Source organism: Limosilactobacillus sp. WILCCON 0051 (assembly GCF_039955095.1).
GTDB lineage: Bacteria > Bacillota > Bacilli > Lactobacillales > Lactobacillaceae > Limosilactobacillus > Limosilactobacillus allomucosae.
In genome coordinates this window covers 519044-576714 of sequence record NZ_CP154878.1, presented here as the reverse complement: position 1 = coordinate 576714, position 57671 = coordinate 519044, and the positions used below count along the sequence as shown (strand labels likewise).

Below are 57671 nucleotides of genomic sequence, written 5' to 3'. Positions count from 1 at the left end.
AGCTCATCATCATTGCCGTTTTCAAACGAAAATGCGCCACGCTCAGCTCGGTATCGCTCAATACCCAATCAATCATTTCTTTAGCCGTTGCCTCTTCTTGTCCTTCAACAAACCAAGTGGGATGCTCAGAAAGGACAAAACTGTTCTGTCCAAACGGCTCCAGATTCAAGCCCACCCCTTTAAGAACGTCGAGATGCTCACTGATCTTTAACGCCTCAGCAGTCGAGAAGCTTAATACCAAGGGCGTCAAAAATGCCTGCTGATCATGACCAACCTCGCCGATCTCATGCCGAAAGCGTTCAAAGTTGATTCGTTCTTGGGCGGCATGCTGATCGACCAGATAAAGACCATCTGAAGCCTGAGCCAGCAAAAAGGTGCCATGATACTGCGCCAGATACTGCAGATCAGGGAAGCGCTGGTTTTCCTGATCGCCTGCATCGTCAATATCCAACGCCATTTCTTCAGTCTTTACGTCCGCTTTGGTTTGATGGCTGGTCAAAATCGGCTGCTCAAATGGTGGTACCTGCGACTCATTTTGATAGCGCTGATCAAAAGCAGCCATGGCAGGCCGGGTCAGATCCTGACGCTCTTTGATGACAACTGGTTCAGCAGCCTGACGCTCATCATCTTCAGCTGCGGTAACCGTCGACGGCGTGGCTTGAGCCGGTGCTTTTTCATCAGCCGTCTGGTAGGCAGGTACGGCTTCAGCAAAATATGCTGCTTGAGCTTCCTGCTTATCTTTTAGCTGCCGTGCCTGTGAGCCAGCGTCCGGAATCAGATTCTGATTGGCCAGACTATGATAGACAGCCTGTTCCAAAAGACTGGCCAACTGATCTTCCTTGCTTAGGCGAACCTCACGCTTGGCTGGATGCACATTGACATCAACCAAGACCGGATCCAGATCGATATTAATAACGGCAAGCGGAAAACGTCCTACCATCAGCTTTGACTGATAGCCGGCAATAATCGCCTTGGTCAATGCATAGCTGCGCACATAGCGATGATTGATCGTCAGCGTGATATGGCTTCTTTGGGCACGCGTCAGTTCTGGTCGTGAGATATAGCCAGAAATTCTAAAATCGGGATTTTCCCCTTGGACTGGAAGCATCCCACGCCCAACGTTAACGCCATCGATAGCGGCAATAACCTGCTGCAGTCTGCCGTTGCCTGCTGAGCGAAACATTTCCCGTCCATCGTGAGTAAACGAGATTGCAACATCAGGATTAGCCAAAGCCAAACGATTGACGATATCAACCAGATGACTCAGCTCGGTTTTAGGCGACTTTAAATACTTTAGCCGCGCTGGGGTATTATAAAACAGCTCCGTCACTAAAATATCCGTTCCTTGCCGTGCAATTGCTGGTTTAAGCGACTTCTCCTCGCCACCGCGAATATGATAGGCCGTCCCTTCTTGTCCTTTTGTTGCCGTCGTCATGATTACATCAGCAACCGAGGCTATACTGGGCAGCGCTTCCCCACGAAACCCCATCGTCTGGACGCGAAACAGATCGCGCGCTGATTCAATCTTGCTGGTTGCATGCCGCTTAAAGGCCATTGGAACGTCGCTTCTGGCAATTCCGTCACCATCATCGATCACGCGAATACTGCCTAACCCAGCTTCAGTTACCACGACGTCAATTCGATGACTATGCGCGTCCAAAGCGTTTTCTACCAGTTCCTTTACGATTGATGAGGGGCGTTCAATTACCTCACCAGCCGCAATCTGATTGGCCAAAACGCTGCTTAGTTGATGAATTTTTCCCATGAATACTCAACTCACTTTTGTTTTGCCAGTTTTGTCTGCCATTCATAGACCTGGTTCATGATTTCCATTGGCGTCATTCCCATTAAATTCAGATTCTTAAGCTGACTGATCACTTTTGCTTCTGGACCTGATGCAGACTTGACAGTTTTTGGTACTGGAGCAAACAGTTCCAGCTGCCCATCTGGTTCGGCGGCAAGCGGGGTTGACTCATCAGCATCTGGTGCCGCAGCTGACGATGAAGCAGCCGGTGCAGCGATTTTTTCAGCTGGTGTTGTCAATTTGATCTCATCTTGACTTTCCAGCTGATTGAGAATCTGAGCAGCCCGTTTCAACAGATCTGTCGGCATCCCCGCCAGTTTGGCAACATGAATCCCGTAAGACTTATCAGCCGGACCATCCTCAATTTTATGCAAAAAGACGAGCTCGCCGTTTTCTTCAGTTGCGCCGACATGAACGTTATGCAGGTGCTTAAGATTCTGCTCCAGATCGGTCAGTTCATGATAATGCGTGGAAAACAGCGTCTTAGCGCCGACATGATCATGAACGTACTCAATAATTGCCTGCGCCAGTGCCATGCCATCATAGGTTGCCGTGCCTCGTCCGATCTCGTCAAACAAAATCAGACTGTTGGCCGTAGCATGCTGCAGCGCATTGTTAGCTTCCATCATTTCGACCATGAACGTACTTTCACCAGCAATCAAGTCATCAGCGGCGCCAATTCGCGTAAAGATCTGATCAAAAATCGGCAGGTTCGCCCGATCAGCCGGTACAAAGCAGCCCATCTGCGCCATGACTGCTGTTAGAGCCAGTTGCCGCATATAGGTACTTTTACCTGACATGTTGGGACCTGTGATCAAAAGAATCGATGTCTGCGGATCCATCAAAACGTCATTTGGCACGTACTTCTGGTAGCCCATTACCTTTTCAACCACCGGATGCCGGCCGTTTTTGATTTCCAGACGGTGCTCTTGGTTCATCTGCGGTCGTACAAAATGATAGTCTTCGCTGACCACTGCAAAACTCTGCAAGACATCCAGCTCTGACAAAGCCTTAGCCAGTGACTGCAGCCGATTGATTGCCTTTTTGACGGTTTCGCGCACGCCCACAAACAGATCGTACTCCAAAGCAGTTGATTTTTCCTGCGCGCCTAAAATCAAGGCTTCCTTGGCTTTTAGTTCTGGCGTGCTGAAACGCTCGGCATTCGTCAGTGTCTGCTTGCGTTCATAACGATCAGTCGGCAGCTTGCTTAGATTGGCCTTGGTAACTTCAATATAGTAGCCAAAAACATGATTATAGCCAATCTTAAGGTTGCTGATGCCAGTTGCTTCGCGTTCTTTTGCCTGCAGCTGTGCAATCCACTGCTTGCCATTATTCATCGCATCGCGGTACTGATCAAGCTGATCGTTGTATCCTGTCTTGATCACGCCGCCGTCAGTAACCGAGATTGGCGGTTCTTCAGCAATCGAGCGTTCAATCAAGTCGGCGATATCAGACAAGGGATCCAGTTTGGCTGCCAGATCATCAAAAACCGGCGCGTCAAGCGTTTCTAAAATATATTTGATTTTTGGTACCTGCAGAAGCGATGTCTTTAACTGAATCAGGTCGCGGCCATTTACGCTGCCATATGCCACTCGGCCAGCCAGGCGCTCCAGATCGTATACTTGGGTCAGTTCCTGCTGCAGATTGCTTCTTTCAAAATAGTTGTCCAACAGTACCTGAACCTTATCCTGCCGCTGCTCAATCTGTTCAGCATCAATCAAAGGGCGATCCAGCCAGCGCTTTAGCAGTCGACTGCCCATTGCCGTTTTCGTTTCATCCAAGAGCCATACCAACGTTCCTTGGCGCTTGCCGCTGCGCATATTGGTCGTTAATTCCAGATTGGTCTTGGAATAATGGTCAATTTTCATATAGGAGCTTGGCTGATAAGAGATTGCCTTTTGCAGATGGTCAAGCGAACGTTTCTGCGTCGTCAGCAGATATGAGACAAGCTGCGCGACCACCTGTTTTTCGCCAGGTCGTTCAAGGTCCTGCGTCAGGTAGCTGACTTCGGCATTTTTTAAAATTTCAGACTGTTTGGATAGCAAAATGTTGCGTTTGGTCAGCTGCTGTACCATTTCAGCAGCCAGTGAGTCATCAGCCACGATTTCTTTGGTCTGCAGGTTGATCAGTTCATTTAAAGCTGCGTTTTTTCCTTTCAGCGTGGTAGTCTTTAATTCACCGGTTGCCAGATCTGCATAGGCCAGCTCAAACGTTGATCCCTGCTGATTCAAGGCGGCTAGATAGTTGTTATTGCGAGCCGCATCACCGCTTTGATCCATCTGCGTTCCTGGGGTAATCAGGCGTGTAACGGCACGTTTAACCATTCCCTTGGCTTTTTTAGGATCTTCCATCTGTTCGCAGATAGCAACCTTGTACCCCTTATCAATCAGAATGTCGACGTAGCCATCAACGGCCTTATGCGGAACGCCGCACATTGGAATTGGGTTGGCAGCGCTGTGATTGCGCGTCGTCAGCGTCAATTCGAGGATCTGGGCACCTTTGACGGCATCATCATTAAACAGCTCATAAAAATCGCCCAATCGATAGAACAAAAAAGCATCTGGATATTGGTCTTTAACTTGTTGATATTGTGCCATCATTGGCGTAAGCTTTTTAGCCAAAAATTTTCACCTGCTCCATTTATATTAATTTCTTTATTTTACATGAATTTGAATCAAAAACGCAAAACAGGGACTGAAGAACCACTTCTCCAATCCCTATTTTTACTATTTAGCATAATCGACGGCGCGTACTTCACGAATAACCGTAACCTTGATATGGCCAGGATATTCAAGCTGTCCTTCGATCTCTCGCTTAATATCATGTGCCAAAGCCGTGGCCTGCAAGTCCGTAATCTTGTCTGGCTTGACAATAACGCGAACCTCCCGCCCGGCTTGAATAGCATAGCTGTGATCAACGCCCGGATTGCGGTTGGCAATCTCTTCTAATTTTTTGAGCCGTTGAATGTATTGCTCAAGCGACTCGCTTCTAGCACCAGGACGCGCACCTGAAACTGCATCAGCCGCCTGAACCAATACGGCAATGATTGATTCGGCCGGTACGTCGCCGTGATGAGAGGCAATCGTATTAATCACAACTGGATTTTCTTTATACTTGCGAGTCAACTCGACCCCCAATTCGACATGTGAGCCATCAACCTCATGATCGACGGCCTTGCCGATATCATGTAATAAACCAGCGCGTTTCGCTAGGGTAACGTCTTCACCAAGCTCGGCAGCCATAATACCTGCCAGCTTGGCAACCTCAATTGAATGGTCCAAAACATTTTGGCCATAGCTGGTCCGATATTTCATCCGACCAATCGTTTTGATCAGATCGGGATGCATCGCATGCAGTCCCAGATCAAATACGGTCTGTTCGCCAGTCTCGCGCAGCTGAGCATCCATATCTCGGCGGGCTTTATCAACTGCTTCTTCGATCTTGGCAGGATGAATTCGACCATCTTGGATTAAGCGTTCCAAAGCCATTTTAGCAATTTCACGCCGCACCGGATCAAAACCACTCAAAACGACCGCTTGTGGCGTGTCGTCGATAATCAGATCAATTCCGGTTAAAGTTTCCAAAGTTCGAATGTTGCGTCCTTCACGCCCAATAATTCGACCTTTCATATCATCATTAGGCAGGGCGACAACGGAAACGGTCGCATCTGAAACCGTGTCAGCCGCGCTGCGTTGAATTGCTTCAACAATCAGCTGCTTAGCTTTTCTGTCAGCTGCCAGTTCAGCAGTCTGCTCACTTTCGCGGATCATAACCTCGCGTTCCGTCTTCAACTCATTCTGGAGCTGTTTTAACAACAGTTCTTTGGCATCTTCATGCGACATCTGAGCTACTTTTTCCAGTTCAGCCTGACGCTGTTCAATCAATTGCGTTACTTGTTGTTGACTTTTTTGAATCTGCTCGTTCCTTTGATCCAGTTTATGTTCGCGGGAACTGACTGCATTTTCTCTTTTTTCAAGGGCATTATCCTTGCGATCAAGGGTGGTTTCGCGCTGCAGCATCCGGTCTTCTTGACGCTGAACCTCATCGCGACGCTTTTTAAGCTCTTGCTCCACACTTTCCCGATATCTGTGACTTTCTTCTTTGGCCTCTAAAATAGCCTCTTTTTTGGCCGTCGCAGCATCTTTTTTCGCAGCAGCGATAATTCCCTCGGCGCTATTGTGCGCCTGTGCAATTTGTTTCTCATAAGAGACTTTTCGAATTACATAGCCGACAATAATACCGACAACCATAGCGAGCGCGGCGATTAACAAGCCGAAAGCACTCATCGTTTCACCTCCGCATCAACTATTTTATGTTGTTGGTTGAATTAACAATTAATTAATAGTGAACAAATGAAAATCTGCACACAAAGTAATTTTAATCGTGCTTATGAATAGTGTCAATAATTCAAGTTAAACAAATCTTAATGTAGCTTCCGTGACATTAAGATAACTAAATAAAAACTCAAATCCAGCCGCGGCCGAATTTGAGTTTTATTGCTTACTTATCGTCAGTTTCCGTTGCCACGTCAAGACTTTCCTGCTGTGGCTTTTTATTTTTAGCAGTCTCATTTTCGCCATCAGCTGCTGCCGTCAATGAAGCATCCGGCTCCATACCATAGGCAACTCGAACTTTGTTAGTCAGCTCGGCCATTGCTTCAGGATGTTCATCCAGCCACTTCTTGGCATTTTCACGTCCCTGACCAATTCGTTCGTTACCGTATGAATACCAGGCACCACTCTTTTTAACCAGGTCTTTTTCAACGGCCATATCTAAGACTTCACCGGTCTTAGAAATTCCCTGACCATACATGATGTCGACTTCTGCTTTTCTGAATGGTGGCGCAACCTTGTTCTTAACGACTTTGATTTTGGCACGATTACCAATAACCTCAGTTCCGTCTTTCAACTGCTCACCACGACGAATCTCCATTCGAATCGTGGAGTAGAACTTCAGTGCTCGACCACCTGGCGTCGTTTCTGGATTGCCAAACATAACCCCGACCTTTTCCCGAATCTGGTTGATAAAAATGGCAATCGTCTTAGTTTTATTGATTTCACCAGAGAGCTTGCGCAGTGCCTGCGACATCAGACGTGCCTGCAGGCCAACGTGAGTATCACCCATCTCGCCCTCAATTTCAGCACGCGGAACCAATGCCGCTACTGAGTCAACGATTACGATATCAACCGCGCCGCTGGCAATCAAGGCATCAGCAATTTCCAAGCCTTCTTCACCCGTATCTGGCTGAGAGAGCAGCAGGTCCTTGACATCAACGCCTAGTGCCTGTGCATATTGTGGGTCCAATGCGTTTTCAGCATCAATATAGGCTGCCGTCCCGCCACGCTTCTGCACTTCAGCAACGGCATGCAGGGCCACCGTCGTTTTACCGGAACTTTCTGGTCCATACATTTCAATAATCCGACCACGCGGATAGCCGCCTACCCCCAATGCTTCATCAATTGCCAGCGAGCCACTGGAAACCGTCGCAATCTTGGTATCAGCTGCGTCACCCATTCGCATGATGGAGCCTTTGCCGAAGTTTTTTTCGATTTTACGCAGTGCATTTTCCAGCGCTGCCTGTCGTTGATCAGCCAAAATGTTTTCCTCCTTATGTCCGAAGTTGTCTGTAACTATCTTATCAGTAATCATAGGTAAAAGACAAGCAAAAAGTGAACGTTAGTTCGTTTTATTTTGCAAAGCCCAATAGGTAAACAACAATCCCATTTGAACGCTGCGCTGGCGAATCCATTGGCGCGTTGCCATTTTTTGAGAGAGATGCAGTTGGCTGGTCTGAGTTGGCTGCCCCTTGATTGCGATCCCGATCCAAACCGTTCCAGCAGGCTGACCTTCTAAAGCATCTGGGCCGGCGACCCCAGTAAATGAGACCCCAACATCGGCATTCATTTTCTTTTGACATCCCTCAGCCATTGCTTTGGCCGTTTGAGCACTGACAACGCCATATTGGTCGATTACGGCTTTAGGAACGCCCAACAGCTGCTCTTTTGCCTGCGCAGCATACGTTACAAACCCACCATTAAAGACTTTTGATGCGCCCGGAACGCTGCAGATCGTACTTTGAAACATACCGCCCGTCAGACTTTCGGCCCCGGTAATCGTCCATTGATGCTTTTGCAGCAGCTTAACGACTTGTTCAGCCAAGGTGACGTGTTCGCCAATTCCAAAACAATATCGGCCAACGCGCTTAAAAATAACTTGTTCAGCAGCAGCCAGCTTTTTTTCTGCTTGGGCCTGCATTGCGTCATGAATGGTTAGACGAACTTGAATCTCGCCAGGCTGAACGTATGAGGTTGCCAAGACGTCATCAAGTTTGGCTTCATCTAATGCCTGCTCAATCTCATCCATCAGCTGCGATTCTGGGAGTCCTAAAAAATGCAGATTATGACTGAAGATGGCTTTACCATTGCCAAACTGCTGTTTTAAAAGCGGCAAGAGGCTCTGAGTTACCATCGGCTTGAATTCGCGCGGCGGCCCGGGCAAAACGACATAGGTGTGGCCTTGATGATTCAAGTAGGCACCATCGGCCATCCCGGTAGGATTAGCCAAGATCTGACCGCCTTTTAGATAATAGGCCATTTTAATGTTTTCTGGCGTCATTTTGGTTTTTCTGATCGCAAAATCGGCTTGAATCTTTTGCCACTGCTCATCATCCAAAGCCAATTCAACGCCAATTGCCGCAGCCGTGCTGGCCATGGTCTGATCATCCAGCGTTGGTCCCAGGCCGCCACAGACAAAGATCAGCTGAGCACGTGTCTGTGCCTGTCTGATGGCTGCCTGAATCCGCGTTGGATCATCATCAGTCGTTGTCTGCCAGTGAGCATCAATATCCAGCCGCCGCAGCTGATCAGCTAAGAAGCGGGCATTGGTATTGACGATCTGTCCTAAAACGATTTCAGTTCCAATTGAGATAATTTCTGCTTCCATAAGCATCCCCCTCAACTTAATATATGCCGATTATCGGCTTATGCATTAAAAAAAGCAAAAAAGCAAGTTCTAAAGTAAGCACACCATATTGAACCGTGTTGCCTACTAAGCGGTGACCAATTTCAAAAATTAAAGAACAAAAAAGCAGCGGTCGACCGGCGCATTTCTGCGTGGTCGACCGCTGTTCATTTATCAATTAGGCTTTGCAGCTTTCTTGAATTTCACGAGCCCATGGCAAATAAGCCTCTATTTCTGGCGTTTCGCGTTTTGTAAAGGCGCTAAGCAGGGTCTCTAAATATTTAAAGACATCCAAATGATTTAGTTTTGCGGTTTGCACGATGCTATACCAGATCGCATTGGCTTTGGCCCCAGCCGTGGACTTCGCAAACAGACTGTTCTTTCTGACCAGCGTGGTGGGACGAATCAGTTGCTCATTGTGATTATTATGCAATGGCAGCTCTCCATGCCTGAACATCTGGTAAACCCGCTTCTTCAATTTGAGGGCATTTTTGATTGCATTGCGTAGCGGTTTGAGTGGCGATTTCGTCAAGGCTTCTTCAATCAGCTGATAGAAATCATCAATCATCGCTTTTAAATGCTGACGCCTTTGGGCTGCCTTCTCACTTGCTGATGAATATTTCAACCGTTTTTCGATGTGAAATACTTTGGCAAGGATCCGCACGGCGTCACTCGCAATACTTTGCCCTTGAAAGCGGGTAATCTTTGGATCAAGCAGTCGCTTAAATTGGCGATTGATATGAACCAGACAGGTCCCCCAATACGCTTCTGGTAAGCGATTATCAGAATATCCACTAAACCCATCACACATAATACCGCCAGAAAAGTCATCACCTAAGATTTCTGTAATAACCTTTCCTGATCGTGAAGGGGCATAGTGGAAATACGATACTTGATGTGGACTGAATTCTGCCGTAGAACAGGCTGACCAGAAGTAGCCATGTGATTGATCAAGATCCAGAACTTGAAATGGCGTCTCATCAAGCTGCACCACAGGTGCTGCCTTGATTTCTTGACGCAGACGTTCATAAATCTTTTGCCCAAACCTTTCGCCAGCTTCAATTACCCCACGAGCCATATGTTTGCTGGTGATGGGAAGTCCGAGGCGCTCCCAATACTGCGTCTGGCGGGTAAACGGTACTGCCAGACCAAACTTTTCAAAAAGTACTTCGGCGATTACCGAGCTTGAAAGGTAACTGTGTGGAAACAAGGGCTGTGGCGTCTTTGCCTGAACGAGTACATCATTGTCGGTTTCCGGATCTTGACAGTGTTCGCATCTAGCCGTTTCAGTACATACGATTTTGCAGCACAAGTGGGCAGGAATCAGTTTAACTTCACGATATTGTTCATGTTTGCCGATAACCGTCATCATTTGACCGCATTGATCACAAGTCAGTTCTTGCTCGCTTAGCTGATGAAGTTCTTCAACTTGTTCTAGGCAATCAAGCAATTGTTTACGTGATTCCTTTGATTTGCATTTTCTCTGGTGACTGGTAACGGTAGTGGTCAACTTTTCTACTGTTGAATCATTCGTTGGCACGGTTTCCTGTTCGTTGTCATCAAACAGATCCAACTGGCCAGCACTTAATTTTTCAGTTTTTTTTCCAAAAAGTTGCTTTTGCAGATAGTTTACCATCTCGGTCAGTTCCGCAATCTTAGCCTTTAGTTCTTTGTTTTCACGCAAGGCTTCTTCTAAAGTGATCTTCTCAGCCATTACCAATCACCTCCTTTATTATCTGATGACCATTAGGTTATCAGATAATGGAGGCAAATAAAAGAGGAACTTGTTAATACCCTGGTCCCTTAATAGCCGGCCTGATTCGTTTCTGAGGCAGTGGCGAGATGCCTTCTAACAATGCCTTAATCTGACTCTTGGTTAATGCCACTGCGTCTTCTCGATGTCGCGGCCATCGCAGTCCACCATTTTCAAAGCGTTTATAAAGCAGGATGAATCCTTCGCCGTCCCAGTACAAGCCTTTGAAGCGGTCATTACGATTGCCACAAAATAGGAATAACGAATCATTATCTAATTCCAAGCCATAATTCTCTGCGATCACCATGGCCAAACCATCAATCCCCTTCCGCAGATCGGTCTTGCCACAAACTATGTAGACGTGCTGAGGGGCACTCCAGTTAACCAGCATAAGCGGCTACTGCTTTAATGATCTCACTAACCAGAGCGGGATCTGCTTCTTGGTAGACATTAATTTTTACTTGGTGCAGTGAAACGGTCGCAGTCAAGCGTGAGCGCTTAGTAACCGGCTTCTTTGTTCGTGGTATATCAACTTCGACAAAATCTTGCTTCATAAAAAGTCCTCCTCCTTGAATATGTCTTCAAGTATAGGAGAACTTGGGATTTAATCATATGCGGTTGGTTATAGTGTGCTTACGTTCTAAAGTCCAATGACTCTAAGAACTTACTTTAATCTAGCCAATTTTATTTAAATCCATCCGCAAAAACGCCGCGGCCCTTAACAAAGTAGTCGATTCCCGAGTAGACCGTAAAGAACAGGCAGATGTACAGCATAATCTGACCAAATGGAATATTCCAGATTGCAAAGATTACGTTGTGCAAAAGCAAGAAGATAATGGCGATAAATTGAGTCGTCGTCTTAATCTTACCTGGCATCTTGGCAGCCAGCACCGTTCCATTTTGTTCTACCAGCAATAGACGCAGTCCTGTTACCGAAAGCTCACGCCAAATAATAATAGCGGTTACCCAGGAAGGTACGACCCCTTGTCCCGTCAGGACGATAAAAGCAGTCATTACCAACAGCTTATCAGCTAATGGATCGGCAAACTTACCGAAATTGGTTACTAAATGGTCACGACGCGCAATTCGGCCATCCAGATTATCAGTAATCGTGGCCGCAATAAACAGAATCGCCGCAATCAGTTCGGCAACTGGAATCGTAGCACCCCAAAACGCAACGCTGCCCCAACCAAATGGCACTACCATTAAGATCAGGAAAAATGGAATAATAATCAGCCTAACGATGGTTAATTTGTTTGGTAAATTCAACGAAACTTCCCCCTATTTCACTAAATTAACGCGTACTGGATACGCTCGTCTGTGTTGATGAGGTTGATGCAACCCCAGACGTCGTGCCTGATCCAGCAGTTGAAGACGTACTTTGCGAAGTACTGGTCGTCACGGCAGATGAAGAGGTTGAAGAAGCCGAAGACGATTGCGTAGTATTGCCAAGCTTAATCGTAACCGTCCGTGTGTTTGGATAAGTGTTGTTCTGCGTCAGATCAACCGTGGTGTTGCCAAGCTTGACCGTAGTGGCGCTGGCATTGCCAAGCGTCAAGACGATCGTTTGGGCGTTTTTGGCAATATTGATTTTTTCAGTTTGGTTGGCGCTCATCGTCTTGCTTAAACGCTGTGAGTTATCAACCGTTACGGCATTCCAGGCTTGTCCGGAAGTCTTGATCGTCAAGGTCGTGTCTTTGGTTAAGGCATCACCGGTAAACGTAACTGCACTGCTGGTCCGCGTTGAAGCCGTCAGCTTGATGCTGCTGGACGTCTTCTTTGAGCTGGACGATGACTTCTTTTTGCTTGAGCTGGAAGACTTCTTGCTTGATTCACCTGAAACCTTGACCGAACTGTTGTCAATCTTGGTCGAAGAATCACGATGACCTCTAACGATTGCCGTCAGCCAAATTGCTGCCAAAACAATAACGACGATGACGATCGCAATCACTGTTGGCAGATACTTTCTGGCATCGTTAACCTTAGTAAGCTTGCGTTTGGAAGTTGCCCGCGTCTCAACGGCTTGAGCAATATGCTCTGAATATTCATCAGTCTTGGCTTTAGGCAGATCGTCATCGTATTCTTTTAACAGATCCTCGCCGTCCAGACCAACCGTATCAGCATACTGCTTGACGAATGCCCGAACATAGAAATCGCCAGGCAGTTCATCAAACTTTTCGTCTTCGATGGCAATCAAATAGCGTTTTTGAATCTTGGTCGCCTGCTGCAGGTCGTCTAAGGTATATCCCTTGGCTACCCGAGCATCATGAAGCTTTTTACCAACTTCTGGTCGTTTTTCTTCGTTTTCACTCATACCTAATCCTCATTCTTTTAAATTTTAAATTAGTCCATAACCTAAAATAGTATAGCATACTATCACGACGGCAAATTTTAAGAAACGCTTATTTCGTTGGCGGTACGATTTGATAGACCGAGAGCCGCTCTGGTTTGATGAATTGATCAATGGCAATTGCCAGCTCATCATAATCAATACTGCGCAAAATCTCAATTTCATCCAGCAGCGTTGCATGATCAAAATAGCTGCCGCCGTACAGCATTGCAATGTTTTCCGGTGAGTCCAGCTGGTTGATCAAGCGGCCCAGCATCGCATGCTTTACGTCTTCAAACTGATTTTTCACTGCTGCCAGCTGTTCAGGCGCCTCTTTTAGAATCTGAATCATGGCATCGGCAAACTGCTCCATTTGATCAGTATCCGTGCTAAAGGTTGCCAAATGAAAGCCGCGCTGAATCTCAAAATTATAATTAAAAGAATCGTCTATAACACCAGTATCATACAAACGTAAAAAGTTGGCTGACGTCTCATCAAACAGCATTGCCAGTAAAAGATTGATCCGCCATTTATAAAGCAGCCGCTCCTTACCGTTTTCAAAACTTTGAATACCGCGCAGTCCAACCATTACCTTAGGCCGCTCAACTGCCATCGTTAATGTACGAAACGGAATGACGTCGTTGGCAGTCGGATCGCTGATTACCGCGGTTCGCTTAGGCAGCTTGGGCTCATCAAAATGCTTGACTGCCTGATTTTGCTCAACCCACGCTAAAACCTGCTCAACATCAAGTCGTCCAGCAACAAACAGATTCATATTGGCTGGTTGATAAAAGGTGCGATAGGCATCATAAAGAATCGGTGCCGTAATCTTTTGGATCGATTCTTGGGTGCCGGCAATGTCAATGTGCATCGGATCATTAGGATACAGGTTGCCCAGCATCCCAAGATATAAACGCCAGCTGGGATCATCATTATACATGGTGATTTCTTGGCCAATGATTCCCTTTTCCTTATTGACAGTTTGTTCAGTAAAATATGGATCCTGAACAAAATCAAGCAGTACATCTAGATTTTCGTGGAGGTGAGCAGTCGTTGAAAACAGATAGCGCGTCTGCGTAAAGCTGGTAAAGGCATTGGCGTCGGCTCCCAGCTTGCCAAATAGATCAAACGCGTCATGATCGGCCTTTTCAAACATCTTATGCTCTAAAAAGTGGGCCACGCCATCAGGAACCGTCAACAGCTCATTTTTTTGATCAGGCACGAATGCATTATCAATTGAGCCAAATTCAGTCGACAAAACAGCATAGGTCTTATGAAAGCCTTCCATTGGCAGCAATGTTACCAAAAGGCCATTATCCAGCTGCTTTTGGTACACGTTTTGATTGAATTCTGAATATTTGAATTGCTGCATTATTCCTCACCATCCAAAAAATAGACTGCCTGCAGCTGAAGCTTTTTAGCTAAATCGGCAACCTGTTCTTTAGTCACCTGCTGCAGTGATTCAATAACGTTTTCTGCCGGCAGTCGATTACTCATACAGTCAACCAGCCAATGCTCAACAATGCCGCCAGGAGCATCCAGCCCAGTCTGATACTGGTTGATCAAGGCATCCTTGACTTCCTGCATGACCGTTTCGCTAAAATCACCCTGCTGAACTGCCTTGACCTGAGCCTCAATCAATTGCCGCGCCTGATGATAGTTTTTGGCATCGATCCCCGTCTGAATTGCCAGATGACTGCTGAACAAACGCAGCTGACTGGATGCATAGTAAGCTAGGCTGGCTTTTTCCCGCACGTTGGCAAACAACTTGGAATATGGCGTGCCGCCTAAGATTCCATTCATGACCAAAGCAGCATAGTAGTTTTCATCACGATAGAAAACCGGAAAGTGGTAAGCCAGGTTTAGTTTGGCCTGATTAACGTCTTGGCGTTCACTCAGCTCACGAACGCGATGATGAAACGGTTGACGATAATAGATATCTTTAGGCAGTGGCGACTGACGCGGTGACAATGGCCACTGTCTGAAAAGATCAAGTACCGTCTGTGGATCCACATTGCCATAGACAAAAATGTCAACCTGGTCATGAGCCAGCATATCATAATAGGTTTCAACCAAAGATGCCGGCGTTAGCTTGTCCAGATCCTCCAGCCGACCATAGCTGGGAATCCGCATCAAAGAGCTTTGGTCATAATAAAGACGGTCCAATTGCCAGGCAGCGTAGTACTGTTTATTTTCCTTAATGGAAGCCAGCTCATTGGCAACGTTTTGCCGCTGGGTCTTAAAGGTTGCTGCATCAAAAGCACCATCCGTTATTAAAGGATGAAAAATCATCTGATACAAGATATCCACCAAGCTGGCAAAAATACCTGGCTGAGCAAAGCGATCATCAACTGCCTCAGCTCGTACCCGCAGCGTATGTGCATAGCCGATGCGACTGACGCTGGCACTGGCATCGGCGCCGTATAGATGATTCAAGGCCTTGGCAAATGCTGTCTGCGTTGGATATGCTGCCGTACTGGTTTCTAAAAGATTCGCCAACAGATTGCGCGCTGCCGAATTATCTGCCGTCTGTGGCGTTGCAAAGTTGATCAGAATTCGATTAACGTGAAACCGTGACGTTGGCTCAATATGCAGTCTAACGCCCGGCTGCAGATTAAAATCCACCATATTACCCTCATTTCCAAAATTGATTAATGTCTTTGATTGTCATAGTTCATTCTTACTGATAGATACAATATTCCATATTACTTGATTCGCCCATAAATTACAAACGAGGGCCCGTTAAGACGCGCCCTCGTTTGTTAATTTTATTTTTTTACCGGTCCCAGATAATTGCTGCTGACGCCAAACCACTTCTTATTGATTCGCCGCAGCTCGCCATTTTTCTGGAGTCTAGCCAAACCTTCGTTAACCTTCTTTTGCAGAGTCTTGTCACCCTTACGCATCCCAACAGCAAAATAGTCTTGCGGCATCTGCGGATCTGAGTAGACTCGATAGGCCGAGCTGTCTTTTTGGTGCTTAATGTAGTAGTCCGCATAGACCTCATCCATTAAAATGCCTTGAATCCGCCCAGCATTCAAATCAATAAATGCATCAGGGAAGGTATCATAAAGCACGGCCTTGTGATTCTTGATCTTATCTTTTAACAGTTTAGGATACTCATCTAAAGCCGTTGCTCCCGTCGAACCATTTTGAACGCCCAGACTCTTGCCCTTCATATCGTTAAAGTTACTGATATGATCTTTTTTCTTGGTAACCAGTACCTGTTTGTTAAGCAGGTAGACGCGGCTAAAGGCAACTTTTTTAGCCCGCTGCGGCGTTACCGAATAACCGTTCCACAGCAGATCGATGGTCCCATTTTTTAACTCGGTTTCTTTCATTGACCAATCGATCGTCTGAAAATCAACCTTAATGCCATATTGTTTAAAGACGGCCTTAGCCAGATCAATATCATAGCCAACCAGCTTGCCATTTTTTTCCCGAAAGCCCATTGGCACGAAACTGTCATCCAGCCCAATCACAACCTTGCCCCGCCGCTGAATCTGCTTCCAGGTGTCTTGAGTGTCAGCACGCTGGGTAACGTTTTGACAGCCACTCAACAGCATAACCGGCAAAATCAACAGCAGCAGCCAATATTTGAACTTCTTCAATTTTCCGGCCCCCATTATTATTGCTGATCCAAAGCTTTAACCTGCAGAATATCATCAGCGACTTTTTGAGCAAACTCCATATCATGCGTAACCACCAACTGCGTCATGCCGTCTTTTTTCAAGCCCAGAATCAGCTTGGCAACCTCATCACGCAGATTAGGATCAAGAGCAGAGGTTGGCTCATCATAGCAAAGAATCTTAGGCTTCATAGCCAGCGCCCGCGCAATTGCCACTCGCTGCTTTTGACCACCAGACAGCTGATAAGGATACAGATCGCCTTTGCCATCCAATCCCAGTTCCTTTAAGAGATTTTCGGCATCCTGCTGGGCATCGGCTTTTGCCTTTTTCAAGACCAGCGTTGGCGCCAGCGTAACGTTTTCAAGAACTGTCAGATTAGGGAAAAGGTTAAAGTCTTGAAAAACAACCCCGATCACACTGTCAGAGCGATCCGTTCCCTGTGGATCAAAAGGACGACCATCAATTAAAAACTTACCGCTGTCGGCTGCCTCTAAACCGGTAATGCAGCGCAAAAGCGTCGTTTTACCTGCACCGGATGGACCAACGATGCATAAAATCTCACCATCTTTAACCGTTAAGTCAACGCCGTCTAAAATCTGACGTCCACCAAAGCTCTTTTTAAGTTCCTGCACTTCCAGCATCTTCATGGCCTCCTTTTACTTAAAGTATGAATAACGTTTTTCAACCTTGTTCAGGATAAACGTGCAGATCCCAATCAAGATTAAGTAGATCAAGCCAACCAAAAGCAATGGCACCAAAGTTACGTCCCGTGCCGTAGCAACATTGCCGGCCCGCAGCAGATCGCCCAGACCAATTACGTATACCAAAGATGAGTCCTTGACCAGATTGATGACCTCGTTGCCGATCGAAGGAATTACGATCTTAACGACCTGTGGAATCACGATCTTGCGCAGCGTCTGACTATAGCTTAAACGCAGAACCCGCGCTGCCTCATATTGGCCTTGATCGATTGACTGAAAGCCACCCCGAAAAATTTCGGCAAAATAGGCACCATAGTTGAGAATAAATGCAAACAGTGCCGCGTCGTAACGCTGAAAAACAATCCCAATAATTGGCAAGCCATAAAAAACAAAAATCAATTGCAGCAGCAGCGGCGTGCCCCGCATCAGCCAGACATAAAGCTCAAGCAGCCATTGCAGTGGCCGAAACTTGGAAGTCAATCCTAAACTAACTAAGATTCCCAAAGGCAGTGAACCAAGCAGCGTCCAGAAAAACAGCTTTAATGTCATGCCAGCGCCTTGAAACAGCGATGGCAGAATTTCCATAACATAGTGCATTGACATGATAAAACCTCCCTCAAATGCTTCGATAACAAAAAACGTCCTCAACAGTCATAACGACTGTCGAGGACGCCGCAGCGTGATCCCACCTCGGATTTGCAACGGCTTCACAGCCATTGCCTCATTAAGTTCAAACTTTCCAGAAAAGCAAAAACGCCCCCGAGCACATGGCTCAGAGGGCGTTGCCGCGGTTCCACCTCATCATTGCAGTCAGCTCACGCTAGACTGCCTCAGCGAGTTCAAATCTAAACTCTGTGCTGTAACGGGCTTCCCCGGAGCGACTTACTAAATTCGATCGCCCAACTCGCAGATGTGATTCACTGTTGCCTTCTGGTCGCTTCCCATCAACCGCGACTCGCTAAGCAGTCGGCTAAACAGCTACTAGTCTGTTCTTTGTTTTTGTTATCGTTTTTTAATAATTGTCAGTATCTTACTATCATCCAGCAGCCTTGTCAAGACCTCACCATAAATTCAGCGGCGTTCGGTATCAGCAGCCCAAGTAATCAGCTTTTGCAATGGAAAATACAAACACAGCAGATATACCAAATTCAAAAGCAGCGTTGGCAACAGCGTATCCAATAAAAAAACGCCCAGACCAACCTTGGCAATTCCTACTGCAGCATAGGCCCAATAGTTAAAAAGCTCAAATACCGTCAGATCGATCAAAAAGATCAAGACAATCATCAGAAACGATGGCGTCAGATATTTGGCCAGCAGTTTCGTCAGACCAACAACCATTGGATAAAGGAACATGAACAATCCTAAGATCCCCGAATAATAGAGATCACAAAAGATTCCCGCGACAACCGAAAATCCAACCAATGGAATCTGAACGTCGCCTTCAAAAAAATACGAGCAGACCAGCCAGACAATAACCAATTGACTGACCATTGCGTAGGGATAATGAAAGAAAAAGCCTGCAAATACCTTGCTTAAGGAACCATCCAAAAAGAGGGCAGCGAACAGACCTAAAGGAAACACATATCTCAACCGGGATAATCTATACATGTCACACCGCCTCTAATCGTTTAATTCCGCTACCGTAACGATATTGATCTCGTTAAAGTTCGTAGCCGGCTTGATGTAGACTTTCTTAGCCAGTCCATAATCATCCTTGCCGATACGTGAGACTTTGCCGACATAGAGTCCTTTTGGCGTAATACCGCCCATTCCGTTGGTTACGACCTTAGCGCCTTTTTTAATTTTAGCCGTTGAGGTTACCTGCCCCATAATCAGCTCATTGGTTCTGGCATTATAACCAGTAATAATCCCGTTGACGCTCTTGCTATCGGTGCCATTAATCACAATTGAAAAACGATTGGATGACTCGCTGGTATCACTGAGCAGTTCGACTTTACTGTTGGTCTTGTTAACTTCTGCCACTCGGCCAATCAAGCCGCCGCCAGAAAGTACCGGCATGTTCTTTTTAATACCGCTGGTCTGCCCCTTGTTGATCACTAATTGCTGCTGCCATGAAGAAGGCGTCCTGGACATTACAGCTGCACTAACGGTTGAATAGTCGGTCAGCGAGTTCTTGAGCTTTAATTCTGCTTTTAACTGCTTGTTTTCCTTAGCCAGCGTTTGGTCACGAACCTTAACCTGGGCCAGCTCAGATACTTTTTGCTTCAGCTCGCGATTTTCCGTGTAGGCATTCATCAATCCGGAAACTGAATCAGCGACACCCTGTACGGCATTGACCGGATATGCCACAATGCCATCGGCAAAGCCGACGATATCATTGCCAAACTGCTGAATCAGCGGTGGGGTCGAGCGGCGGTTGCGCATTGCAATCGAGCCGCCCATTAAGCCAAAGCAGACTACCAGAATTACCACTGTAATTACCAAGCGGCGATTCGAAAAAAACTTCTGCATTTTTATCCTCCAATGCACCCAGATACATTTAACGGGACTGGGCAAAACAAATCGTTTTGCGACCAGCCCCGCCCTGTTAACTGTGTATCAGTTATTCTTTTTACTTGATTGCGTGACTACTTGCTTTTTTTCATCACGTCAATGCTCTTCAGTGACTCACCAGTCCCGATAGCAACACAGTCCAATGGATCATTGGCGATAAATACTGGTACCTTGGTAGCATCGGCAATAACTTCTGGCAAGTGCTTAAGCAGGGCACCGCCACCAGTCAGCACGATCCCATGGTCAATTACGTCAGCCGCAATTTCCGGTGAGGTTTCTTCCAACGTTCCCTTGATAGCTTCAATAATGGCTTCGACAACATCCTGCAATGCATTGGAAACATCAACTGCCGAAACTTCTTTAGTCTGTGGCAGACCAGTTACCAAATCACGACCACGAACTTCGGTAGTTCCCATTTCCTTAGCTGCCTCAACAGAAGCCGAACCAATATCCCACTTGAGCTTTTCAGCCGTACGTTCACCAATCAGCAGATTCTTGTTTTGACGAACGAACTGTGCGATCGCATCATTCATCTTGTCGCCAGCCATGCGAATCGAACGACTTGAAACGATGCCGCCAAGTGAAATCGTAGCAACATCCGTCGTACCGCCACCAATATCAACAACCATGCTTCCAGTTGGATCCATAACCGGCAGACCAGCACCAATTGCAGCTGCAAAAGGTTCTTCGATCACATAGGCATCGCGTGCGCCAGCCACCCGCGTCGCATCAATTACGGCACGTTTTTCAACTTCCGTAACGCCACTAGGTACGCAGACCATTACGTACGGCTTGCCGCCATTTTTGCCGAGTGCCTTTTCCATATAGTGCTTCATCATAGCAACCGTCGTGTCATAATCGGCAATCACGCCATCTTTCATTGGGCGAATCGCCACAATGCTTGCAGGCGTGCGTCCAATCATATCACGTGCTTCTTCACCAACCGCGATGACCTCGCCGCTCTTTTTGTTGCGGGCAACTACGGATGGTTCACGCAAAACGATGCCTTTGCCTTCAATGTAAACAATAGTATTGGCAGTACCAAGATCAATGCCAATATTTTTTGCTCCAATTCCTAGCAATCTGTTTCTTCCCTTCGTATACAAAAGTAGTCGTTCATTTTCATAATACAATAGCGTTGATATTATACCATAGCCGAACGTTAAATTAACAGACATTACTATACACCAAACGCCAGAGAAAAACAGCATTGCTATTCAGCATTCGGGTTTCCTTAACCGAATTTTAAAATTCAATTCGCAATTTGGTCATTAAATGCCGCATGAGCCTCTTGACTTTCACGCCAGCTGTAATAATCCTGACTGCCGATCACAAGACAGTCCAACAGATGCAGCCCCAGCAGCTGACAGCCCCGTTCCAACCGTCGCATAAAGCTCAGGTCCTGTCTGGATGGCTCAGGATCGCCTGAAGGATGATTGTGAACCATAATCAGACCAAATGAATTCCAATGCAGCACGTAGCGAAAAATTTGATCCGGATAAAGCATACATTCCGCTTGCCCCCCTTTAAACAGACAGCGTCGTGCTATGATCTCGTTGTGCACATCCGTACAAAGCACTTCGACTGACTCTTGCGTCTGTCCAGCCATCTCATCCATTAAAAACTGGCCAACCTCATTGCTGGAGTAGGCGTGACCTAAGATATCATGCGGGCAGGTTAAAATCAGATTTCCCAGCTCAATTGCTGCCAAAACCGGTTTGAGACGTTTGCGATCATATCCCAAAAAAGCATCCTGTTCTTCCATCGTCATATTGCGAAAAACAGCTGGCGTGGGAAAAAGTTCTAAAAAATGATTGGCAAGGTCTCCTTCCTGATCAAAAACCATGTTAACTAATGCCACATAGCGCTGCTGACAAGTTTTTTCAGTCATTTGATTACCTCCTCTGCCATTACTATATGCAAGACAGAGCAGATTTTATTTTTAATCAGCAAAAAAAACGCCGAACTTCTGAAATAAAGTATAACGAGCCGGTAATCAGAATTGCATCATCGGCTGAAACTTCCCTTGATAGCCTCAGCAATCCCTCTTGCCAGCTGGATGCCGTCTCAATTGGCCAATGCGTCTTGATGTCTGCAGCTGCTTTTTTTAAATCAGCGCTTGGCCGTTTGGGACCCGGGCCGGCAAAATTGGTCAGCATCAAATGAACATTGGGCAGACTGGCAATCTCTCCCAACATTAACTGATATTGTTTATCGGCCAAAATTGCTACCAAAACATAGATTTCCATTTCTTTAAAATCATTCTGCAGCGTTGTCGTCAAAGCCTGCATTCCGGGTAGATTATGAGCACCGTCTAAAACAACCAATGGCGAGTCGTTGACGATTTCCAACCGCCCCGGCCAGCGTGTATTGGCCAAGCCATTTTGAAAAGCCTGGACGTCAATCGGCACGCCCAGTCGTTTCAAATAAAGCTGCGCCATGGTAAGAGCAACGGCAGCATTATCAACCTGATATTCACCAGCCAGTCCCAGCTGGAATCGTTGACGATGAAGCATCAGCCCATCATATTCAATCTCGTTTTTCAGCTGATGACGATTTATTTTTTTAGCCGTAAACTGTCGCCCGTTTTCATATAATGGCGCCTGTTTTTTTTGCGCATCTGCTATGATTGTCTGCCGCGCAGCCTCAGGCAGTCTGCCAATCACTACCGGTACATTTGGTTTGATGATACCTGCTTTTTGGCATGCAATCTCAGCCAACGTATCCCCCAAAACATGCATATGATCGTAGCCAACCGTAACAATACCACTGACAGCTGGCACAATCACATTAGTTGAGTCATAAAGGCCGCCAATTCCCACCTCAAGAATTACAACATCTGGCTTTTTTTGTGCAAACCAGGTAAACATAATTGCTGTATCAATCTCAAATTCGGTAGGACCACCCTCGGGCAATACTTGATCTAGATAATCAACAACGGGGGCCACCTTTTGGGCAGCCTTTACCAGCTCATCATCCGAAATCGGCTGGCCATTCAGTGAGATCCGCTCATTAAAGCGGACAATAAACGGCGAGGTAAAAGTCCCTACCGTCAAGCCACTTGCCATTAGGAGCGAGCGCAGCATTGCTACGGTTGAGCCCTTGCCATTGGTGCCGGTAACGTGCAGATAGCTGAGCTTTTCTTGGGGATTGCCAAGTTCTTTTAAAAATCGCTGCATCCGTTTCAGAGTTGGAATCTTTTTAAACTTGGTCCGGCCATGAATAAATGCCAGGGCATCATCATAGTTCTGAATATTTGTCATGATAAATCCTTTCATTTTTACGCCTAATTATAGAACAATTGTTCGCAAAAATCGACTTAATTTGCAAAAAAACATCCCCAAAGCTCTGTTGAACTCTGGGGATGTCCTGCTTACCTAATTAAGCATTCTGCAGCGAAGCAAGACGTGCTTGGGCTGCTTCCAGCTTTTGCTTCCATTCGACTGCCTTAGCGCGTTCTTCGGCTACGACGGCTTCAGGAGCATTATTGACAAATTTTTCGTTGCCAAGCTTCTTTTCGGAACGTTGAACTTCCTTTTCCAGCTTAGCAATCTCTTTTTCCATCCGTGCCTGTTCCTCTTTTAGGTCAACCAGTTCAGCCATTGGAATGTAGACTTCAGCACCGGTAACGATCCCGCTCATGGCTAGTTTTGGCGCCTGCGTATCGGTAGCAATCTGCAGATCAGCAGGATGGCAGAATCGCTTGATGTAGTCTGCATTGGCCAAAAGCATGTCAGCGGCAGCTTGATCATCTGTCTTGATCAGCAGATCGACTGGCTTAGACATTGGCGCATTGGCTTCATTGCGAATATTGCGCACGGCCGTAATCAGTTCGATCAGACGCTTCATCTGTTCTTCTGATTTTTCATCTGCAAATTCATCATGAACCACTGGGTAGTCAGCAATCATGATTGACTTGCCTTCATGCGGCATATCTTGCCACAGCGCCTCAGTAACGAATGGCATGATTGGATGCATCAGTTTAAGCGTTTGGTCGAGCACGTAGCCTAAAATGTTCTTGGTGTCGGCTTTTTCTGCTTCAGTACCATTGTTGAGCTTTTCTTTGGTCATTTCAATGTACCAGTCACAGAAATCGTTCCAGATAAAGTTGTACAGACAGCGGCAAGCTTCACCAAAGTCAAATGACTCAAATTGATCGGTAACCTGCTTGATCGTTGCATTCAAACGACTCAAAATCCAACGGTCTGCCAGATCCCACTTGTCTTTGGCCGGCAGCTTTGGCGCATTCTGCATGTCACCAAGATTCATGATTACATAACGGCTGGCATTCCAGATCTTGTTGATGAAGTTCCAAGCTGCATCCATCTTCTTATAGGAGAAACGAATGTCTTGACCTGGCGTGGAACCCGTAACCAGGAACCAGCGCAAAGCATCCGTACCATACTTTTCGATGACGTCCATTGGATCAATCCCGTTACCCAAGGACTTACTCATCTTACGGCCCTGTTCATCACGAATCAAGCCGTGCAGCAAGACATTGCGGAATGGCGCCTTACCGGTAAATTCCAGCGATTGGAAGATCATCCGGGCAACCCAGAAGAAAATGATGTCGTAACCGCTGACCAGCGTGTTGGTTGGGAAGTAGCGCTTAAAGTCAGCAGAATCAGTGTCAGGCCAGCCCATCGTTGAGAATGGCCACAATGCCGAGCTAAACCAGGTATCAAGCACATCTTTGTCCTGCTCCCAGTTTTCAGCGTCTTTTGGTGCTTCCATGCCAACATACATTTCACCGGTTTGTTTGTTATACCAAGCCGGAATCCGGTGACCCCACCATAATTGACGTGAGATAACCCAGTCATGCACGTTTTCCATCCATTGATTAAAGGTGTGCTCGAAACGTTCTGGGACAAAGTTGACCCGATCAGCCGTCTTTTGGTTGGCCAATGCTTTTTCTGCCAATGGCTTCATCTTAACGAACCACTGCGTTGAAAGCCGAGATTCAACCTGTACGCCGGTCCGTTCAGAGTGACCAACGGAGTGTACGATTGGATCGATCTTCAGCATATAGCCGCCATCTTCCAGATCTTTGACGATTGCCTTACGTGCCTCGAAACGATCCATCCCGCAGTACTTGCCGGCATTTTCATTCAGCGAGGCATCTTCATTCATCGTATTGAGTTCTGGCAGGTTGTGACGCTTGCCAACTAGGAAGTCGTTTGGATCGTGAGCCGGCGTAATCTTAACCATCCCAGTACCAAATTCAGGCGTTACGTAGTCATCAGCAATGATTTCGATCTCACGGTTGACCAGCGGCACCATAACATGCTTGCCGACCAGTTCCTTGTAGCGTTCATCATTTGGGTTTACGGCAACGGCCTCATCGCCAAACATGGTTTCAGGACGCGTCGTAGCAACTTCAATGTAGTCTTTGCCATTAAACGTCGTGCCATCGGTAAATGGATACTTAACGTGGTAGAAGGCACCCTTGTCATCTTTGTGGATAACCTCCATATCGGAAAGCGCCGTCCGTGCCTGTGGATCCCAATTGATAATGTAGGTTGCCCGGTAGATCAGTCCCTTATTGTATAAATCGACGAAAACCTTGCGAACAGCTTTGTTCAGGCCCTCGTCAAGGGTAAAGCGTTCACGATCGTAGTCAACTGAGATTCCCATCTTAGCCCACTGTTTGTGGATGATGTCGGCATATTCGTCTTTCCAGTCCCATACTTGTTGAATAAACTTTTCGCGACCCAGGTCATAACGTGAAATACCTTGTTCGCGCAGCCGTGCTTCAACCTTAGCCTGCGTTGCAATGCCGGCGTGGTCCATCCCTGGCAGCCACAAAACGTCATAGCCCTGCATCCGCTTTTGCCGAATAATCATATCCTGCAGCGTGGTATCCCAGGCATGACCCAAGTGCAGCTTGCCAGTAACGTTAGGAGGTGGAATAACGATTGAGTATGGCTTGGCTTTCTTATCACCGCTTGGCTTAAAGAACCCTTCATCGATCCACCACTGGTAGCGCCCTTCTTCAATCGAAGCTGGGTTGAACTTGGTGGACATGTTCTTTTCTGACATGGCAAGTTCCCCTTTCAGATTTACAGTTATTGGTTAATTTAATTGGCATCAAACAAAAAAAGACTCGCCCTAATAATTAGGACGAGTCTGCTCGCGGTACCACCTAAATTGAAACCCATCCAAAGACAGGCTTCCACTCAAACATGGGATATCGGCCATGAACCGGAACTGCCTACTTGGTTTCAGCAATTCTGCTCGCGAGCTACCTTCAATCTGGCAAACCGAACCTTTTTTCAGCAACAAGGTCTCTCTAAACGGCTTTACCAGATCTACTCTCTCGTTCAATGCTTGAATAGCGTAATAATAAAAGAAATTTTTGGCAACGTCAAGTCGATTCAAATAATTTCTTAATTATTCAGCAGCCGCACCCAACTTTTCCACTGCGTTCAAGGCAGCCAGATAGTCAGGCTCGTGCGTCATTTCAGGAACGATCTGGCGGTAGACGATCTGGCCATCAGCATCAATGAGGAAGATTGATCGTGCCAAGACGCCTTCATCAGGGATCAAAAGCTTCATTGCATAGCCAAATGACTGTTCATAATCAGACAAAAGCTCAGCATTTGGAATATCATTGGCCGCGCACCAACCCTTCTGTTCGTTAATTGGATTAGTGGAGACCGTAATCAAGCGGACGTCAGGATATTCAGCCATTGCCTTGTTGAATTTGCGTGACTGCAGCGAGCAGACCGACGTATTGATGTCTGGTACGACTGAGAATAAAGTTGGCTTGCCCAGCAGCTCACGAGTCTTAACCCGTTGATTCTGAGCATCAAACAGCTTAAAGTGAGGAATTTCCGTACCTACTTCTGGCGGATTGCCGACCAGCTGCATCTTCTCACCATTGACAGTAACTTCCACGATGAACGCTCCTTTCAGTTTCACAGCGTTTTTTAATTTTGTGTGGGAACAGTATACCAAATTTAGCACTATTCGAATAGCCAAATCCGGTGTTTGAACCAAAAAAGCTGATGCATCAAAAAGTATTGCATCAGCTTAAATTTTACAGCAATTCGGCAAATACGTCTTGATTCTGATTCAAGAATTCGTCACCGGCATGAATCTCGGTAATCTTAATATTGTCCAAAGCCCGCTGCATCAATCCTTCAACATCCAGCCGTGCTTCATAGGCCCGCGCCCGTTTCAAATTCGGCTTGGTTTTCGGCGATGGCGGCGTAAAGACCGTGCAGCAGTCTTCATATGGCAGAATCGACAATTCATAGGTATCGATTTCTTCAGCGATCTTGATGATTTCAGTCTTATCAAACGACAGAACCGGACGCAGTACTGGCCAGGTAGTTACATCATTAATAGCTACCATGCTTTCCATCGTCTGTGAGGCCACCTGTCCAAGACTCTCACCGTTAAAGATGGCCAGACCATGGCGTTTCATCGCCAAAGCCGCAGCCAGTCTAAGCATTAAGCGGCGCTGGACAGTCATCAGATAGCCCTCGGGAACCTTTTCCTTAACCGTTTCTTGAATTTCAGTAAACGGTACTTGAATGAACTTGATGCTGCCACAGTATTTTGCCAGTTTGCTGGTCAGCTCCTTTGATTTGGCCAATGCCTGTTCACTGGTATATGGCGGACTGTAGAAGTGTACCATCTCCAAAGAAACCCCACGCTTCATGGCCAGGTAGGCAGCAACCGGTGAATCGATTCCGCCTGAAAGCATCATCATGCCTTTGCCAGCCGTTCCAACTGGCAGACCACCTGCTCCCTTGATCTTTTCACTGGTCAGATAGATTCCGCTTTTCCGAATCTCAACCATCAGATCAATGTCCGGATGGTGAACGTCAACTTGCAAAAGATCAGGAAATTCCTTTAGCAGGTAGGCTCCCAGCTCACGATTCATCTCAAACGTCCCCATTGGAAAGCCATGATCGGCATGCCGAGTACTGATCTTAAAGGTGGCCGGTTCTTTTACCTGTTCTCTGATCATCTTAGCCGCTGCCTGCTTAACTGCTTCAAAGTCGCTTTCAACTCGTAAAGAAGGCGAGAAGGTCTGGATGCCAAACACCTGCTTTAAGCGATCCATAACCTGACTGCTGTCGGCACCATTTAAGTCAATATGCATCCGATCTCTTTGCGGATGAATCTTAACCTGATCGAAGCCATGCAACGCTTTGGTAACATTGGCTCCCAAACGGTCAATAAAGTTCTTTTGGTTGCGCCCTTTTGTCGAAAGCTCGCCATAGCGCACCATAATTTCATCATATTGCATTTTAGAACTAGATTTTCCTTTCAAAAACTAATCGATAATCTTCTTAAAGCCGGCATACAGCTCATCAAAGACGCGATTGAACTCATCAGCCTCAGCCAGGGTGTTTTGATCGCCCAAGCTGATCCGTACGGCACTGGTTGCAATTTCATCGGGAACCTTCATGGCGGCCAGCGTTCCTGCCTCAACGTGCTTTTTTGAAGAACAGGCACTGGTCGTTGAAATATAGATATCGTGATCTTCAAAAGCATGCACGATCGTTTCACCACGTACGCCAACAATTGCAAACGTCAGAATATGAGGAGCAAACGAATCATCATTTTGCGAGATAACCTCAACGTGTTCAAAATTCTTGATATGATCGTAAATCCGCGTCTTGATTGCTTTTTCGCGTTCAACGGCCTGCTTTTCGTTTTGTTTAACCAACCGTAATGCCTTGGCCATCGCAACAAAGCCAGCCGTATTTTCAGTCCCATTGCGGCGGCCGCGCTCCTGACCGCCACCATCAATCAGCGGAGCCAGCTTGCGGCCTGCTTTGGCATATACAAAGCCGGTTCCGCGCGGTGCATGGAACTTATGACCAGAAAAGACCGCAAAATCAACTCGATCCGAAAAGACAATGTCATCGATTCCCTTACCGATTGCCTGCACCGCATCAACCATAAAGTGAACTTTAGGATAGTCCTTTAAGATTTCACCAATTTCCTTGATCGGCTGAATCGTCCCAATCTCATTGTTGACAACCATTGATTCAACCAGGATCGTATCTGGGCGCAGTGCTTTTCTAACGTCTTCTGGATCAATGCGTCCCTGGTCATCGACTGGCAGATAGGTAATCTCAAAACCAAGGTCAGCTAAGCGCTCCATCGAATTACGCACCGCAGCATGCTCAACGCTGGTCGTAATAATATGTTTGCCATATTGACGCTTTTCAATTGCCGTTCCTTTGATGACCCAGTTGTCGCCCTCTGAACCGCCACTGGTAAAAACAATCTCACTTGGCAAAACGCCAAACAGGTCCGCAATCTGCTTACGTGCCTGCTCTTGAAGATTCCAGGCCGTCTCACCAACCTTATGCAGACTGGAGGGATTACCCCAAATCTTTTGGCAAACTTGATTATACGTATCCAAAACTTCTGGCCAGATCTGTGTCGTGGCACTATTGTCAAAATAAATCATACTGTGCTTACTCCTTTAATGCACGCGGGAAAACAGATTTTCCTCGCAAGATATTGCCGCCGATGGATCACATCCGCGACGAAGGTTCGGCTCCTAAAACAACGCTACATTATAACAGATCCCGTTTCTTTTAACCATGATTGATGCCTTAAAATAAAAAAACGCGTCATTGGCGACACGTTTTTGATTTTAAGAATTGCGGTTAAGCTCGGCGTAGTAACGCTGCTCCATTTGCTTATAGGAACCCGGCTCGACTTTTTCAACGGCCTTTTCCAAGATTTCCAGACTGCCCGGATAATTATAATGATTGAATTCATTTTGTGCCTGGGTAATCGCAGCATTGATATCTTCATGATCAATGCTGAGCCGGTTGGCATATTGAATCAGCCGTTCGGTCAGCTCGGCACTATCTCTTAAATCATCGGTTTTTTCCTGCAGCGTTTCCAAATCGTCCTGCACGATCAAAAGCTGCTTGGTAATGTCTTCCATATCAATCTTAACCTGATTGATCGCATCGGCCAGTTTGCCAATTTCATCACTGACCAGGAAGAAATAGTCCATGTAGTCTTGGGGAATTCCCGGCAGATTCAGTGACTCCACGCGTCGTTTGATTGTGCGAATCTCAACTGAGAATCGCTGCAGCGTTTTTTTGGCTCGCGCCTCATCAGACTGTAGATCGGCAACGCTGTCATTGATCTGTTTTTGCTGTTCTTCGATTGCCGTCAACGACTTTTCATTATCGGTCTGACGAGCAACAACCTGACTGTCAATCGCTTCTTCGACTGCAAGTGCTTCTTGATCTTGATCATATGATGCCTGCAGCTGCCGCAACTGCTCGTCAAGGCCGCGTGCGTTGGCCAGTTCGTCATTGTTAAGCGTATAGTTCAGGCTTAAGCGTTCCAACTCATCAATCAGCTCACGATTCTGCTGTTTGGCATGACTCAAATGACGTCCGACATCGCGCATCAAGGGCGCAACTTTCGGCCGAGCATCAAGTTCACGCTGCATAACGTCATAAAGATGCTCGATATGCTGCGTCAGCTGATCGTTTGCCGTTGCTGCCTCGTCCAATCGCAAGGCAGCCAAATCGGCATCCGCCTGTTCGCAAAGCTGACCAAGCTGTTCAATTTCTTGATCAATCTGATCATCGGCAAAGTTATAGTGGTGTCGTTTCAGCTGTTCATAGCCATTTTTTAGTTCCTGCAGCTGGGTGGGAAATTCAGTCAGCAGCGGTTTATAGATATCTGGAATCTTTTGCATCAGTCGGGCCAGTTCCTCGGTATCCTGCTGCAGCTCATTAAGGACGTCTTGAGCTGCTTCATAGTCGCCTTTGACCGTAAGCGTAGTGAACTTGGCAAAGCGAGCTTCCAGATCCGTCAAACGCTGGCGCAGAGCCGTACTGCTTTTGCCATAGCGATAGCTGTTTTCTTCCAGTTCATTATGAAACTGCTGATATTGCTTCTTCAGCTCGCCAATTGCTTTTTGATGTTCCGCCTTAGCATCATCAATTTTTTTCAAACCTTCTTCAAGATTTGTCTGTTCACTCAGCAGCTTGGCAGTTGCATCCTGCAGCTTACGCAGATCCGGCTTGACTTTCAATAGGTTAAACCCATGCAGATCTTGCGCGATTTGATCGGCCAAGTCATCGACCCGACTGGCAGCCGTTAGGAATTCATCTTGATACTCATCCTTGAGCTGATTAAAATCCTTGAGCGAATCACCGCTCAACTCTGGATTTGCGTTTTTGGCAAGCCGTTCGTCTAAATGAGCTGTCAGTGCGGCAGCTTTTTGATTCAGCAAGGCGTCTACCGCATTGAGAGTTCGCTTTTGATAAACGTATACGCCAATAATTACCAATGCAGCAATAACTAAAATTCCGATCAACACTTGAAACATCTATATCCCACCTAATTTTGCACGGTTTATGCTTTGCGTTTTTCACCGTTTAATCCTAAAATTCTACTAATTAAAATTATATCATATCTGCTCTTGACAACTTATTATTTATCGGAGGGATTTTTATTTTGCCAAACTTTAAGCTTATCAACACCCAGCTGGCTGCCTTATTGGAAAATGAAACCAACTTAATTGCTAATCTGGCCAATGCCTCAGCACTGTTAAACGACAGCGTTGATCAATTGAACTGGACTGGCTTTTACCTTTATGACCCTAAAAAAAACGAACTGGTGCTGGGGCCATTTCAAGGACATCCGGCCTGCATGCACATTGCAATGAACAAAGGTGTCTGTGGTCAGTCAGCTGCTCAGCGACAGACGTTGGCGGTTGATGACGTCACTAAGTTTCCTGGGTATATCTCATGTGATGCTGCCGCCCGTTCTGAGCTTGTGATTCCCTTGATTAAAAATCAGCAATTGCTTGGTGTCTTGGATTTGGATGCCCCAGTTGAAAAAAGATTTGATGCAAATCTGCAGGCTGGTATTCAATCTTTTGTCGATGAACTGATCAAACATCTTGACTAGGCATGTTTTTCGCGTTAAAGTACTCTTTGTGTAAAATAATGCAGCAGTGAGGGGCAAGCTCGTCAACAGACCAATGCCGCATGGTGTTTCCAGTAACCCAGCTGCAAGGGTGAACGATCCAATTGGCCTGCACGAATGTCAAGCTCACAATCGGATTATTTTACTCCAAATAATTTTATTGGAGGAATTCTAATATGTCTCGTTACACTGGCCCTAGCTGGCGTGTATCTCGCCGTCTCGGCATGTCTCTGTCCGGTACCGGTAAGGAACTGGCTCGTCGCAACTACGCACCTGGTGATCACGGCAATGACCGTCGTGGCCGCCTGTCTGAATACGGTATGCAACTGCGCGAAAAGCAAAAGCTGCGTTACATGTACGGTATGACTGAACGTCAATTCCGTAACCTGTTCAAGCGTGCCGGTAAGATCAAGGAAGGTACTCACGGTACCAACTTCATGATCCTGCTGGAACGTCGTCTGGACAACATGGTTTACCGTCTGGGTCTGGCTACTACTCGTCGTCAAGCTCGTCAACTGGTTAACCACGGTCACATCACCGTAGATGGCAAGCGCGTTGACATTCCTTCCTTCGAAGTTAAGGTTGGTCAAGTCATCTCCGTTCGCGACAAGTCCAAGAACCTGGACGTTATCAAGAACGCTGTTGAAGCCGTTGTTGCACGTCCTTCATACGTTGAATTCGATGCTGACAAGCTCGAAGGTAAGCTGGTTCGCCTGCCAGAACGTGAAGACATGAACGCCGACATCGACGAAGCGCTGATTGTCGAATTCTACAACAAGCTGTAATATCTAATTACGGTTTATTTCTTAAAAAGCTCTGTGATATAAAATCACAGAGCTTTTTTATATACTAATTCAAATCAAAAAGGCCATGAGCGACTGGGATAGTGGATCGCTCATGGTCTTTGGGGATTTTTGGAGTATTTTGAGATTTAGAGATTAAGATTTATATGTGATACGTAGTTTTTAGAAAACAGCAGCTAGCCATTAGCGGCCATTTGATCTGATTTTTCATTTTCAAGCCCGGCTGTCTGCTTAAAGGCTGCAGCAACGCGTTCCGGCGTGAAGCCAAACTTTTCAATAACCTGTTCACCTGGAGCGCTGGTACCGAATTCATCAACGCCCATTACCATGCCATTCAAGCCGACAAAACGGTGCCAGCACATTGAACTGCCCATTTCGATTGCCAAGCGCTTATCCAGGCGTGGCGGCAGCACCATTTCTTGATACTGCTTTGACTGCCGTAAGAAACGTTCCTGACATGGCATCGAAACAACCTGCACGTCAATGCCTTCTTTGGCTAATCGTTCTCTAGCCTGCAATGCCAAAGAGACTTCAGAGCCGCTGGCAATCAAGATTCCAGCCGGATGATTGGTTTGAGCCGGTGCCAGGACATAAGCTCCTCGTTCTACCGGTGCATGTTTAGCTGCTGCCAAAACCGGCAGTCCCTGACGCGAGGTAACGATTACGCTCGGACGATCAGCGGTTTTGCCAATGACCTGCCAGGAAGCGATCGTTTCATTGGCATCAGCTGGACGATAGACATCGACACCCGGCATTGAGCGCAGCGCTGCCAACTGCTCAACTGGTTCATGCGTTGGACCATCTTCACCAACAGCCAAAGAGTCATGAGAAAAAACAAAGGTAGTCGGGATCTTCATTAAAGCGGCCAGACGAACGGCACCCTTAAGATAGTCGCTAAAGACCAAGAACGTGCTGCCAAAGGCTCGGGTGCCACCATGCAGCGTAATTCCATTCAAGGCTGCTGCCATGCCAAATTCACGTACGCCAAACCGCAGATTGCGGCCTAATGGATTATCCGCAGCAAAATTGTCATCTTTTTTCAGCAGCGTTTTGTTAGAACTGGCCAAGTCAGCGGCCCCGCCCCAAAACATCGGGTTCTGCCGGGCAATTTCCTGCAGTGCGTCATCGCATACCAGCCGCGTGGCAATTTTTTCACCTGGTTGATAGTTCAAGTCATCATCATTCAGCTTAAACTCATCATTCATCAATTGAGCAGCCAGTTGCGGATACTGCTGCTGATAGGAAGCCCACATTTCCAACCAGCGCTGGTATTGCTTTTCTTTGGCAGCCACCAGTTCTTGGAAGTGATCATAAACAGCCTGCGGTACGGCGAAAGATGGTTCATGCCAGTCAAATTTTTCTTTAAGGACAGCCAGACCATCCTGACCAACCGGCGTGCCATGAACTTTGTTGGTTCCCTGTTTAGGCGCGCCATAGCCAATTACCGTCTTAACCTCAATCAAGGTTGGCTTATCGGAACGTTTAGCCCGCCATAAGGCTGCATCGATCTGGGCCAGATCATTGCCATCCTCAACGCGTTCATAATTCCATGAAGCCGCCTTGACCCGCTGTTCAACATTGTCATGCGTACTCATCGACAATGGTCCATCCAGTGAAACATCATTCGAGTCATAAAGCACGATCAGTTTGTTAAGCTGCAGATTGCCTGCAATATCCAAGGCTTCTTGACTGATGCCTTCCATCAAATCACCATCACCCGCCAAAGCGTAAGTGTAATGATCAATTACTGGCATCCCCGGTCGGTTGCACTGTGCAGCTAGATGCTTTTCTGCAATCGCCATGCCAACTGCCATACCAAGTCCTTGACCCAGAGGACCAGTTGAGGCATCAACGCCAGGCGTCCAGCCATATTCTGGATGGCCTGGTGTTTTGGAACCCATTTGGCGAAACGCCTTCAAGTCATCAATAGTGAGATCAAAGCCATTTAGATGCAGCAGACTGTAGAGCAGCGCTGAGCCATGGCCCGCTGACAAGACAAAGCGATCGCGATTGATCCATTTAGGCTGTTTAGGGTTAAAACGCATATGATATTCAAACAGCGTGTAAGCCATTGGCGCAGCGTCCAAAACAATCCCCGGATGGCCGCTGTGCGAGGCTTCAATCATTTCTACGCCCAGCATCCGAGCAGCTGTAACTGATTTTTGATCCAGAGTAGCCTGCTGATTACTCATTGACTGCCGCCTCCTCTGCAACTTCATCTAGAATGCTGAACCCCAGCGTACTAATATCTTGGTCAAAGCCGCGAACCGTATCCAGAGCAACATCTTCTGGCGTAAACTCGCGCCGTGCCAGCCACTTTTGCAGAATTGCCGGTGGTACCGTAATAATATCAATACCAGCCTGCTGAGCCTGACGAATGTTGTCGACTTCACGCGTTGAGGCCCACAATAAGTCAACGTTTGGATGCAGATGCGACATCGCTACGCTGGCATTGACAAAGGAAGTTGGATCCGCCCCCGTATCAGCAACTCGTCCTACAAACAGTGAAATAATCGCTGGCGTCTGTTCGTCCAAAGCTTCCAATGCCAGGCGCACCTGTTCGCTGGTCGTCACTGCGGTAATGTTCAGCTTGATGCCGGCATGTGCCAGTTGATGAATCAGCTCCGTATTAGGCTGTCCATTCAAGTTTAAAATTGGAATCTTAACATAGACATGTTCGCCTAATGAACTTAAGATTTCTGCTTCCTGCTGCATTTTCTGAGGATCTTGTGAAAAAACCTCAAAAGACAGGGAAGCTTCTGGAAACTCGCCAACTACTTGCTTAGCAAACGTCAAGTAATTAGTAACCCCTGCTCGCTTCATCAGTGAGGGATTAGTTGTAAAGCCCGTTACTTCAGGCAGCTTGGCCATTTGACGCATGTCATCAATGACAGCACCGTCAGCATAGATGGCAATCGTTTTTTGCTCAGTTGATTGCATTTCTCTTGCTCCTTTGTTAAATATACCAATTTTTAGTTAACAATTAATTCATGACTCGTATCATGACCGAATTTGCCAACGCCGTCAATTGGATTTTGAAATTATTTTTGCTAATCGATTAGCAATACCAATTCAAGTTTGTGCACTGGTTATCAGTTAATTTTTGAGTCAATCGCCGTTATATCAACGATAATTCACATCTGGACCACTAGGCGACGGTAACTTTATATTGTTAAGCAATCGATTGCGCAAAGCTTTATATTTTTTAGTTATATATGATTTTATTTTCATTTGTGTCTTTAGAATAAGCATATACCAATTTCGAAGTGAGCAAGCTGGGACTGTCAAAAGGCTGTGAATCAAACAACAAATTCACGAAAAAAATTTAAAAAAACAGCTGCCAAGCCGATCAATTACCGCTACCCAATTACAGCAGCAAAGAAATCGCTTTCTCAAGCTGATTGCGAGGCGATTTTGACCATCTTAAAATCTGTCAACCGGTTGACATTGGCGGTTACTGGGGGTATCTTTATCGTGGCAAGTGAAGTCTATCACCAATTTTTAAGACGTGATCTTGTCAGGAAGAAGGGAATTAATTTGGAACAAGCAAGCTCAAAAAACGTCACCGCAGTACCAAAGCGCACCATTTCAATGCCAGCCAGCATTGCCTACTTCGCCCTGTCGATCGTTATCAACTCGATGGGAAACGTTTTGACGCTGGTTACCAGTTCACATATTCATCCACAGTTTTTAGGATCCGCTTATTGGACGGCGGCTGAAAATAATCTCGGCATTGCCGTCCTGGGCAATAATTCAATGACACTGTTTTGGGCATTCATGGTTCTGGGAATGCTAACCTCAGTCTTAAACGCAATTCTGATGCATAAATGGGAATGGAAACGAATTTTTGGCAACTTCATCTTTATGCTGCCGTTTTCAATCTTTATTCAATGGTTTTCCGATATTTTCAACCGAATCATGCCCGATGCCCATTCCTTGCCAATGGTAGTTCTGTATGTTCTGATCAATTTTTTGGGCGTTACTTTGATTGGAGTGGCCATTTCGATCTATCAGCGAGTAAATCTGGTACTGCACCCAGCCGATGATTTATTCCAGATTCTGCGTTTTCGTTATTTCAAAGGCAATGCAACCTTATCAATGTGGGCATCATATATTCCGCCAACGATTATGGCTCTGCTGGCTCTGCCTAAGATGGGGCTGGCAAACTTTGGTCTCGGAACGGTTTTTGCGCTGCTATTCCAAGGCGGTATTACTGGGCTTGCCGATCGAATTATCTTCCCTAAGCTCAAGCATCAAGCCTTAGATGTTTAGACTCTTCACTTTTATTAACAGCAGTTTTAGTTAAAGGAGAAAAATTATGGCATTCAATAAAAGTTTAGCTGGCTACTTCGATGATCTGCAGCACATTGGTATTCCAACCGATGATCTGCAAAAAACAGTTGCCTTTTGGGAAAAGCTCGGGTTCAAGATGCTGGGCAATTTTGATACTGACGACCAGGGCAATGAGGTTGTCTTTATGCAATACGCTCACCTGACTCTGGAAATCTGGACTGGTGATGGTGCCGTTCGCCAAACCGGTGCGATTAACCATATCTCTTTAAATACTTCTGATGCCGATGCCGCCTTTAAAGCAGCCAAGGCAGCCGGCTTTAAGATGAAAGAAGATCAAGTTCAGCATCTCGACTTCTGGCAGCATGGCATCAAGTTCTTCAATATTGAAGGACCAAATGCTGAAACTATTGAATTTTGCCAAATCGTCAAAGACTAGGATGATCTTCGCCATTGCTTAATGCAGTGGCGTTTTTTTATTATTCAAGATCAATCAATGATACAATAGGATGAAACTACTTACGGAGGGTTATGCATGGCTAACGAAGAAAAAAGTGCAGTTGATCAGCGGCTGCAAAATGCAGTCTATGGTACGCCTAAAATCAATCCCGATGAGCAAAGACGCTATCTGGGAACTTTTCGTGAGCGAGTCTGCCTGACGATCAGCGTGGCTCAGCTTGGCGAGCGTGACTGGTCTGATGCCCTGCGATTGGAGCTAAAAAAAGGAATCGGCAATCTGGTCTTTTTAAATGGCAATCTAGATGATGAGCAGCTGCGACCATATATGCGAGCAGCCGTTCAAGAACATGCCAGCTTCACTTTGAAAACGGATCCAGAATTTTCAACAGCCCCTGAAAAGCTGGCGGTCGTAGTAGCGGCTAAAACCGCAGTCTATCAGTCGCCAGTTGATGTTGCGAAGCGCTATCCAGATCTGTCAAAGCCAGTTTCTCAAGTCAAGTCGCCGGCCAAGCAAGGCTTTTGGCAGCGACTGTTTCATTCTAAGTAAAACAAAGGAGGCCTTGTTTTTTGCAGCCATTAGCCTATCGCATGCGGCCGCGCAATCTAAACGAAGTCGTTGGTCAGCAGCATCTGGTTGGTCCTGGCAAGATCATCAATCGCATGGTTAAGGCCAAAATGCTCAGCTCAATGATTCTGTATGGCCCGCCTGGCACTGGCAAAACGAGTATCGCCAGTGCTATCGCCGGATCAACCAAGTATGCCTTTCGCATGTTGAATGCGGCCACCGATTCCAAAAAAGATCTGCAGATTGTCGCCGAAGAAGCCAAAATGAGCGGAACCGTGATTCTGCTGCTTGATGAGATTCACCGCCTTGATAAAACCAAGCAGGATTTTTTACTGCCTCATTTAGAAAACGGCCATATCATCTTAATCGGCGCCACGACTGAAAACCCGTATCTGTCGATCAATCCAGCTATTCGCAGTCGCACTCAGATTTTTCCAGTCTACCCCTTAACCGAAAAAGACATCAGCCTGGCCATTGATCGCGCCCTCGCCGACCAGGAGCGAGGCCTGGGGAAAATGCCGCTGGAGCTTGCCGACAATGCTCGTCAGCAGCTGATTCGCGCAGTCAACGGCGATCTGCGCAGTGCGCTAAACGGATTGGAGCTGGCCGCCAAGTCAACCGATCCAGCTCAAGACGGTAAGATTCATCTAACCCTGCCGATTATTGAGGAATGCGTTCAGAAAAAAGCACTGGCTGCCGATAAGGATGGCGATGCTCATTATGACGTCATCTCTGCTTTTCAAAAATCGATTCGCGGCAGTGACGTCGATGCCGCACTTCATTATTTGGCACGGCTGATTGCCGCCGGTGATCTGCCAAGCATTGCCCGCCGCTTGACCGTAATTGCCTATGAGGATATTGGTCTGGCAAACCCGCCAGCCGTTCAGCGAGCCATCACGGCAATTCAGGCAGCTGAAAAAATTGGTCTGCCTGAAGCGCGCATTCCCTTGGCCGATGCCGTAATTGAACTGGCGCTGTCGCCCAAGTCAAATTCAGGTATTCAAGCCATTGATGCTGCTTTAGAGCGTATTGATCAAGGCAGCTTCGGCGAGATCCCCAATTGGCTAAAAGACGCCCACTACCAAGGTGCCCAAAAACTTGGCCATGGCGTCGACTACCAATATCCGCATGATTTTCCACAAGACTGGGTTCGCCAGCAGTATCTACCAGATAAAATCAAAAATGATGAGTATTATCATCCCAAGCCAAACGGTGAATTTGAAAAAGCCCTGGGAATTCAGTATCGGCGGCTATTGAAGGCCCAACGTCAGCCAAGAAGTTGAAAACGATTGCACCTATTTAAAAAAAATGCTAACATACTAATAGAGGTTCTGTAATGTGCGTGTTGTCTAATTCGCAGTCTTGCCTTACAGTTTCGTTACTTTGGGACTAGTGCCTCGACACTGTAACGACATGCCTTCTCACTTGGTAGTCGAAGCTTTGTCGGCCATGGCCCACCTGTCTTATCCACAGGTCAACACTGAAAGACAATTAACGGCATGAACGGAGCCGATACATATCATAATAAAGCGGGATTGAAATCATTACTGGTTTCAGTCCCGCTTTTATGGTACCTTGGCAGAGAAAGGAGTTTTGATTTTTTTGATTACTGTTTTGATGATTATTTTTGCCGCGATCATGCTGATTGAAAGCTGGTATCTATTAAGTCACCGCAAGACCGGTATCTTTGGCCAAACCGCTACTGAGCGCAGTCTTCGTCACTGCAGCATCTGGGGCTGGCTGCTGCTGATCTGGGGTATCGTAAGTCTGATTGCCGCGTTCTTCTCTGATCATATTGGTTTGGTAGCAACCGTATTGGTGATTGGCTGCCTGGCTGACATGGCCATGGCGCTGGCAACCAGTTCGTTAGTGTTCAAAAAACATTGATTTTCTAAACATTTTTTTGCGAAAGCCTTTACAATGTTGTAAAATATAAATAAACAAAGAAGCTTAAGCATTAAGGGGGTACTTGATATGACTCAACAATACCAACACATTTTGGTTCCTGTAGATGGATCAAAGGAAGCTGAACTGGCTTTTAAGAAAGCTGTTGCTGTTGCTAAACGGAATGGCGCTGATACGGAATTGCGCCTGCTGCACGTCGTTGACACTCGTGCTTTCCAAAACATCTCCAGTTTCGACAGCTCAATGGTTGAACAAGTAACCACGACTGCCAAGAAGACGCTGGATCAATACGTTGACTATGCCAAAAAGCAAGGCGTTGCCAATGTCAGCTACACGATTGAATACGGCGCTCCTAAGACGATCATTGCCCGCGAAGTGCCAAAGGAAATGCACGCTGACCTGATTATGATCGGTGCTACTGGTTTAAATGCCGTTGAACGGATCTTGATCGGCTCGGTTACTGAATTCGTTACTCGGACTGCGATCTGTGATGTTTTGGTCGTTCGTACCGACTTGGACAACCAGCCAATTCCAGTTCAAAAAAAACGCTAAGGCATAATTAAAAGCGTTGACTGAAATTTCAGTCAACGCTTTTTTTATGTATAATTTTAAGCCATTGCTAAGGCCTTCATTGATTCCTTAACCAGTTCAGGATGCTGACCGACCAGCGCCAAACTGTGCGCAATCTCTAAATCCTGTTTGCCCACTGCCTGATTGGCCAATGCCAGCTGCGCCTTGCCGGCATGCAGATAATAGCGATCAAGCAGAAACATCGAGCGCATCTGCCGACAGATTTCAATACCGCGCTGCGCAACATTGAGTGACAACTGCGGCTGATCCAGCGCCAGATACAAGCCAGATATGTATTCATAGACTACGATCCACTGCAGCTGGCCGCCAGTTAGCTTTTTTTCATCAATCAAGCGCATTGCCCTTTCAACCAAACGCAGTGCTCGACTTTGACTGCCGATCTTTTCATAAGCCATCGCCATGCCAATCGTGGTCATCGCCAGATAAATATTGGCACTGACGGTCGAAAACTGGGTCAGAACCAATTCAAAGTTAAAGATTGCCTCATCAAATTGATGATTTTGTACCTGCAGCATCCCTAGCAAATAATAGTAGCGCTGCTTATCAAATTCATTTTGCAGATTTTTGACCTTGATCATCTGCAGGGCAGCCTGGGCATCTTCAAACTGCCTTTCTGCCAACAGGCGACCAATCTGATCAAAAGTTGCCGTCATCGAAACGTCATCATTTTCAATAATCTCATTTGCCGAAATATCCAACCGCGAGCAAAGTGCAGTTAAAATATTCATTTTAGGAATTCGATTTTGTTTTTCCATCAGGCTGATCGTTGCCTGCGTACAGATTCCTTCCGCTAATGCTGTCTGTGACAGTCCCCTTTTGCGCCGAATCTGCTTAAAGATATCCCCACGAAGCTTCATCTAATATTCCTTCTTAATATATGTATAGTAAAACCAATTAACCAATAAAAATATGTATATGATTATTTTATCATAAATTTATCAATAATTAGACAATTGTAAATAGTTTGCCAAATATAAAACCTCCAAAACTGGTGGCAGCTCTGGAGGTTGTTATTAATCATCTTAATTGCTTATTTTAGTGATATTCTTTTTTACCGACTTTTTCTTCACCAAGCGACTGGAAATCGTACTTGATTTGTTCTTGCCGTTCAAATTCTTCCAGTCCCAGCTTAATCAGGCGATCAATTAAATCTGAGTACTTAATACCAGAAACTTCCCACATCTGCGGGTAAAGACTAATGTTGGTGAAGCCTGGCAGCGTATTCGGCTCACTCAAGTATGGAACGTTATTTTGGTCAACCAGGAAGTCGATCCGGCAAAGTCCCTTCATGCCAAGCGCCTTGTAAGCTTTCAGTGCCATATCGGTAATCTCTTGCGTCAAGTCATCTGGCAGGATTACCGGCAGATCAAAGACCACGCCACTGGCATCGACAAATTTATTTTCATAGTCGTAGAATGGGTCATCGCTTGGTACTCGGATACCGCCAAGCTTAGAAGCGATTGGATGCTCATTACCAAGAATTGAGATTTCAATTTCACGAGGGTGGTCAATACCTTGCTCAACTAAGACCTTAAAGTCATACTTAAAGGCATCATCAAGAGCAGCTTTTAATTCAGCCTCGTTTTCGACTTTATGAATCCCGACTGAAGAACCTTGCTTGGCCGGCTTAACGAATACCAGATCGCCAAGTTCTTCTTGGATGGCATGCCAGTCGTACTGATCGCGATTTTCTGGCGTCAGCAGAATGTATGGCGTATTGCGAATTCCAGCTTGCGTAATGATCTTCTTGGTAAGATCCTTGTCAAACGACATGGCACTAGCGGCAATCCCTGAACCAATATATGGCTTCTTCAGCAAGCGGAACAGGCCTTGGACCGTACCATCCTCACCTAAGTTACCGTGAATAACCGGAATGAAGAAATCGATCTGCTTAACCGTGCTCAAAGCCTGGATTGGTGCCAGTGGCGCATCAAGATCCATATTGGCATAAGCTTCCTTGACTACGGCATCTTCTGGTTCGCCGTCAAAGATCCGCTGTGAGTATTCATTGTTCAGCAGAATTCCATCTTTGGTGAACATAAACAGGCTGACGTCATATTTGTTCTTGTCCATCGCGTCAAATACATTGTGAGCGCTCCGTTTAGAGACATCGTGTTCCGAAGAATTGCCCCCGAACAGCAATGCTACGTGCAGCTTTTTGTTCGTCATGTAAAATACCACCTATCTAATTTTAAATGTACTTAAACCGTTTTTATTAGAAACTACAGTATAACACTATCTGTAAACGTTGACAACTAAATCTCTTGTTCAATGATCTCAGCCATAACCTTAGGCGGCAGATCTTTGTCAACCAGCAGGGCCGTCATCAAGCGCTGATAGTTGAAAAACAGATGCCAATCCCCCTCATTATCAACGTCTGACTGTTGCTTCAACCAAGCGCGCCAATCTTTTAATTCCATCAAAAAATAATCCTGGTACAGACGATGACGCTTGAGCAGACAGACTAAATACTCCGCAATCTCATTCTGCTCGCCCATTTCCAGCGGCGTGCGCAAACGACGATAGCGTTCCACTAAAACGGTCATCATAAAAATATGATCGCCTCTTAAAAGATCCGTCCGTTCCGTCATTTCCATAAAAATATTGGTCAGTTCAAAAAACATATGTGCCCAGCCGCGTCTGCCGATAAAGCCTCTGGTATCTTTTTCCAGCAGGACTAAGAGTGCAACCTTATTAATTACCTCCTGCAGCTTTTCTTCAGTCAGAAAAAAGTAGCCGAACCGATCAGCCATTAAAAAAGAATGCAGCATGTTGACGGCTGAAGCGCGCATAAAAACTGCCTGATTTTTAGGCTCCAAGACATGTGCGTATAAGATATCGTCTTGCAATACATAGTCTGTCCAATGTGCAATCTCATCAGCACTGACCATCTCATGTCCCAATAAATCATTGATTGCCTGCCTTGAGCATTCTCTGGCCACTCGATCAACCGAAGCCAGATGATAAAACAAACTTTTTTTCTGTACCTGGTCAAGCGGCTCTTTTTCAAGCATCTGCTGCTTAATTACAGACATTTCGTTTTTTAGATAGCGTTGGTCGTCAGCAGGCGGTTCATAGCTGGTTCGCTTTTGGCTGGGAACCTTTTCGACCAGCTCGCCAACTCGCTGATACAGTGATTGAAAGATCTCGGCATTATCAACGCGCTGATGCAGCTCAATCAGTTGTTCTCTTAGACTGGCAATTGATTCAGTCATAGGCATCCCCCTTTTTGGTAATCATTTAATTTTATCACAATAAAAAGACCTTCATGATCCAACATGAAGGTCTTCCAGTCTTTTAGCTAGCTAAAGAAATCATGCATGATGGTGCGGTAGGCATTGATCGTGGCAAAATAGCTCGACCAGGTTGTATACTCATCAACCTGATGCGCCCGCGACCATTCATCAGCACCCAACACGACAACCGGCAGATCACAACGATGCTTGACAAACACACTGGCATCAGTAGCTCCATTGATGATCGTCAGCTCTGGTTTATTGACATAGCTGTCGTTAGCTGCCTTTAAGGCCAGTTTTACCAAATCGCTTTGTGGATCGGTTGCAATCGGCCACCAATCATTTAAGATATTGAGCGTCAATTCATAATCCGTAGTCTGATTTAGATAGTCAATCGCCTTTTCAAGCCGCTGCGTAACTTTTTCATTATCAAACGCACGTGTTGGTCGAAGATTGCCGCGCAGTTCGGCACGATCAGGAATCGTATTAACCTGATCGCCGGCTTTTAAAATCGTAATTGAATGCTTAACGCTGCCTAGATATTGATCCTGCGGCACGTTGTCAAACAAGCTGGCCTCCAGTTCGATAAAACGAGCCAGACCGCTGACGGCATTGATTCCGCGTTCAGGCATGGAGCTGTGTGCTGAGCGTCCCTTGCAGACTACTTGATAGTTATAGCTTCCCGATGTGGCGTAAACGATATTGCCGCCCGTTGGCTCACCTACGATCAAGGCACTCAGATCTTTAGCAATGCCTTTCTCCTCCAAACGATTGGCGCCTGGTGTCCCATATTCCTCGCCAGCCGTTGCAATCAAACGGATCTTGCCATCAGGCTGCCAGCCGCTTTCCTTAAGCTCAATCAAAGCAATTGCCTGAGCAGCCAATCCGCTTTTCATGTCCGCGGCGCCACGGCCAAAGAGTCGATCTCCCTGGGTTTCAGCACCAAATGGATCATGATGCCAGTTAGCACGATTACCCACGGCGACCGTATCCATATGACCAGTAATTCCTAAGACCCGATCAGTATTGCCCTGTCCAAACTCAACGATCAGATTGGCCCGCCGCTCGCCAAACGCATCCACCTCAGCATCCATGTCATGCTGTGCAAACAGTCGTGCTAAGTAGTCGGCAACGTCAAGCTCATTGCCGTTTACCGAATTGATATGAATCAGATCTTTTAAAATTTTTGCTTGCTTTTCCTTATCCATTGTTCAACACCTCTAAAAAAAAAAACGGCCCAAAAAAGCCGTTTCCATAATCTAATCAAATTAACGGTTTTGGTGGTTAACGGCCTTTGCCAAAACGTCACCAACCAGTTGAATGATAATCACCAGCAGCAATACCAGCAAGGTCGCCACGATTGTAATGTCGTTGCAGAAACGATCGTATCCATAGGCAATGGCCGTATTACCAAGGCCACCGGCACCAACCGCACCAGCCATGGCCGTGAGACCAACCAGACTGATCAGTGAAACCGTAGTCACCCGCACCAATTCAGAACGTGCTTCACGCAAGTAGACTTCAAAGATGATATCAGCATTGGTAGCACCAATTGCCTGAGCAGCCTCGATCTTACCATAGTTCACGCTTTCCAGCGCAACCTGAACTTGACGGGCATAAAATGGGAAGAATCCCAAGGACAATGGTACCAAAGCAGCCGTTGTCCCAATCTGCGTACCAACGATCAATTGCGTAAACGGAGCAATGAAGGCCAACAAAATGATAAATGGAATGGCCCGGAACAATGAGACGATCTTGTCAGAAATACTAAACAGCGTCTTATTCTCCATAATGCCGCCAGGTTTTGCAACTACCAGAATCACACCGAACAACACACCGAGGATGCCACCAAAGACAGCTGGCCAAAACGTCATATAGAGCGTTTGACCAATTGAGGTACCCCAGCCACTGTCGCCGCTCCAGCCGAGTTGGACGACATTAGGAAAATATTTTGCAAAAAACTCAGTCATGCCAAATCCCCCGATCATCAATCTTGGTTACTTCAACGTCTTGATCCTTAAAGAACTTTACGGCCGCCTCTCTTTGATCAGGCGTTCCCTTTACGATCACAAACAGCATCCCGATCGGCACGTTGCCTAATACCTCAACGTTGCCATAGATCATGCTGGCTTCGACGCCGGTTGCCCGGTAAAGTCCGATAATCAGTGGCTCAGCAACTGAATCGCCGCTGTAGACCAGCTGATACAGCTCTTCATCATCATTAAGCGTCCCCAGGTTCATTGAACGCAGCGTATCCATGGCCGCCAGTGAACCACCGACAAACTGACGCGTCAGTTCCTGCTGCGGCCGCAAGAAGACTTGCCGCAGCTCGCCTTTTTCAATGATCACCCCATGCTGCATTACCGCAATCTTGTTGGCAACACGCTTAACGGCATCCATTTCGTGAGTAATCAAGATGATCGTAAGACCAATCTTTTCATTTAAATCCTTGAGCAGGTCCAAAATCTGGTTGGTATTACGAGGGTCCAGCGCCGAGGTTGCCTCGTCAGAAATCAAAATTTCTGGATCATTGGCCAGTGCCCGGGCAATGGCAACCCGCTGCTGCTCGCCACCGGAAAGCTGAACTGGATAGGCATCGGCCTTATCCTTTAAGCCGACCAGATCCAAGAGTTTCAATGACTTTTGTTCGACCTCGTCATCACTGAGCTTACTGTGCTTGAGGGCAAACATGACATTGTCGAGCACCGTCGTTTCGTTCAGCAGATTGAAATGCTGAAAGATCATTCCGATGTTGCGTCGCTTTTCCTGCAGTTTTGCGTTGCTGATCTGCTGCTTGTGATCGGCAAACAGCACTTCGCCTTCAACCGTGATCTTGCCTGCAGTTGGCTTTTGCAGCAGGTTGATCGTGCGAACCAGCGTTGACTTGCCGGCACCCGAGTAGCCAACTACCCCATAGATGTCGCCTTTTTCGACTTGCAGGGTGACATCCTTAACGGCTTGAACAGTTTCGTTTTTGCCAGTCTGGAACGTAACGTCGATGTGTTCCAAATCAATAATGTTTGTCCCCATATATCTCTTCTCCTTCTATCTGGTGGAAATTACTTCAGCTTAATGTCCCAAGCTGGCTTTTCCAGACCCTTGTATTGTTCGTTGATGACCTTCTTAACCTTTTCCGTTTGGTATGCCTTTACAACATCCTTGTAGGCTTCCTTGTTGCGGTCCTTCTTACGAGCAGCGATCAAGTTGATCCATTGTTCAGAATCCTTGTTGACTGGTTCAGTAAAGATGGACTTCTTCGTTGAGATCTTGGCAGCCACTGCATAGTTGGTGTTGATAACTGCTGCATCAACACTGTCCAGCGTCCGTGCTGCTTGGTCGGCAGCAACTTCTTTAATCTTCAGGTTCTTTGGATTCTTAGCAATTGAATTGATCGTTGCCAAAGCGCCAGTGTTCTTCTTTAAGGTAATCAAGCCTGCACTCTGCAAAACGTACAGTGCTCGGCTTTCGTTTGATGCATCGTTTGGAATGGCAATCGTAGCACCATCTGGCAGACTCTTAACATTCTTGTAGTTGTTGGAGTAGAGGTGAATTGGCGTGATGAAGGTCTTGCCGATTGAAACCAAAGAACCTTTGTTAGCCTTGTTCCATGCATCCAAGAATGCTTTGTGCTGGAAAGCGTTCAGATCGATGCTGCCGCTTTGCAGAGCCTTGTTTGGCTGGTTGTAGTCAGTAAACGTCTTGAGCTTAATATCAACATTGTATTTGCTCTTGGCCGTCTTTTTAACCTGATTCCAAACTGCCTCATCCTGCTTAGATGGTGAAACGACCCCGACCGTTACGGTTTGTTCCTTTTGCTTGCCAAAATTGCCGAAGCTGAAGATCCCAGCAATAACGACTACCAATGCAACAACGACCCAGATTAACGTTTTTTTCTTACGCTTGTTCATAATGATGTCTCCTCTCAATTCTCAATTAAATAATCCCTTTTTAATAATAGCTTTTCAAAACAACAGCCTGCCGGCAGCCAATTGTTTGATCATTAATCAAAACAAACAAAAAACACTCATCCTTATAAAAAGGACGAGTGTTTCGCGGTACCACCTTTTTTTGCCTAATTCTCGCAAATTAAGCCTCAGTAGGTGACTTAAAAAATCACCTTGCATTGATAACGGCTGCAACCCCGTTACCGGCTAAATATCGCCAGTACCATTCCAAGCCCATCTTCGACTGCTTAACGAATTTCCTCTCACCAACCGGAAACTCTCTGAGCACGCGCCACAATCTACTCTGCTTTTCGATATGTTTGAATTTGTTCGTTCGATTAATTGATTATGTAGTTATTATAATGCAATTTTAATTTACGTCAACACTTTTTTCATAAATTTCATAAAAAAAGCTGAGACCGGCTTTCAATGCCTGTCTCAGCAATCAGAGAAATTTACTCAGCTAAATGGCTGAACCTTAATCATCCACTGACCATCGTCACTGTCAGCAGCCACCCAGCCCTCCAACGCTGGATTAACGGCAACGATCACACCGTCAAGCGGACTTTTTAAATCGACGATCATTTTCTGTCCTTCGATCGTAGCCAGACTGTCATTGGTTTTAAGCTGGGTTCCCACCAATGCTACATCAATAAAATTCGGTTGGCCTAATTCCTGCAGTACTGATTTGTTTAAGCCAACTGCGACCAGATCACGGGCTTGATGATCAATCCACCATGGCTGTTCCATCTTACATCACCCCTAATGAAATTCTTGATTGTTGCTGAACATGTAGGAATGATGATGATACCTCATCGACATGACCATCCCAATCCCAATCAGATTTCCGATCAAAGAAGAGCCACCAGCACTGATAAATGGCAAAGGAATCCCCGTCAATGGCAAAAGGCCGATGTTCATCCCAATATTTTCAAAGACGTGGAAAAGGATCATCATAATGACCCCGGTCGAAATATAGGCATAGAACTCATTTTTAGTATCAAACGTTACCCGAATCATCAGATAGATCAGCAGCAGATAAAGCAAAATCAGCAGGACGCCGCCAATAAAGCCAAAGTTTTCACCGATGACCGAAAAAATCATATCAGATTCACGCACCGGGACATAGACATGCGTGTGGTTAAAGCCCGTCCCGGTAATTCCACCGCTGCCGACCGCCTTAATACTTTGCCAGAGCTGGTAGCCTTGGTTGGTCGTATCAGCTTGAGGATTCAGCCAGGTATCAACTCGATCAAACTGGTATGCCTGAAACCCGATATGCTCTAGGATCCGTCGACCAGTCGTACTGGTAACCATTGCCAGCGCCGAACCGCCAACAACGATCAAAACCGTAGCAACTGGGGCAATAATCCGCCAGGTTACGCCGCCGACCAAGACCATGCCGCAGAAAATGGCAAAGAAGACCAGCGAAGTCCCAAAGTCATTTTGAAAGTGCAGCGAAATCATAATCGGCATCAGCCACAGCAGCATCTTGCCAATCAAGCGCCAGTCCGATTCAACGGTATGAGTACTGTATTGACTGTTATGAGTCGTGATCACGCGGCCCATCATTAATATATAGGCCGGTTTCATGACTTCTGAAGGCTGAAAAGTGAACGGACCAATGGCAAACCAGCTCTTGGCACCTGTACTGGCATAGTACGATCGACTATAAAAGACCAGGATGGCAAACATCAAGAAGATTCCGAGCCAATAGACGATTGGCGCGATTTTCCAGAGCTGTTCGGCGTCAAACTGCATGATAACGATAATCATGATCGTCCCAATGATGTACCAAACCAATTGCGATACTACTTGACGCGTGACGCTGGTCGGGGTCTTATCATTGCTGGCCGCAACATAGATTGAAGCCAGTCCAATCAGCGCCAGCAAAAGCACACAGAAGATAATGCCCCAGTCAATCCGCGATTCATTATCATTTTGCGATCGTTGCATTAAAATTTCTCCTTATTAAAACTAAAAAGGGCTCGGGCTTTTCCCCAACCCCTTTTATCCACCAATCAACCTTGGTGAAGATGATACTGCTGAAGAATCGTTTCCAGCCCTTCTTCTTGCGAGCGAACGTAAAATGCCTGTTCACCTTTGAGAAGAATTGCCTTGAAGCGTTCCTTGTCAGCCACGACCTCACCGATCAGTCGCTTTCCAACAAAAATCTGTTCTACCGGCTGGCCATTGCGTTCAATATCTTTGACGCTAACGGCAACCGTTTTTTCTTTTTTTGACACGTTTTCACCCTTGTCTATGATGTGTTCGTCGGATTGTAAAGTGATCCGGCACTGGGTCGAAACCACCGTGGGCCCAAGGATGGCAGCGTAAAATCCTGGCACTGCCCATTAAAACTCCTTTAAGTCCAAACCGCTGAACGGCCTCCAGCATATACTGCGAGCAGGTTGGCTCATAGCGACACACACGATAGGGACGACGTGAAGAAATGCCGCGCTGATAACCTTTAATCAGCATGATCACTATTTTCCTAAACATTGCTTAATCTATTTGTGATTTTTACCGCTATCAGACTGCATACGTTCCAGCAGCTCACCAGCACCCTTGGCCACGTTGTCCAGTGGGTCTTGTGAAACAACTACGGGTACCTTTAAGCGATCACTAAACAGCTTATCGATACCGTGAAGCATTGCCGTCCCACCCGTCAGCATGATGCCGCGATCGATAATATCGCTGGCAAGCTCTGGTGGTACGGTTTCCAATACGGCAACTGATGCGCGAACGATCTGCTCTAAGGTGTCATGCAATGCATCCGCAATTTCATTTTCATTGGTTTCAATCTGTTTTGGCATCCCGCTGGCAACATCACGACCACGTACTTCCATTGTCTGTGGCTCGTCTACCTTTTGTGCCGTTCCCAGTTCGATCTTGATGCGTTCAGCAGTATGCTCACCAATAATCAAGCCATGATGTTCTTTGATATATTCAGCAATATCACTGTTTAACTGGTCACCAGCCAAGCGAACCGACTCGCTGGCTACGATATCGCCCAAAGAAAGCACGGCAATATCGCTGGTACCGCCACCCATATCGATTACCATATTGCCACGAGGCTTGAAGATATCAAGTCCCGCACCGATTGCAGCTACCTTTGGCTCATATTCCAGGTAAACCTTGCCGCCGCCTGACTGTTCAGCAGCTTGAATGATGGCCTTGCGCTCAATTTCCGTAATATTGGTTGGCGCACAGATCATAATATCAGGTTTTGACATAAAGCCCTTGACGCTAAGCTTGCTGATAAAGTAAGAAAGCATTTCCTGGGTCATATCAAAGTCGGAAATTACCCCGTTTTTCAGTGGACGAATCGCGCGAATGTTGCTTGGCGTCCGTCCCACCATGCGATAGGCTTCCGAACCGACTGCCAGAACCTTATTAGTGCGTGTATCAATTGCCACTACGGATGGTTCGTTTAATACGATACCCTTTCCTTGTACGTAAATCAGAACATTGGCTGTTCCAAGGTCAATTCCGATATCCTTAGCCATGTTTTTCTCCTTCCGATTTTTACTCAATTCGAACGATATTATACCACAACCAGTCTTTAACCGCTGAATTGATAATAATCTACCTTACTTAAATTTTGTTGATAGTTTTTAAGCCGATTCAAAGTTCTTTGACTGCAGACTGGCCCCCAGACTTTGCAGCTTGGCAGGCAAGGCTTCAAACTCATCACCAAGATAAGCACCATTTTCAACAATCGTCAGTCCTTTAGCTGCCAAACCCGCCAGTGTCAGCGTCAGTGCACTGCCGGCATCAAATGCCACAACCTTGATACCGCTAAGCTCAGCCGGTCCATTTAAAATCAATTCACCATCTGCTGCCTGGACACTGGCCTGCATTTTCTTCAATTGATCGAGCAGTCTTTGATCCATGACCGCATTGCTGCTTTTGCCATTAGCCAACAGCTGTAGAATTGCAAGCTCAGGGTACATTGTGCTGGGAAAAAGGCTTTGTGGATCAGCTGGCAGCAAGACTGCCGTTCCTAAAACGCGAACGCCATTTTGCTGGACGACTACGGTGCATCCCATCCGCTCAAGCTGATTAATCACGCCTTGAACGCTTTGCAGATGAACGTTTTCTATGATCACATCGCCATTAGTTATCGCAGCAGCCAGCATCAGTGCCGTTGCCTCCAGATAGTCGCCGGCAATCTCGTAGTCACAGCCATGCAGAAACGTCACGCCTTGTACCCTTACGATTTTTGTTCCCGCGCCATGCACTCGAGCCCCCATCTTATTTAAAAGATTGGCCAGGGCAATGACTTCAAAATCACAGGCTGCATTTTCAATTACCGTAATCCCATCAGCAAGTACCGCTGCCATGATCAAACTTTGCGTATTTAGGCAGTCGCTATCCGTCAGCTTTAAATGACTTCCCTTTAAACGACCTGCTTTGATCGCTAAAGTTTCATCATTTAACGAGACATCAGCTCCCAGGCGTCTTAGATCGGCAATAATCTCATCTGGCACCTGATCTTCGTTTAATCTGACGCTGCCAGTGCGGGCCAACAGCGGTCCAGCCATTAATGAAGCAACTTGTACGGAAGTAATTGCCGTTAGGTCGTCAGCCGTTAGTTTTGCTTGAGATTGAATGATGAGCTGATGAGTCGGCTTATTGACAGTGACAGCCAAGCCCAGCGTTTGTAAGCATTCATTCATCGTGTCAACATTCATCGTATCAGCAACGTTAGCCAGCTTAAGCTCACCAGTTGATGCCAAAAGCGCTGCAACCTGTGCTGTCAGTGCCAGGGCAGTTGACCCCGCAACAGCAACGCTCCCACGTAGACGCTGCCCTCCTTGAATCAGGATTTTTTTCATTTGGTTTTCCTCCAACATTGATTTATTGTGCCAGATAAATCAGATTACGAATTGCTTTTAGAACCGTCAATAAAAAGCTGGCATTCAAGTAGCCGAGCGCGGTTGCCAAAAGTACCGTCAGCAATGGCAGCGTTTTAGGCGGACGACGAAACCAACGTTCCATATGCAGTCCCTGTAGTGCATAAAAGGCAATCCAAATAAAGCCCAATTGTATCACGATCGTAATCAAAGCCTGCAGACCTGTCAGTTCCATTAAACTCCCCCCAATAAGCAATCATTAATCATATTAACATATTCTATGCTAAGCCTTCTAACTGGTGATCAATGTTTATAAGAAATTAAAAAACGCCATGCCTGTAATCGGCATGACGTTTTGACTAACCAAATCAACGCATCTGAGAAACGTTGAGTCGGTTGATTGCTCGGCGCAGGTGAACTTCAGCACGCGCAAGCTCATTTTTACTGTGCTTTTGCTTAGCTTCTTCAACCCACTTTTCAGAGCGTTCTTTGGCTTTTTCAGCCCGAGCTACGTCAATCGTCGTTGGCAGTTCGGCACTGTCAGCAACCACTGTCGCAGTATTATCGTTGAATTCCATGAAACCACCGTTAACGGCGATCACATCGTCTTTAGCGGAGTTGTGCTTGACGCGCAAGGCACTGATCTGCAGCGCTGCAACCAGGGGCACGTGGTTCGCCATGATCCCCATTTGACCGCCACGCGTATCCATAACCAGCATCGTAGCGTCTTTGTTCTCATAGACGGTGCCATCAGGAGTGATAATGGTGACCTTAAAAGTACTATCAGCCATGATCATCCCTCCTAGTTTTCAGCTTTTTCGGCATCAGCTTTCATCTGCTTAGCTTTTTCAACAACATCCTCGATTGGACCGACCAGACGGAAAGCATCTTCCGGCAGGTCATCGTATTTACCATCAAGGATTTCTTTGAAGCCTTTGATCGTGTCTTTCAATGGAACATAACGACCTGGCATCCCCGTAAATTGTGAAGCAACGTTGAAGCTTTGTGACAGGAAGAATTGAATCCGCCGTGCCCGAGCAACAATCGTCTTTTCTTCATCAGAAAGTTCATCCATCCCCAAGATGGCGATGATGTCTTGTAATTCACGGTAACGCTGCAGGACATGCTGTACCCGCGTAGCTACTTCATAGTGTTCCTTACCAACGACTTCAGGCGTCAATGCAGTTGACGTTGAAGCCAGTGGATCAACGGCTGGGTAGATACCCATTTGCGTCAGCCGACGTTCCAGGTTGGTCGTGGCATCCAAGTGGGCAAAAGTCGTTGCTGGAGCAGGGTCGGTGTAGTCATCGGCAGGAACATAAACGGCTTGAATCGACGTAATGGAACCCTTCTTAGTCGAAGTAATCCGTTCCTGCAGCTGACCCATTTCAGTAGCCAGCGTTGGCTGATAACCAACGGCAGATGGAATCCGTCCCAACAAGGCTGAAACTTCTGAACCGGCTTGAGTAAACCGGAAGATGTTGTCGATAAACAGCAGCACGTCTTGGCCCTTTACGTCACGGAAGTATTCCGCAATCGTCAAACCAGTCAGGGCAACCCGCATCCGGGCACCAGGTGGTTCGTTCATTTGACCATAGACCATGGCTGTCTTGCTCAGAACCCCAGAAGCCTTCATTTCGAAGTACATATCGTTACCTTCACGGGTCCGTTCACCAACACCGGTAAATACGGAAATCCCGTTGTGGCCTTGAGCAATGTTGTGGATCAGTTCTTGAATCAAGACGGTCTTGCCGACACCGGCACCACCGAAAAGACCAATCTTACCACCACGAACGTATGGAGCAAGCAGATCAATAACCTTGATCCCCGTTTCCAAAATTTCCGTAGTGTTGTTCAAATCTTCGTACTTAGGTGCTTCACGGTGAATTGGCATCCGCTTGGCATCTGGGCCGAATTCTGGACCATTGTCGATTGGTTCACCAAGGACATTGAAAACTCGACCCAGAGTGTCGTCACCAACTGGAACGCTGATTGAAGCGCCCGTGTTTTCGACCTTCATGCCACGTTGCAGACCATCGGTACCGTCCATGGCAACCGTCCGTACCACACCGTCACCCAGTTCAAGGGAAACTTCAGTAGTCAGCGTCGTGCCATCGCCTTTATCGATCTTCAGCGCGTCATTGATTTCTGGCAGCTTGTCGTCCAAGGGGAATTCAACATCGACAACTGGACCGATAACCTGTACAACTTTACCAGTAGCACTCATGCTGTTTCCTCCTACTTACTAGAATGATTATTCTTGGGCCGTCATACCACCGGTAATTTCAGTAATTTCCGTGGTAATGGCAGCTTGCCGTGCCCGGTTGTATTGAAGCTCCAAATCCGAAATGATCTCATCAGCATTGTCGGAAGCAGAGCTCATTGCATTGGCACTTGAGGAGTGTTCAGACGTCTTGGCATCCAAAATCGCTCCATAAACCAAACTTTCCGCGTATTGAGAAACGATTACCGAAACGATATCGTTGGCGGAAGGTTCGAATTCGAATTCAGGCGAAATCCGCGTCTTGTCAGTTGATTCTTCACTTACGGCCGGCTGATCGTCGGTCATTGAATCTTCTGACACTGGCATCATCTTTTGAACTCGAACGTGTGACGTAATCCGATTGACGTAGTGATTATATGACAGGAAAAGTTCGTCAAATACTCCGTCATTGTACATTTGTACCGTGGTCTTAACGATCCCGCGGACTTCTTTGTACGTTGGCACGTCACTAACACCAGTGTACTCATAAACAACGTTCATACCGCGTTTCTTAAAGAACTCGGTCCCGGTTCGTCCAATCGTCAGGAAAACCGTGTTGTCTTTATTCAAATGGTGTTTTTTCATCGTTTCCAGGGTTTCTTTGATAACGTTGCTGTTGTAGCTTCCTACCAATCCCCGGTCAGATGTGATAACTAAGATGCCAGTCTGCTGTACTGGTCGTTTGTCAAACAGCGACGTGAACTGATCTTTACTATCAGCATCCGTCGTACTGTGAGATTTGACCATGCTGGACAGGACTTCACGAACCGTAGCAGCATAGGCCTCATAAGCCTTAGTATGGTGCTGAATCTGGTTAAGCTTAGCCGTAGAAACCATTTGCATGGCAGAGGTAATCTGACGCGTGCTCTTGGTTGACTGAATCTTGCGTTTAACAGTAGCAAGTGAAGCTGGCACTAAATCTCACCGTCCTTTCGACTAGTCATGCTTAGTTTTTGGCAGCTTTGTCGCTGTCGCTGGTTTGAAATGACGTTTCCTTAAAGTCCTTGATTGCCTGGTCGATAACATCGCCTTCTGGCAGCTTGCCAGTTTCAGCAATCTGGTCATAAACGTCTTGATGGTTTGCACGCATGTAGGCAGCCAGTTCTTGTTCAAAGCGACGAACGTCTTGAACAGGAATGTTGTCAACATAGCCATGTGACAGAGCAAAAAGCGTTACAACCTGTTGAGCGACTGGTTGTGGCTCGTGCAGGCCCTGCTTTAAGATTTCCATCGTCCGTTCACCACGACCCAAACGACGCTGCGTGTTTTCATCCAAGTCGGAACCGAATTGCGCAAAGGCAGCCAGTTCGTTGTAGGCAGAAATATCCAGACGCAGCGTACCAGCAACCTTCTTCATGGCTTTGATCTGAGCGTCACCACCGACACGAGAAACCGAAGTCCCGGCGTTGATGGCTGGACGTTGACCAGCATAGAAGGAGTCAGAATCCAGGAAGATCTGACCGTCAGTAATTGAGATAACGTTGGTTGGAATATAAGCTGAAACGTCACCGGCTTGGGTCTGAATAACTGGCAGAGCAGTCATTGAACCGCCGCCCATGTCGTCTGAAAGCCGTGCAGCACGTTCAAGCAGACGTGAGTGCGTGTAGAAAATGTCACCTGGGTAGGCTTCACGACCAGGTGGCCGCCGCAGAATCAGTGACAGTTCACGGTAGGCATCAGCTTGTTTCGTCAAGTCATCGTAAACGATCAAGACATCTTGGCCATTGTACATAAACTCTTCACCCATTGCAGCTCCGGCATATGGTGCCAGGTAAAGCATTGGTGCAGGGTTGGAGGCACTGGCTGAAACAACGATCGTGTAGTCCAAGGCGCCGTATTGACGCAGCGTTTCAACCTGAGCCCGTACCGTTGATTCCTTTTGACCAATTGCAACATAGATACAAATCATGTCTTGGTCTTTTTGGTTGATGATCGTGTCGATGGCAAGTGAAGTCTTACCAGTCTTACGGTCACCAATGATCAATTCACGTTGGCCACGACCAATTGGTACCAAGGCATCAATAACCTTGATCCCAGTCTGCAGTGGCACGCTAACGCTCTTCCGCTGCATAACGCCAGGGGCCTTCTTTTCCACGGGACGCGTCTTGCTGGTCTTGATTTCGCCAAGACCGTCAATTGGACGTCCCAGTGGGTCAACGACCCGACCTAACAGTTCTTTGCCGACGGGAACTTCCATAATCCGGCCCGTCCGCTTAACAGTATCGCCTTCACGGATTCCCGTGTAGTCCCCCAAAATAACGATACCAACATCGTTACTTTCGAGGTTTTGGGCCATCCCGTAGACACCGTTGCTAAATTCGAGCAACTCACCAGCCATGGCATTTTCCAAGCCATCGGCACGAGCAACCCCGTCACCAACATAGGTAACCGTCCCAGTTTCTTCAACGGAAATTTGGTCCTGATAGTTGGCGAGCTGCTTCTTGATGAGTGAACTGATTTCCTCAGTTTTAATGCTCATAAAGGTCTCACCTCTTTGACAATTGATTATTTAACAAGTAAACGACGAATTTGTTCAATCTTTGAACTGAGACTACCATCCAGAGTTTCGTTGTTTGCTCGGATGATGACTCCGCCTAAAATTGACGGATCAACCGTTTCGTGCAATACGATTTCGTTGGCTGACAGACGCTTAGCCAGACCAGCCTTCAGTTGATCGCGTTGCTTCGTATCGAGTTGCACCGCTGTGATTACTTCGGCGTGGATGCGTTTGTTAAATGCATCGTAACGCCGTTCAAACTCATCAATAATTGCGACCAAATCATCCATGCGGCCGTAATCAAAAACCATTTGAATCAGATTGGAAACGAATGGCGAAGCATCCTTTTTCAATGCATCAATCAAAGATTTTTTCTCAGCGAGTGACAGATCGACACCGCTCAACAGCGCTGCCAAACTGCCATTTTCTTCGAAGACTTGACGCAAAGCAGATAATTCTTGATAAGTCTGATCGAGTTGACCGTTTTCTTCAGCCAGCTCAAAAATTGCTTTCGCATAGCGGTTAGCAACCGTCTTCTTATCAAGACTCATGTTTTACCAACCCTTCGATGTACGAATCGATCAGTGCTTTTTGATCGTCCGCGTTTAATTCCTTGTGGATGAGCTTGGAAGCAA

General features: G+C 46.5%; 55 protein-coding genes and 3 other annotated features (2 of these 58 running past the window's edge). Of the genes, 8 read left to right on the top strand and 47 right to left on the bottom strand.

The genetic code is table 11. From position 1 onward, the window contains the following. The 25 genes from mutL to ezrA all read right to left on the bottom strand — a co-directional run. Window positions 1-1765: the 5' portion of a DNA mismatch repair endonuclease MutL gene (mutL, locus tag ABC765_RS02645; RefSeq protein WP_347980652.1), read on the bottom strand. Its footprint begins 212 nt before the window's first position; the window shows 1765 of its 1977 coding nt (coding positions 1-1765); the start codon lies at window positions 1763-1765; the stop codon falls past the left edge of the window. A gap of 11 nt (window positions 1766-1776) precedes the next feature. After that, on the bottom strand, window positions 1777-4425 hold the full coding sequence (mutS, locus tag ABC765_RS02640) for a DNA mismatch repair protein MutS (RefSeq protein ID WP_347980651.1): 2649 nt from the start codon (window positions 4423-4425) through the stop codon (window positions 1777-1779). Window positions 4426-4530: 105 nt separating this feature from the next. Then, complete coding sequence (gene rny, locus ABC765_RS02635; protein WP_347980650.1) at window positions 4531-6090, bottom strand: ribonuclease Y; 1560 nt, start codon at window positions 6088-6090, stop codon at window positions 4531-4533. A gap of 214 nt (window positions 6091-6304) precedes the next feature. Beyond that, window positions 6305-7399, bottom strand: coding sequence for a recombinase RecA (gene recA / locus ABC765_RS02630; RefSeq protein WP_347952854.1), 1095 nt, complete (start codon window positions 7397-7399; stop codon window positions 6305-6307). Between the two features lie 81 nt (window positions 7400-7480). Beyond that, window positions 7481-8746 (bottom strand): competence/damage-inducible protein A, encoded by a 1266-nt coding sequence (locus ABC765_RS02625; RefSeq protein WP_347980649.1) that lies wholly within the window; start codon window positions 8744-8746, stop codon window positions 7481-7483. Window positions 8747-8942: 196 nt separating this feature from the next. Beyond that, window positions 8943-10478: an IS66 family transposase gene (locus ABC765_RS02620; protein ID WP_347952914.1), complete on the bottom strand. Its 1536-nt coding sequence runs from the start codon at window positions 10476-10478 to the stop codon at window positions 8943-8945. A 73-nt stretch (window positions 10479-10551) separates the two neighbouring features. Further along, window positions 10552-10908, bottom strand: a complete 357-nt coding sequence (tnpB, locus tag ABC765_RS02615) for an IS66 family insertion sequence element accessory protein TnpB (RefSeq protein WP_013437559.1) — start codon at window positions 10906-10908, stop codon at window positions 10552-10554. Then, window positions 10898-11071, bottom strand: coding sequence for a hypothetical protein (locus ABC765_RS02610; RefSeq protein ID WP_303094221.1), 174 nt, complete (start codon window positions 11069-11071; stop codon window positions 10898-10900). Before ABC765_RS02610 ends, tnpB begins: the two co-directional genes overlap by 11 nt. A gap of 130 nt (window positions 11072-11201) precedes the next feature. Further along, window positions 11202-11786, bottom strand: a complete 585-nt coding sequence (gene pgsA, locus ABC765_RS02605) for a CDP-diacylglycerol--glycerol-3-phosphate 3-phosphatidyltransferase (RefSeq protein ID WP_347980648.1) — start codon at window positions 11784-11786, stop codon at window positions 11202-11204. Window positions 11787-11811: 25 nt separating this feature from the next. Further along, window positions 11812-12831, bottom strand: a complete 1020-nt coding sequence (locus ABC765_RS02600; RefSeq protein ID WP_347980647.1) for a RodZ domain-containing protein — start codon at window positions 12829-12831, stop codon at window positions 11812-11814. 88 nt (window positions 12832-12919) lie between these two features. Then, window positions 12920-14218 (bottom strand): EF-P 5-aminopentanol modification-associated protein YfmH, encoded by a 1299-nt coding sequence (gene yfmH, locus ABC765_RS02595; RefSeq protein WP_347952851.1) that lies wholly within the window; start codon window positions 14216-14218, stop codon window positions 12920-12922. Further along, a complete protein-coding gene (yfmF, locus tag ABC765_RS02590) occupies window positions 14218-15474 on the bottom strand; it encodes an EF-P 5-aminopentanol modification-associated protein YfmF (protein ID WP_347980646.1) in 1257 nt (418 codons plus the stop codon). Before yfmF ends, yfmH begins: the two co-directional genes overlap by 1 nt. A 140-nt stretch (window positions 15475-15614) precedes the next feature. Continuing rightward, on the bottom strand, window positions 15615-16457 hold the full coding sequence (locus ABC765_RS02585) for an amino acid ABC transporter substrate-binding protein (RefSeq protein WP_143113091.1): 843 nt from the start codon (window positions 16455-16457) through the stop codon (window positions 15615-15617). Window positions 16458-16474: 17 nt separating this feature from the next. Next, on the bottom strand, window positions 16475-17116 hold the full coding sequence (locus ABC765_RS02580) for an amino acid ABC transporter ATP-binding protein (RefSeq protein ID WP_347952849.1): 642 nt from the start codon (window positions 17114-17116) through the stop codon (window positions 16475-16477). Between the two features lie 15 nt (window positions 17117-17131). Further along, the gene (locus ABC765_RS02575) at window positions 17132-17773 is read right to left on the bottom strand and encodes an amino acid ABC transporter permease (protein ID WP_347980917.1); all 642 of its coding nucleotides are present in this window, start codon (window positions 17771-17773) and stop codon (window positions 17132-17134) included. A gap of 175 nt (window positions 17774-17948) precedes the next feature. Then, window positions 17949-18179, bottom strand: a binding site (T-box leader). Between the two features lie 68 nt (window positions 18180-18247). After that, window positions 18248-18784, bottom strand: a complete 537-nt coding sequence (gene mreD, locus ABC765_RS02570) for a rod shape-determining protein MreD (RefSeq protein WP_347980645.1) — start codon at window positions 18782-18784, stop codon at window positions 18248-18250. A gap of 12 nt (window positions 18785-18796) precedes the next feature. Continuing rightward, on the bottom strand, window positions 18797-19648 hold the full coding sequence (gene mreC, locus ABC765_RS02565) for a rod shape-determining protein MreC (RefSeq protein WP_347980644.1): 852 nt from the start codon (window positions 19646-19648) through the stop codon (window positions 18797-18799). 116 nt (window positions 19649-19764) lie between these two features. Continuing rightward, window positions 19765-20772: a rod shape-determining protein gene (locus tag ABC765_RS02560; protein ID WP_006500252.1), complete on the bottom strand. Its 1008-nt coding sequence runs from the start codon at window positions 20770-20772 to the stop codon at window positions 19765-19767. Window positions 20773-20942: 170 nt separating this feature from the next. Further along, window positions 20943-21581, bottom strand: a complete 639-nt coding sequence (locus ABC765_RS02555; RefSeq protein WP_033934425.1) for a JAB domain-containing protein — start codon at window positions 21579-21581, stop codon at window positions 20943-20945. Between the two features lie 55 nt (window positions 21582-21636). Beyond that, window positions 21637-22953, bottom strand: a complete 1317-nt coding sequence (locus ABC765_RS02550) for a folylpolyglutamate synthase/dihydrofolate synthase family protein (RefSeq protein ID WP_347980643.1) — start codon at window positions 22951-22953, stop codon at window positions 21637-21639. Window positions 22954-23071: 118 nt separating this feature from the next. Beyond that, on the bottom strand, window positions 23072-25729 hold the full coding sequence (locus ABC765_RS02545; RefSeq protein ID WP_048345495.1) for a valine--tRNA ligase: 2658 nt from the start codon (window positions 25727-25729) through the stop codon (window positions 23072-23074). 74 nt (window positions 25730-25803) lie between these two features. Then, window positions 25804-26023, bottom strand: a binding site (T-box leader). A 57-nt stretch (window positions 26024-26080) separates the two neighbouring features. Next, window positions 26081-26587 carry a thiol peroxidase gene (gene tpx / locus ABC765_RS02540; protein ID WP_319996510.1) on the bottom strand — a complete coding sequence of 169 codons (507 nt, stop codon included), beginning with the start codon at window positions 26585-26587 and terminating at the stop codon, window positions 26081-26083. 142 nt (window positions 26588-26729) lie between these two features. Next, window positions 26730-27950, bottom strand: a complete 1221-nt coding sequence (thiI, locus tag ABC765_RS02535) for a tRNA uracil 4-sulfurtransferase ThiI (RefSeq protein ID WP_347963343.1) — start codon at window positions 27948-27950, stop codon at window positions 26730-26732. 27 nt (window positions 27951-27977) lie between these two features. Further along, window positions 27978-29126, bottom strand: coding sequence for a cysteine desulfurase family protein (locus ABC765_RS02530; protein ID WP_074504722.1), 1149 nt, complete (start codon window positions 29124-29126; stop codon window positions 27978-27980). Window positions 29127-29315: 189 nt separating this feature from the next. Further along, window positions 29316-31022, bottom strand: coding sequence for a septation ring formation regulator EzrA (gene ezrA, locus ABC765_RS02525; protein WP_347980642.1), 1707 nt, complete (start codon window positions 31020-31022; stop codon window positions 29316-29318). Between the two features lie 128 nt (window positions 31023-31150). On the opposite strand from ezrA, the gene ABC765_RS02520 reads away from it, so the two are divergent. Both ABC765_RS02520 and rpsD read left to right on the top strand, forming a co-directional pair. Beyond that, window positions 31151-31606, top strand: coding sequence for a GAF domain-containing protein (locus ABC765_RS02520; RefSeq protein WP_347980641.1), 456 nt, complete (start codon window positions 31151-31153; stop codon window positions 31604-31606). Between the two features lie 194 nt (window positions 31607-31800). Next, window positions 31801-32409 carry a 30S ribosomal protein S4 gene (rpsD, locus tag ABC765_RS02515; protein WP_033934417.1) on the top strand — a complete coding sequence of 203 codons (609 nt, stop codon included), beginning with the start codon at window positions 31801-31803 and terminating at the stop codon, window positions 32407-32409. A 194-nt stretch (window positions 32410-32603) separates the two neighbouring features. On the opposite strand, the gene tkt is transcribed toward rpsD, so the two are convergent. Both tkt and ABC765_RS02505 read right to left on the bottom strand, forming a co-directional pair. Next, entirely contained in the window at window positions 32604-34619 is a 2016-nt protein-coding gene (tkt, locus tag ABC765_RS02510) for a transketolase (RefSeq protein WP_347980640.1), read from the bottom strand. Continuing rightward, window positions 34612-35367, bottom strand: coding sequence for a transaldolase family protein (locus tag ABC765_RS02505; protein ID WP_347952839.1), 756 nt, complete (start codon window positions 35365-35367; stop codon window positions 34612-34614). Before ABC765_RS02505 ends, tkt begins: the two co-directional genes overlap by 8 nt. Before the next feature lie 651 nt (window positions 35368-36018). Between ABC765_RS02505 and ABC765_RS02500 the strand changes: the two genes are divergently transcribed. From ABC765_RS02500 to ABC765_RS02475, 6 genes are all read left to right on the top strand, one after another. Further along, the gene (locus ABC765_RS02500) at window positions 36019-36699 is read left to right on the top strand and encodes a fructose permease (protein WP_347980916.1); all 681 of its coding nucleotides are present in this window, start codon (window positions 36019-36021) and stop codon (window positions 36697-36699) included. Window positions 36700-36745: 46 nt separating this feature from the next. Beyond that, window positions 36746-37156, top strand: a complete 411-nt coding sequence (locus ABC765_RS02495) for a VOC family protein (RefSeq protein ID WP_347952838.1) — start codon at window positions 36746-36748, stop codon at window positions 37154-37156. Between the two features lie 96 nt (window positions 37157-37252). Further along, window positions 37253-37723, top strand: a complete 471-nt coding sequence (locus ABC765_RS02490; RefSeq protein ID WP_347952837.1) for a YueI family protein — start codon at window positions 37253-37255, stop codon at window positions 37721-37723. Between the two features lie 41 nt (window positions 37724-37764). Then, the gene (locus ABC765_RS02485; RefSeq protein ID WP_347980915.1) at window positions 37765-39024 is read left to right on the top strand and encodes a replication-associated recombination protein A; all 1260 of its coding nucleotides are present in this window, start codon (window positions 37765-37767) and stop codon (window positions 39022-39024) included. 319 nt (window positions 39025-39343) lie between these two features. Further along, on the top strand, window positions 39344-39628 hold the full coding sequence (locus tag ABC765_RS02480; protein ID WP_347952836.1) for a hypothetical protein: 285 nt from the start codon (window positions 39344-39346) through the stop codon (window positions 39626-39628). 87 nt (window positions 39629-39715) lie between these two features. After that, window positions 39716-40198, top strand: a complete 483-nt coding sequence (locus tag ABC765_RS02475; RefSeq protein WP_074504715.1) for a universal stress protein — start codon at window positions 39716-39718, stop codon at window positions 40196-40198. 56 nt (window positions 40199-40254) lie between these two features. Here ABC765_RS02475 and ABC765_RS02470 read toward each other — a convergent pair whose 3' ends face one another. From ABC765_RS02470 to atpF, 20 genes are all read right to left on the bottom strand, one after another. Next, on the bottom strand, window positions 40255-41094 hold the full coding sequence (locus ABC765_RS02470) for a helix-turn-helix transcriptional regulator (RefSeq protein ID WP_347980639.1): 840 nt from the start codon (window positions 41092-41094) through the stop codon (window positions 40255-40257). Between the two features lie 178 nt (window positions 41095-41272). After that, a complete protein-coding gene (locus tag ABC765_RS02465; RefSeq protein WP_033934410.1) occupies window positions 41273-42406 on the bottom strand; it encodes a D-alanine--D-alanine ligase family protein in 1134 nt (377 codons plus the stop codon). 86 nt (window positions 42407-42492) lie between these two features. Beyond that, window positions 42493-43452 (bottom strand): DUF2785 domain-containing protein, encoded by a 960-nt coding sequence (locus ABC765_RS02460; protein ID WP_347980638.1) that lies wholly within the window; start codon window positions 43450-43452, stop codon window positions 42493-42495. 86 nt (window positions 43453-43538) lie between these two features. Then, complete coding sequence (locus ABC765_RS02455; RefSeq protein ID WP_347980637.1) at window positions 43539-44681, bottom strand: ArgE/DapE family deacylase; 1143 nt, start codon at window positions 44679-44681, stop codon at window positions 43539-43541. A gap of 60 nt (window positions 44682-44741) precedes the next feature. Beyond that, entirely contained in the window at window positions 44742-45461 is a 720-nt protein-coding gene (locus tag ABC765_RS02450) for a methionine ABC transporter permease (RefSeq protein ID WP_347953973.1), read from the bottom strand. Further along, the gene (locus ABC765_RS02445) at window positions 45436-46503 is read right to left on the bottom strand and encodes a methionine ABC transporter ATP-binding protein (RefSeq protein WP_347952831.1); all 1068 of its coding nucleotides are present in this window, start codon (window positions 46501-46503) and stop codon (window positions 45436-45438) included. Before ABC765_RS02445 ends, ABC765_RS02450 begins: the two co-directional genes overlap by 26 nt. Window positions 46504-46532: 29 nt before the next feature. Then, window positions 46533-47381 (bottom strand): MetQ/NlpA family ABC transporter substrate-binding protein, encoded by an 849-nt coding sequence (locus tag ABC765_RS02440; protein ID WP_347952830.1) that lies wholly within the window; start codon window positions 47379-47381, stop codon window positions 46533-46535. A 126-nt stretch (window positions 47382-47507) separates the two neighbouring features. Next, window positions 47508-47741, bottom strand: a binding site (T-box leader). Window positions 47742-47876: 135 nt separating this feature from the next. After that, a complete protein-coding gene (locus ABC765_RS02435; protein ID WP_347980636.1) occupies window positions 47877-48167 on the bottom strand; it encodes a biotin/lipoyl-containing protein in 291 nt (96 codons plus the stop codon). Between the two features lie 12 nt (window positions 48168-48179). Then, the gene (locus ABC765_RS02430) at window positions 48180-49373 is read right to left on the bottom strand and encodes an FtsW/RodA/SpoVE family cell cycle protein (RefSeq protein WP_347952828.1); all 1194 of its coding nucleotides are present in this window, start codon (window positions 49371-49373) and stop codon (window positions 48180-48182) included. 65 nt (window positions 49374-49438) lie between these two features. Continuing rightward, the gene (locus ABC765_RS02425) at window positions 49439-49663 is read right to left on the bottom strand and encodes a DUF2969 domain-containing protein (RefSeq protein WP_006500281.1); all 225 of its coding nucleotides are present in this window, start codon (window positions 49661-49663) and stop codon (window positions 49439-49441) included. A gap of 4 nt (window positions 49664-49667) precedes the next feature. Next, complete coding sequence (gene yidD / locus ABC765_RS02420) at window positions 49668-49919, bottom strand: membrane protein insertion efficiency factor YidD (protein ID WP_074504706.1); 252 nt, start codon at window positions 49917-49919, stop codon at window positions 49668-49670. An 8-nt stretch (window positions 49920-49927) separates the two neighbouring features. Beyond that, window positions 49928-50926: a rod shape-determining protein gene (locus ABC765_RS02415; RefSeq protein ID WP_347952827.1), complete on the bottom strand. Its 999-nt coding sequence runs from the start codon at window positions 50924-50926 to the stop codon at window positions 49928-49930. A 108-nt stretch (window positions 50927-51034) separates the two neighbouring features. Further along, window positions 51035-52258 (bottom strand): UDP-N-acetylglucosamine 1-carboxyvinyltransferase, encoded by a 1224-nt coding sequence (locus ABC765_RS02410; RefSeq protein ID WP_347980635.1) that lies wholly within the window; start codon window positions 52256-52258, stop codon window positions 51035-51037. A 22-nt stretch (window positions 52259-52280) separates the two neighbouring features. Further along, window positions 52281-52511, bottom strand: a complete 231-nt coding sequence (locus ABC765_RS02405) for a DUF1146 family protein (protein WP_270635293.1) — start codon at window positions 52509-52511, stop codon at window positions 52281-52283. A gap of 133 nt (window positions 52512-52644) precedes the next feature. Then, window positions 52645-53067, bottom strand: coding sequence for a F0F1 ATP synthase subunit epsilon (locus ABC765_RS02400; protein WP_347952825.1), 423 nt, complete (start codon window positions 53065-53067; stop codon window positions 52645-52647). A gap of 11 nt (window positions 53068-53078) precedes the next feature. Further along, window positions 53079-54503, bottom strand: a complete 1425-nt coding sequence (gene atpD / locus ABC765_RS02395; RefSeq protein WP_006500286.1) for a F0F1 ATP synthase subunit beta — start codon at window positions 54501-54503, stop codon at window positions 53079-53081. Between the two features lie 27 nt (window positions 54504-54530). Next, window positions 54531-55454 carry a F0F1 ATP synthase subunit gamma gene (locus ABC765_RS02390; RefSeq protein ID WP_143113080.1) on the bottom strand — a complete coding sequence of 308 codons (924 nt, stop codon included), beginning with the start codon at window positions 55452-55454 and terminating at the stop codon, window positions 54531-54533. Window positions 55455-55485: 31 nt separating this feature from the next. Continuing rightward, window positions 55486-57018 carry a F0F1 ATP synthase subunit alpha gene (gene atpA / locus ABC765_RS02385; protein ID WP_347980634.1) on the bottom strand — a complete coding sequence of 511 codons (1533 nt, stop codon included), beginning with the start codon at window positions 57016-57018 and terminating at the stop codon, window positions 55486-55488. A gap of 26 nt (window positions 57019-57044) precedes the next feature. Continuing rightward, window positions 57045-57587: an ATP synthase F1 subunit delta gene (atpH, locus tag ABC765_RS02380; RefSeq protein WP_270361906.1), complete on the bottom strand. Its 543-nt coding sequence runs from the start codon at window positions 57585-57587 to the stop codon at window positions 57045-57047. After that, window positions 57577-57671: the end of a F0F1 ATP synthase subunit B gene (gene atpF / locus ABC765_RS02375; RefSeq protein WP_033934402.1), read on the bottom strand. Its footprint extends 421 nt past the window's final position; only the last 95 of its 516 coding nucleotides appear in the window; the start codon falls outside the window, past its right edge; it ends in the stop codon at window positions 57577-57579. The genes atpH and atpF overlap by 11 nt, the downstream gene beginning before the upstream one ends.

What these genes read in the sequence shown, in the direction of transcription:
- rny (WP_347980650.1), bottom strand. Translation starts at nt 6,090, where the DNA reads ATGAGTGCTTTCGGCTTGTTAATCGCCGCGCTCGCTATGGTTGTCGGT.
- yfmH (WP_347952851.1), bottom strand. Translation starts at nt 14,218, where the DNA reads ATGCAGCAATTCAAATATTCAGAATTCAATCAAAACGTGTACCAAAAG.
- ABC765_RS02505 (WP_347952839.1), bottom strand. Translation starts at nt 35,367, where the DNA reads ATGCAATCAACTGAGCAAAAAACGATTGCCATCTATGCTGACGGTGCT.
- ABC765_RS02530 (WP_074504722.1), bottom strand. Translation starts at nt 29,126, where the DNA reads ATGATTTATTTTGACAATAGTGCCACGACACAGATCTGGCCAGAAGTT.
- atpD (WP_006500286.1), bottom strand. Translation starts at nt 54,503, where the DNA reads ATGAGTGCTACTGGTAAAGTTGTACAGGTTATCGGTCCAGTTGTCGAT.
- ABC765_RS02580 (WP_347952849.1), bottom strand. Translation starts at nt 17,116, where the DNA reads ATGCTGGAAGTGCAGGAACTTAAAAAGAGCTTTGGTGGACGTCAGATT.
- ABC765_RS02620 (WP_347952914.1), bottom strand. Translation starts at nt 10,478, where the DNA reads ATGGCTGAGAAGATCACTTTAGAAGAAGCCTTGCGTGAAAACAAAGAA.
- thiI (WP_347963343.1), bottom strand. Translation starts at nt 27,950, where the DNA reads ATGCAATATGATGAAATTATGGTGCGCTATGGCGAGCTTTCGACAAAA.
- ABC765_RS02410 (WP_347980635.1), bottom strand. Translation starts at nt 52,258, where the DNA reads ATGAAAAAAATCCTGATTCAAGGAGGGCAGCGTCTACGTGGGAGCGTT.
- mreD (WP_347980645.1), bottom strand. Translation starts at nt 18,784, where the DNA reads ATGTATAGATTATCCCGGTTGAGATATGTGTTTCCTTTAGGTCTGTTC.
- ABC765_RS02430 (WP_347952828.1), bottom strand. Translation starts at nt 49,373, where the DNA reads ATGCAACGATCGCAAAATGATAATGAATCGCGGATTGACTGGGGCATT.
- atpA (WP_347980634.1), bottom strand. Translation starts at nt 57,018, where the DNA reads ATGAGCATTAAAACTGAGGAAATCAGTTCACTCATCAAGAAGCAGCTC.
- ABC765_RS02555 (WP_033934425.1), bottom strand. Translation starts at nt 21,581, where the DNA reads ATGACTGAAAAAACTTGTCAGCAGCGCTATGTGGCATTAGTTAACATG.
- yfmF (WP_347980646.1), bottom strand. Translation starts at nt 15,474, where the DNA reads ATGGTGGATTTTAATCTGCAGCCGGGCGTTAGACTGCATATTGAGCCA.
- ABC765_RS02435 (WP_347980636.1), bottom strand. Translation starts at nt 48,167, where the DNA reads ATGGAACAGCCATGGTGGATTGATCATCAAGCCCGTGATCTGGTCGCA.
- ABC765_RS02490 (WP_347952837.1), top strand. Translation starts at nt 37,253, where the DNA reads ATGGCTAACGAAGAAAAAAGTGCAGTTGATCAGCGGCTGCAAAATGCA.
- ABC765_RS02485 (WP_347980915.1), top strand. Translation starts at nt 37,765, where the DNA reads ATGCGGCCGCGCAATCTAAACGAAGTCGTTGGTCAGCAGCATCTGGTT.
- tkt (WP_347980640.1), bottom strand. Translation starts at nt 34,619, where the DNA reads ATGAGTAATCAGCAGGCTACTCTGGATCAAAAATCAGTTACAGCTGCT.
- ABC765_RS02465 (WP_033934410.1), bottom strand. Translation starts at nt 42,406, where the DNA reads ATGACGAACAAAAAGCTGCACGTAGCATTGCTGTTCGGGGGCAATTCT.
- ABC765_RS02405 (WP_270635293.1), bottom strand. Translation starts at nt 52,511, where the DNA reads ATGGAACTGACAGGTCTGCAGGCTTTGATTACGATCGTGATACAATTG.
- ABC765_RS02450 (WP_347953973.1), bottom strand. Translation starts at nt 45,461, where the DNA reads ATGATCGGGGGATTTGGCATGACTGAGTTTTTTGCAAAATATTTTCCT.
- ABC765_RS02610 (WP_303094221.1), bottom strand. Translation starts at nt 11,071, where the DNA reads ATGAAGCAAGATTTTGTCGAAGTTGATATACCACGAACAAAGAAGCCG.
- ABC765_RS02550 (WP_347980643.1), bottom strand. Translation starts at nt 22,953, where the DNA reads ATGACAAATATTCAGAACTATGATGATGCCCTGGCATTTATTCATGGC.
- ABC765_RS02400 (WP_347952825.1), bottom strand. Translation starts at nt 53,067, where the DNA reads ATGGCTGATAGTACTTTTAAGGTCACCATTATCACTCCTGATGGCACC.
- ABC765_RS02475 (WP_074504715.1), top strand. Translation starts at nt 39,716, where the DNA reads ATGACTCAACAATACCAACACATTTTGGTTCCTGTAGATGGATCAAAG.
- ABC765_RS02625 (WP_347980649.1), bottom strand. Translation starts at nt 8,746, where the DNA reads ATGGAAGCAGAAATTATCTCAATTGGAACTGAAATCGTTTTAGGACAG.
- atpH (WP_270361906.1), bottom strand. Translation starts at nt 57,587, where the DNA reads ATGAGTCTTGATAAGAAGACGGTTGCTAACCGCTATGCGAAAGCAATT.
- ABC765_RS02445 (WP_347952831.1), bottom strand. Translation starts at nt 46,503, where the DNA reads ATGGGGACAAACATTATTGATTTGGAACACATCGACGTTACGTTCCAG.
- rpsD (WP_033934417.1), top strand. Translation starts at nt 31,801, where the DNA reads ATGTCTCGTTACACTGGCCCTAGCTGGCGTGTATCTCGCCGTCTCGGC.
- yidD (WP_074504706.1), bottom strand. Translation starts at nt 49,919, where the DNA reads ATGTTTAGGAAAATAGTGATCATGCTGATTAAAGGTTATCAGCGCGGC.
- ABC765_RS02575 (WP_347980917.1), bottom strand. Translation starts at nt 17,773, where the DNA reads ATGCACTATGTTATGGAAATTCTGCCATCGCTGTTTCAAGGCGCTGGC.
- mreC (WP_347980644.1), bottom strand. Translation starts at nt 19,648, where the DNA reads ATGCAGAAGTTTTTTTCGAATCGCCGCTTGGTAATTACAGTGGTAATT.
- ABC765_RS02600 (WP_347980647.1), bottom strand. Translation starts at nt 12,831, where the DNA reads ATGAGTGAAAACGAAGAAAAACGACCAGAAGTTGGTAAAAAGCTTCAT.
- ABC765_RS02470 (WP_347980639.1), bottom strand. Translation starts at nt 41,094, where the DNA reads ATGAAGCTTCGTGGGGATATCTTTAAGCAGATTCGGCGCAAAAGGGGA.
- ABC765_RS02415 (WP_347952827.1), bottom strand. Translation starts at nt 50,926, where the DNA reads ATGGCTAAGGATATCGGAATTGACCTTGGAACAGCCAATGTTCTGATT.
- ezrA (WP_347980642.1), bottom strand. Translation starts at nt 31,022, where the DNA reads ATGTTTCAAGTGTTGATCGGAATTTTAGTTATTGCTGCATTGGTAATT.
- ABC765_RS02500 (WP_347980916.1), top strand. Translation starts at nt 36,019, where the DNA reads ATGCCAGCCAGCATTGCCTACTTCGCCCTGTCGATCGTTATCAACTCG.
- ABC765_RS02495 (WP_347952838.1), top strand. Translation starts at nt 36,746, where the DNA reads ATGGCATTCAATAAAAGTTTAGCTGGCTACTTCGATGATCTGCAGCAC.
- ABC765_RS02460 (WP_347980638.1), bottom strand. Translation starts at nt 43,452, where the DNA reads ATGACTGAATCAATTGCCAGTCTAAGAGAACAACTGATTGAGCTGCAT.
- ABC765_RS02455 (WP_347980637.1), bottom strand. Translation starts at nt 44,681, where the DNA reads ATGGATAAGGAAAAGCAAGCAAAAATTTTAAAAGATCTGATTCATATC.
- tnpB (WP_013437559.1), bottom strand. Translation starts at nt 10,908, where the DNA reads ATGCTGGTTAACTGGAGTGCCCCTCAGCACGTCTACATAGTTTGTGGC.
- ABC765_RS02440 (WP_347952830.1), bottom strand. Translation starts at nt 47,381, where the DNA reads ATGAACAAGCGTAAGAAAAAAACGTTAATCTGGGTCGTTGTTGCATTG.
- ABC765_RS02545 (WP_048345495.1), bottom strand. Translation starts at nt 25,729, where the DNA reads ATGTCAGAAAAGAACATGTCCACCAAGTTCAACCCAGCTTCGATTGAA.